Source organism: Streptomyces luteolus (genome assembly GCF_029968015.1).
Taxonomy (GTDB): domain Bacteria; phylum Actinomycetota; class Actinomycetes; order Streptomycetales; family Streptomycetaceae; genus Streptomyces; species Streptomyces luteolus.
This window is the reverse complement of record NZ_JASCIS010000009.1, coordinates 109,920-164,326: the sequence shown is the minus strand read 5'-3', so window position 1 is coordinate 164,326 and position 54,407 is coordinate 109,920. Positions and strand designations below refer to the sequence as shown.

Annotated in this window: 55 protein-coding genes and 2 pseudogenes (2 of these 57 cut by a window edge); 32 read left to right on the top strand and 25 right to left on the bottom strand. The window is 71.6% G+C overall.

Annotated elements, in window-relative coordinates:
• Positions 1-730, top strand: the 3' portion of a protein-coding gene (locus QIT00_RS11580; RefSeq protein ID WP_282535093.1) for an aldo/keto reductase. Its footprint begins 206 nt before the window's first position; 730 of the gene's 936 nt are visible here — the last part of the coding sequence; its start codon lies beyond the left edge, outside the window; it ends in the stop codon at positions 728-730.
• Between the two features lie 19 nt (positions 731-749).
• On the opposite strand, the gene QIT00_RS11575 is transcribed toward QIT00_RS11580, so the two are convergent.
• The gene (locus tag QIT00_RS11575) at positions 750-1,613 is read right to left on the bottom strand and encodes an SDR family oxidoreductase (RefSeq protein ID WP_282535092.1); all 864 of its coding nucleotides are present in this window, start codon (positions 1,611-1,613) and stop codon (positions 750-752) included.
• Positions 1,614-1,751: 138 nt separating this feature from the next.
• On the opposite strand from QIT00_RS11575, the gene QIT00_RS11570 reads away from it, so the two are divergent.
• Together QIT00_RS11570 and rpmF are read left to right on the top strand one after the other, a co-directional pair.
• Positions 1,752-2,105 (top strand): transposase, encoded by a 354-nt coding sequence (locus QIT00_RS11570; protein ID WP_282535091.1) that lies wholly within the window; start codon positions 1,752-1,754, stop codon positions 2,103-2,105.
• A gap of 182 nt (positions 2,106-2,287) precedes the next feature.
• On the top strand, positions 2,288-2,458 hold the full coding sequence (gene rpmF / locus QIT00_RS11565; RefSeq protein ID WP_282535090.1) for a 50S ribosomal protein L32: 171 nt from the start codon (positions 2,288-2,290) through the stop codon (positions 2,456-2,458).
• A 21-nt stretch (positions 2,459-2,479) separates the two neighbouring features.
• Here the strand turns inward: rpmF and QIT00_RS11560 are convergent, their stop codons facing one another.
• Together QIT00_RS11560 and QIT00_RS11555 are read right to left on the bottom strand one after the other, a co-directional pair.
• Positions 2,480-2,857, bottom strand: coding sequence for a hypothetical protein (locus QIT00_RS11560; RefSeq protein WP_282535089.1), 378 nt, complete (start codon positions 2,855-2,857; stop codon positions 2,480-2,482).
• An 88-nt stretch (positions 2,858-2,945) separates the two neighbouring features.
• Positions 2,946-4,028: an aminoglycoside phosphotransferase family protein gene (locus QIT00_RS11555; protein ID WP_282535088.1), complete on the bottom strand. Its 1,083-nt coding sequence runs from the start codon at positions 4,026-4,028 to the stop codon at positions 2,946-2,948.
• A 126-nt stretch (positions 4,029-4,154) separates the two neighbouring features.
• Here QIT00_RS11555 and QIT00_RS11550 point away from each other — a divergent pair, with 126 nt between their 5' ends.
• Together QIT00_RS11550 and QIT00_RS11540 are read left to right on the top strand one after the other, a co-directional pair.
• The gene (locus tag QIT00_RS11550; RefSeq protein ID WP_282535087.1) at positions 4,155-4,553 is read left to right on the top strand and encodes a DUF1801 domain-containing protein; all 399 of its coding nucleotides are present in this window, start codon (positions 4,155-4,157) and stop codon (positions 4,551-4,553) included.
• Between the two features lie 130 nt (positions 4,554-4,683).
• A complete protein-coding gene (locus QIT00_RS11540) occupies positions 4,684-5,262 on the top strand; it encodes an MFS transporter (protein ID WP_408909754.1) in 579 nt (192 codons plus the stop codon).
• A gap of 88 nt (positions 5,263-5,350) precedes the next feature.
• Here the strand turns inward: QIT00_RS11540 and QIT00_RS11535 are convergent, their stop codons facing one another.
• Positions 5,351-6,124, bottom strand: a complete 774-nt coding sequence (locus tag QIT00_RS11535; protein WP_282535159.1) for an IclR family transcriptional regulator — start codon at positions 6,122-6,124, stop codon at positions 5,351-5,353.
• Positions 6,125-6,181: 57 nt separating this feature from the next.
• Between QIT00_RS11535 and QIT00_RS11530 the strand changes: the two genes are divergently transcribed.
• Positions 6,182-7,096, top strand: coding sequence for a LysR family transcriptional regulator (locus QIT00_RS11530; protein ID WP_282535085.1), 915 nt, complete (start codon positions 6,182-6,184; stop codon positions 7,094-7,096).
• 46 nt (positions 7,097-7,142) lie between these two features.
• Here the strand turns inward: QIT00_RS11530 and QIT00_RS11525 are convergent, their stop codons facing one another.
• From QIT00_RS11525 to QIT00_RS11510, 4 genes are all read right to left on the bottom strand, one after another.
• Positions 7,143-7,814 carry a GntR family transcriptional regulator gene (locus QIT00_RS11525; protein ID WP_282535084.1) on the bottom strand — a complete coding sequence of 224 codons (672 nt, stop codon included), beginning with the start codon at positions 7,812-7,814 and terminating at the stop codon, positions 7,143-7,145.
• A gap of 204 nt (positions 7,815-8,018) precedes the next feature.
• Positions 8,019-8,639, bottom strand: a complete 621-nt coding sequence (locus QIT00_RS11520) for an MBL fold metallo-hydrolase (protein ID WP_282535083.1) — start codon at positions 8,637-8,639, stop codon at positions 8,019-8,021.
• Entirely contained in the window at positions 8,636-9,721 is a 1,086-nt protein-coding gene (locus tag QIT00_RS11515; protein ID WP_282535082.1) for an S-(hydroxymethyl)mycothiol dehydrogenase, read from the bottom strand. Before QIT00_RS11515 ends, QIT00_RS11520 begins: the two co-directional genes overlap by 4 nt.
• A 36-nt stretch (positions 9,722-9,757) precedes the next feature.
• The gene (locus tag QIT00_RS11510) at positions 9,758-11,206 is read right to left on the bottom strand and encodes an amino acid permease (protein ID WP_282535081.1); all 1,449 of its coding nucleotides are present in this window, start codon (positions 11,204-11,206) and stop codon (positions 9,758-9,760) included.
• A 366-nt stretch (positions 11,207-11,572) separates the two neighbouring features.
• Here QIT00_RS11510 and glyA point away from each other — a divergent pair, with 366 nt between their 5' ends.
• The 9 genes from glyA (at position 11,573) to QIT00_RS11465 (ending at position 22,375) form a co-directional block, all read left to right on the top strand.
• A complete protein-coding gene (gene glyA / locus QIT00_RS11505) occupies positions 11,573-12,889 on the top strand; it encodes a serine hydroxymethyltransferase (RefSeq protein WP_282535080.1) in 1,317 nt (438 codons plus the stop codon).
• Entirely contained in the window at positions 12,886-14,106 is a 1,221-nt protein-coding gene (locus tag QIT00_RS11500) for a sarcosine oxidase subunit beta family protein (RefSeq protein ID WP_282535079.1), read from the top strand. Before glyA ends, QIT00_RS11500 begins: the two co-directional genes overlap by 4 nt.
• A gap of 23 nt (positions 14,107-14,129) precedes the next feature.
• Entirely contained in the window at positions 14,130-14,438 is a 309-nt protein-coding gene (locus QIT00_RS11495; protein WP_282535078.1) for a sarcosine oxidase subunit delta, read from the top strand.
• A complete protein-coding gene (locus QIT00_RS11490) occupies positions 14,435-17,323 on the top strand; it encodes a sarcosine oxidase subunit alpha family protein (RefSeq protein ID WP_282535077.1) in 2,889 nt (962 codons plus the stop codon). The genes QIT00_RS11495 and QIT00_RS11490 overlap by 4 nt, the downstream gene beginning before the upstream one ends.
• Positions 17,316-17,936: a sarcosine oxidase subunit gamma gene (locus QIT00_RS11485; protein WP_282535076.1), complete on the top strand. Its 621-nt coding sequence runs from the start codon at positions 17,316-17,318 to the stop codon at positions 17,934-17,936. Before QIT00_RS11490 ends, QIT00_RS11485 begins: the two co-directional genes overlap by 8 nt.
• On the top strand, positions 17,936-19,309 hold the full coding sequence (locus QIT00_RS11480) for an L-serine ammonia-lyase (RefSeq protein ID WP_282535075.1): 1,374 nt from the start codon (positions 17,936-17,938) through the stop codon (positions 19,307-19,309). The genes QIT00_RS11485 and QIT00_RS11480 overlap by 1 nt, the downstream gene beginning before the upstream one ends.
• Before the next feature lie 31 nt (positions 19,310-19,340).
• Complete coding sequence (gene purU, locus QIT00_RS11475) at positions 19,341-20,192, top strand: formyltetrahydrofolate deformylase (RefSeq protein ID WP_282535074.1); 852 nt, start codon at positions 19,341-19,343, stop codon at positions 20,190-20,192.
• A gap of 126 nt (positions 20,193-20,318) precedes the next feature.
• Complete coding sequence (locus QIT00_RS11470; RefSeq protein ID WP_282535073.1) at positions 20,319-20,705, top strand: hypothetical protein; 387 nt, start codon at positions 20,319-20,321, stop codon at positions 20,703-20,705.
• Positions 20,706-20,920: 215 nt separating this feature from the next.
• Positions 20,921-22,375, top strand: coding sequence for an alanine/glycine:cation symporter family protein (locus tag QIT00_RS11465; RefSeq protein WP_282535072.1), 1,455 nt, complete (start codon positions 20,921-20,923; stop codon positions 22,373-22,375).
• A 96-nt stretch (positions 22,376-22,471) separates the two neighbouring features.
• Here the strand turns inward: QIT00_RS11465 and QIT00_RS11460 are convergent, their stop codons facing one another.
• Complete coding sequence (locus QIT00_RS11460) at positions 22,472-23,134, bottom strand: GntR family transcriptional regulator (RefSeq protein WP_282535158.1); 663 nt, start codon at positions 23,132-23,134, stop codon at positions 22,472-22,474.
• A 191-nt stretch (positions 23,135-23,325) separates the two neighbouring features.
• Here QIT00_RS11460 and QIT00_RS11455 point away from each other — a divergent pair, with 191 nt between their 5' ends.
• The 3 genes from QIT00_RS11455 to QIT00_RS11445 are packed head-to-tail and all read left to right on the top strand — an operon-like array spanning position 23,326 to position 27,233.
• Positions 23,326-24,714, top strand: coding sequence for a protoporphyrinogen/coproporphyrinogen oxidase (locus tag QIT00_RS11455; protein WP_282535071.1), 1,389 nt, complete (start codon positions 23,326-23,328; stop codon positions 24,712-24,714).
• Positions 24,715-24,761: 47 nt separating this feature from the next.
• Positions 24,762-25,688 carry a 4-hydroxy-tetrahydrodipicolinate synthase gene (gene dapA, locus QIT00_RS11450; RefSeq protein WP_282535070.1) on the top strand — a complete coding sequence of 309 codons (927 nt, stop codon included), beginning with the start codon at positions 24,762-24,764 and terminating at the stop codon, positions 25,686-25,688.
• Between the two features lie 54 nt (positions 25,689-25,742).
• A complete protein-coding gene (locus QIT00_RS11445) occupies positions 25,743-27,233 on the top strand; it encodes an aminobutyraldehyde dehydrogenase (RefSeq protein ID WP_282535069.1) in 1,491 nt (496 codons plus the stop codon).
• 37 nt (positions 27,234-27,270) lie between these two features.
• Here QIT00_RS11445 and QIT00_RS11440 read toward each other — a convergent pair whose 3' ends face one another.
• From QIT00_RS11440 to QIT00_RS11425, 4 genes are all read right to left on the bottom strand, one after another.
• Complete coding sequence (locus QIT00_RS11440; protein ID WP_282535068.1) at positions 27,271-27,477, bottom strand: DUF2180 family protein; 207 nt, start codon at positions 27,475-27,477, stop codon at positions 27,271-27,273.
• 119 nt (positions 27,478-27,596) lie between these two features.
• Positions 27,597-27,752: a DUF6131 family protein gene (locus QIT00_RS11435; RefSeq protein ID WP_282535067.1), complete on the bottom strand. Its 156-nt coding sequence runs from the start codon at positions 27,750-27,752 to the stop codon at positions 27,597-27,599.
• A 71-nt stretch (positions 27,753-27,823) separates the two neighbouring features.
• Entirely contained in the window at positions 27,824-28,930 is a 1,107-nt protein-coding gene (locus QIT00_RS11430) for a CapA family protein (protein WP_282535066.1), read from the bottom strand.
• Between the two features lie 70 nt (positions 28,931-29,000).
• The gene (locus tag QIT00_RS11425; protein WP_282535065.1) at positions 29,001-29,747 is read right to left on the bottom strand and encodes a PP2C family protein-serine/threonine phosphatase; all 747 of its coding nucleotides are present in this window, start codon (positions 29,745-29,747) and stop codon (positions 29,001-29,003) included.
• A gap of 406 nt (positions 29,748-30,153) precedes the next feature.
• Between QIT00_RS11425 and QIT00_RS11420 the strand changes: the two genes are divergently transcribed.
• From QIT00_RS11420 to QIT00_RS11395, 6 genes are all read left to right on the top strand, one after another.
• Positions 30,154-31,485 (top strand): phosphoribosyltransferase family protein, encoded by a 1,332-nt coding sequence (locus QIT00_RS11420; protein WP_282535157.1) that lies wholly within the window; start codon positions 30,154-30,156, stop codon positions 31,483-31,485.
• Between the two features lie 127 nt (positions 31,486-31,612).
• Entirely contained in the window at positions 31,613-32,356 is a 744-nt protein-coding gene (locus QIT00_RS11415) for a chitinase (protein WP_282535064.1), read from the top strand.
• A 114-nt stretch (positions 32,357-32,470) separates the two neighbouring features.
• Positions 32,471-33,061 carry a hypothetical protein gene (locus QIT00_RS11410; protein WP_282535063.1) on the top strand — a complete coding sequence of 197 codons (591 nt, stop codon included), beginning with the start codon at positions 32,471-32,473 and terminating at the stop codon, positions 33,059-33,061.
• A gap of 143 nt (positions 33,062-33,204) precedes the next feature.
• Complete coding sequence (locus QIT00_RS11405; RefSeq protein ID WP_282535062.1) at positions 33,205-33,681, top strand: DUF7144 family membrane protein; 477 nt, start codon at positions 33,205-33,207, stop codon at positions 33,679-33,681.
• A gap of 62 nt (positions 33,682-33,743) precedes the next feature.
• Positions 33,744-34,250: an FxLYD domain-containing protein gene (locus QIT00_RS11400; RefSeq protein WP_282535061.1), complete on the top strand. Its 507-nt coding sequence runs from the start codon at positions 33,744-33,746 to the stop codon at positions 34,248-34,250.
• Between the two features lie 77 nt (positions 34,251-34,327).
• Positions 34,328-34,972, top strand: a complete 645-nt coding sequence (locus tag QIT00_RS11395; RefSeq protein ID WP_282535060.1) for a carbonic anhydrase — start codon at positions 34,328-34,330, stop codon at positions 34,970-34,972.
• Between the two features lie 9 nt (positions 34,973-34,981).
• On the opposite strand, the gene ligD is transcribed toward QIT00_RS11395, so the two are convergent.
• Both ligD and QIT00_RS11385 read right to left on the bottom strand, forming a co-directional pair.
• On the bottom strand, positions 34,982-35,908 hold the full coding sequence (ligD, locus tag QIT00_RS11390) for a non-homologous end-joining DNA ligase (RefSeq protein WP_282535059.1): 927 nt from the start codon (positions 35,906-35,908) through the stop codon (positions 34,982-34,984).
• Positions 35,908-36,933, bottom strand: coding sequence for an SDR family oxidoreductase (locus QIT00_RS11385; protein ID WP_282535058.1), 1,026 nt, complete (start codon positions 36,931-36,933; stop codon positions 35,908-35,910). The genes ligD and QIT00_RS11385 overlap by 1 nt, the downstream gene beginning before the upstream one ends.
• Positions 36,934-37,301: 368 nt before the next feature.
• Here QIT00_RS11385 and QIT00_RS11380 point away from each other — a divergent pair, with 368 nt between their 5' ends.
• Positions 37,302-38,147 (top strand): SigB/SigF/SigG family RNA polymerase sigma factor, encoded by an 846-nt coding sequence (locus QIT00_RS11380; RefSeq protein ID WP_282535057.1) that lies wholly within the window; start codon positions 37,302-37,304, stop codon positions 38,145-38,147.
• Between the two features lie 245 nt (positions 38,148-38,392).
• On the opposite strand, the pseudogene QIT00_RS11375 reads toward QIT00_RS11380, so the two are convergent.
• Together QIT00_RS11375 and QIT00_RS38920 are read right to left on the bottom strand one after the other, a co-directional pair.
• A pseudogene (locus QIT00_RS11375) lies at positions 38,393-38,560 on the bottom strand (rhamnose ABC transporter substrate-binding protein); the annotation flags it as partial.
• A pseudogene (locus QIT00_RS38920) lies at positions 38,550-38,964 on the bottom strand (aminoglycoside phosphotransferase family protein); the annotation flags it as partial. The pseudogenes QIT00_RS38920 and QIT00_RS11375, both read right to left, overlap by 11 nt.
• 284 nt (positions 38,965-39,248) lie before the next feature.
• Between QIT00_RS38920 and QIT00_RS11365 the strand changes: the two are divergent.
• Positions 39,249-39,965, top strand: a complete 717-nt coding sequence (locus QIT00_RS11365; protein WP_282535056.1) for a 2-phosphosulfolactate phosphatase — start codon at positions 39,249-39,251, stop codon at positions 39,963-39,965.
• Positions 39,966-39,968: 3 nt separating this feature from the next.
• Here QIT00_RS11365 and QIT00_RS11360 read toward each other — a convergent pair whose 3' ends face one another.
• On the bottom strand, positions 39,969-41,093 hold the full coding sequence (locus tag QIT00_RS11360; RefSeq protein WP_282535055.1) for an aromatic ring-hydroxylating oxygenase subunit alpha: 1,125 nt from the start codon (positions 41,091-41,093) through the stop codon (positions 39,969-39,971).
• Positions 41,094-41,148: 55 nt separating this feature from the next.
• Positions 41,149-42,009 carry a bifunctional methylenetetrahydrofolate dehydrogenase/methenyltetrahydrofolate cyclohydrolase gene (locus tag QIT00_RS11355; protein ID WP_282535054.1) on the bottom strand — a complete coding sequence of 287 codons (861 nt, stop codon included), beginning with the start codon at positions 42,007-42,009 and terminating at the stop codon, positions 41,149-41,151.
• 306 nt (positions 42,010-42,315) lie between these two features.
• Between QIT00_RS11355 and purU (QIT00_RS11350) the strand changes: the two genes are divergently transcribed.
• A complete protein-coding gene (gene purU, locus QIT00_RS11350; protein ID WP_282535053.1) occupies positions 42,316-43,188 on the top strand; it encodes a formyltetrahydrofolate deformylase in 873 nt (290 codons plus the stop codon).
• Positions 43,189-43,266: 78 nt separating this feature from the next.
• Here the strand turns inward: purU (QIT00_RS11350) and QIT00_RS11345 are convergent, their stop codons facing one another.
• From QIT00_RS11345 to QIT00_RS11330, 4 genes are all read right to left on the bottom strand, one after another.
• The gene (locus QIT00_RS11345; protein ID WP_282535052.1) at positions 43,267-44,445 is read right to left on the bottom strand and encodes an NAD(P)/FAD-dependent oxidoreductase; all 1,179 of its coding nucleotides are present in this window, start codon (positions 44,443-44,445) and stop codon (positions 43,267-43,269) included.
• Positions 44,446-44,726: 281 nt separating this feature from the next.
• The gene (locus QIT00_RS11340; protein WP_282535051.1) at positions 44,727-46,400 is read right to left on the bottom strand and encodes a BCCT family transporter; all 1,674 of its coding nucleotides are present in this window, start codon (positions 46,398-46,400) and stop codon (positions 44,727-44,729) included.
• Between the two features lie 332 nt (positions 46,401-46,732).
• Positions 46,733-47,008 (bottom strand): hypothetical protein, encoded by a 276-nt coding sequence (locus QIT00_RS11335; RefSeq protein WP_282535050.1) that lies wholly within the window; start codon positions 47,006-47,008, stop codon positions 46,733-46,735.
• Between the two features lie 9 nt (positions 47,009-47,017).
• Positions 47,018-47,989, bottom strand: a complete 972-nt coding sequence (locus QIT00_RS11330; protein WP_282535049.1) for a TerC family protein — start codon at positions 47,987-47,989, stop codon at positions 47,018-47,020.
• Positions 47,990-48,200: 211 nt separating this feature from the next.
• Here QIT00_RS11330 and QIT00_RS11325 point away from each other — a divergent pair, with 211 nt between their 5' ends.
• Positions 48,201-49,091: a universal stress protein gene (locus tag QIT00_RS11325; protein ID WP_282535048.1), complete on the top strand. Its 891-nt coding sequence runs from the start codon at positions 48,201-48,203 to the stop codon at positions 49,089-49,091.
• Between the two features lie 187 nt (positions 49,092-49,278).
• Here QIT00_RS11325 and QIT00_RS11320 read toward each other — a convergent pair whose 3' ends face one another.
• Entirely contained in the window at positions 49,279-50,079 is an 801-nt protein-coding gene (locus QIT00_RS11320; RefSeq protein WP_282535047.1) for a VOC family protein, read from the bottom strand.
• Positions 50,080-50,293: 214 nt separating this feature from the next.
• Here QIT00_RS11320 and QIT00_RS11315 point away from each other — a divergent pair, with 214 nt between their 5' ends.
• The 3 genes from QIT00_RS11315 to QIT00_RS11305 all read left to right on the top strand — a co-directional run bounded on the left by QIT00_RS11315 (position 50,294) and on the right by QIT00_RS11305 (position 51,972).
• Positions 50,294-50,683, top strand: a complete 390-nt coding sequence (locus QIT00_RS11315; RefSeq protein ID WP_282535046.1) for a hypothetical protein — start codon at positions 50,294-50,296, stop codon at positions 50,681-50,683.
• 139 nt (positions 50,684-50,822) lie between these two features.
• Positions 50,823-51,023: a CsbD family protein gene (locus tag QIT00_RS11310; RefSeq protein WP_282535045.1), complete on the top strand. Its 201-nt coding sequence runs from the start codon at positions 50,823-50,825 to the stop codon at positions 51,021-51,023.
• A gap of 283 nt (positions 51,024-51,306) precedes the next feature.
• The gene (locus tag QIT00_RS11305; protein ID WP_282535044.1) at positions 51,307-51,972 is read left to right on the top strand and encodes a DUF1707 SHOCT-like domain-containing protein; all 666 of its coding nucleotides are present in this window, start codon (positions 51,307-51,309) and stop codon (positions 51,970-51,972) included.
• A gap of 285 nt (positions 51,973-52,257) precedes the next feature.
• On the opposite strand, the gene QIT00_RS11300 is transcribed toward QIT00_RS11305, so the two are convergent.
• On the bottom strand, positions 52,258-53,865 hold the full coding sequence (locus tag QIT00_RS11300; protein ID WP_408909757.1) for an FAD-binding oxidoreductase: 1,608 nt from the start codon (positions 53,863-53,865) through the stop codon (positions 52,258-52,260).
• A 249-nt stretch (positions 53,866-54,114) separates the two neighbouring features.
• On the opposite strand from QIT00_RS11300, the gene QIT00_RS11295 reads away from it, so the two are divergent.
• On the top strand, positions 54,115-54,407 hold the 5' end (the start) of the coding sequence (locus QIT00_RS11295; RefSeq protein ID WP_282535043.1) for a 3-oxoacyl-ACP synthase III family protein. The gene runs 736 nt beyond the window's last position; the window shows 293 of its 1,029 coding nt (coding positions 1-293); it begins with the start codon at positions 54,115-54,117; the stop codon falls past the right edge of the window.

Genomic DNA, 54,407 nt, shown 5'->3' with positions numbered 1-54,407 from the left:
GCTGCGGGACAGGATCACGCTGCAGACCAAGTGCGGCATCCGGCTCGCCGAGGGCGACCGGCCCGGCACGTACGACCTGCGGGGCGGCAGCATCGCGCGGTGCGTGGAGGAGAGCCTGACCCGGCTGCGCACGGACCGGCTGGACACGCTGCTGCTGCACCGCCCCGACCCGCTCGCCGACCCGGAGGACATCGCCGAGGTCCTGACGTCCCTTCACCGGCAGGGTCTGGTAGGGCAGTTCGGCGTGTCCAACATGGATGCGCAACAACTCGCCCGTCTTCAGGCCCCGTTGGATATCCCACTGGTCGCGAACCAGCTGGAGATGAGCCTGCACCGCAGGGACTGGCTGGAGTCCGAGGTCCTGGTCAACACTCCGGCGGCAGCCCAACTCGGCTTTCCCGAGGGCACGTTGGACTACTGCCGGTCGCACTCCGTACGGCTGCAGGCCTGGGGTGCCCTGGCGCAGGGCCGCTACACCGACCGCCCCGAGACGGCGGCCGACCGGGCGACGGCCCTTCTGGTCCGCGAGCTGGCGGAGCAGAAGGGCACCACACCGGAGACGATCGTGCTGTGGTGGCTCCGCCGCCACCCGGCCGGCATCGTCCCGGTCATCGGCACCGCCAACCCGGCCCGCATCCGCGCCTGCCGGGACGCCACCGACGAGCCCCGGCTCTCCCACGACGAGTGGTACGGGCTGTGGATCACGGCCCGAGGAACGCCGCTGCCCTGAGGAGGCCGGGCTTTCGGGCTCAGCCTGCCGCGCCGCCCGGCGACAGCTCGTCCGCGTGGTCGGCCGCCCACTGCGCCAGGGTGCGGCCCGGCCGGCCGAGGACCCGCTCCGTGTCCGGGTCGACCCGCGGCGGCTCCTCCGCGTACTCGGCCTGGTAGCCGAGGAGGTACTCGGCGATCTCCATCGGGATGCCTGACGTGATGTACGCGGCGCGGGCCTGGCCGTACGTCAGCGGCTCGAAACGCAGCTCGCGGCCGAGTCCCGCGCCGATGGCCGCCGCCTGCTCGCGGTGGGTGAGCGCCTCGGGCCCGCTGAGCGAGTAGGCGCGTCCGGCGTGACCGTCCTCCAGGAGCGCGGCGACGGCCACCTCGGCGATGTCGGCCTCGTGCACGGGTACGCCGATCGCGTCCGGGAAGGCGCTCCGTACCGTCGACTCGATGCGGATCGACTCGCCCCACGTGGACAGCTTGTTGGCGGCGAACTCCCCCGGCCGTACATGCGTCCACTCCAACTCCGAGGCCTCGACGGCCTGTTCGGCGTCGAGCAGCGTCTCGTAGCTGCCGGGCCGCCGTACCGCGACGGCGCTGCTGGTGAGCGTGACCATGCGCCGCGCACCGCCGCGGGCCGCCCGCTCCACGAAGGCGCGGGCCTGCTCGGCCGCCGCGGCGGGGTCGAGCGCGCCGGCCAGGAAGTACACGCCGTCCACGCCGTCGAGTGCGGCGCCGGGTTCGGTGAGGGTGCCCGCCACCACTTCGACGGCTTCGGGGAGCCGCGCGCCGGCCGGGTCGCGGGTGAGTGCCCGTACCTTGCGGCCCGCGCCGAGCAGCCGGTCGACCACGATGCGTCCGACCGTGCCCGTCGCTCCGGTGACCAGGATCGTCATGCCTCTGCCCCTTCGTTCTGGACGCCGAACTCCTCGGCGTGGCGCAGAGGTTAAGCAGCTCGCGGGGTTACGCGCACATCGGCTCATGTCTCGTTTGGCGGCCCGCGGGACACCGCTTCCGACCTTAGGATGCGGCCCATGGAGGCGCTCGCTGACCGGCTCGTACCGGACGAACTGTGGGCGGTGGCCGAGCCCCTCATGCCGGCGCCGCGCCCCCGCAGCCAGGGCGGCGGCAGGTCCGCAGCGGACCGCCGCCAGGTGCTCGTCGCGGTGGTGTACGTCCTGACGAGCGGCTGCGCCTGGCAGCTTCTCCCGCCCGCCTTCGGCGTCACCGTGCCCACGGCACACCGCTGGTTCAGCCGCTGGACCCGCGCGGGCCTCTGGCGGGAACTGCGCGCGGCGACGGCCGCCGACCCGGCGCTCGCGGCGTGGACGCGCGCGCTGCACGAGTGCGCGGAGCGGCGCGTGTACGCGCGGGGCATCGACGGCTGAGGTGCTGTCGGCGCGGGCGCGCGAAATTCACCAACTGAGACATGGCCGAGGCGTCCGGTTTCTTACGTCATGCGCGGGTCTGCGCACCCGCGCACGGGCCACCGCGAGACGTGATTGTTAACGACAGTCATTTTCATGTAGCTTCCGGTGTCAGCCCAGCGCCCACACCCCGAGGAGCCCTCATGGCCGTCCCCAAACGGAAGATGTCCCGCAGCAACACCCGGCACCGCCGCGCCCAGTGGAAGGCCACGACCGCGCACCTCGTCCCGGTCACGGTCGACGGCGTCACCCATCTCGTACCGCAGCGCCTCGTCAAGGCGTACGAGCGCGGGCTGGTCAAGCCCGAGGGCTGATCGGCCGAGCCGGGGCCCCGCTCACCGCCGCCGCATCGCCACCCGCCGCATCCGCCGGATCCGGCGCCGCAGGATCCGGATCGCGTCGGCCGCTCCGAGGGCGTGGTCGCGGCGGTCCGACTGCGGGGTGAGCGGCAGCAGGTAGCGGGTGCGGTCGCTCTCCAGGAGGCACAGGGGCGGCCCGCCCCCGCGCGCCACGGGCGCGAGCAGGATGCGGAAGGGGCGCGGCGGGTCGTCGGGGAGTTCGGCGTCGAGCACGGCGGTCTCCCGGCCGAGTTCACGGCGGTACGCGACGACCTTGCCGTCCACGAGGAGTTCGACCGCGCCGTGGACACCGGCGACCTGGACCGTCACGGAGTGGCCGTTCTGGTCGATGTGGAAGCGCTGAGCCGTGGCCATGGCGTGCCTCCCGCCGCTGGGGCTCGCTCGCACGAGGGGCTGTGCCTCCAGCGTAGGCGGGTGCCGGGCTGGTTGCGCCGTCCGAGCGTCAAGGGCGCCGCGAGGGGACCGGCCTCAGGTCGGGCCGGCGGGCGCGGATGCGGTGGCGCAGGTCCGTGCTGAGCCGGCCGAGTCTGCGTAGATCGGGCCGGTCGGCCGTCATCGCGGCGACCACGCCGAGCCGGTGCACGAGCCGTTCCCGCGCGGTGGCGGTGCCCCACTCCCAGTCCTCCTCGGCGATCCGCGCCAGGTGGTCGGCCGTACCGCGACGGGCCTTCTCGACCAGCGCGTCCCCGCGGAGCAGCCACCCCGCGCAGGCGTCGACGAGGCCGGCCTCCGGGGATCCCTCGCCCCCGTCGCCGAGCTCGGTGCCGCTCGCCGCGCGCCAGGCCGTGCGGTACGCGGACTCCGCCCGGTCGAGGAGCGGGGCGGGGGCCGAGGTGACGCACCAGCAGGTCGGGAAGCCGATGCGCAGGTACGCGAGTTCCATCAGGCCGCTGCCCAGCGAGGCCTGTTCGAAGTCGATGAACCGGACGCCGTCGGCGGTGTGCAGGTCGTTGCCGGGGCACGGGTCGCCGTGCAGCAGGGCGTGGCCAGGGGCCCGGTCGAGGCGGTCGAGCCGGTCGAGTCGGTCGAGGAGCGCTTCGAGCTCACCGCGGACTCCGTGCGGGGCGGGGACGTCGAGTGCGTCGGCGAGCCCGAGGAAGGCCGTGACGTCTCGCTCGCCCGGGCCCGACCACCGCGGCAGAGTTCCCGTGTCTTGCGGGCGGGCGGTGGCGTGCAGCCGGGCCAGGGCCGTCGCGTAGTCGACGGTCCAGTCGGCGGGGAGGCGGCGCCGGTGCCGCAGGTCCTCCAGGACCAGGACGCGCTCGTACGGGTCGGTGGCGCGCAGGGCGGGCGCCACGGGCGGGGCGGCGCGGGCGGCGAGCCGGAGCGCGGTCACCTCGCGCGTGTACCGTTCGTCCGCCTCCGGGGCGTCGACCAGCTGCTTCACGACCGCGGTGTCTCCGCCCGCCGTCGCCACCCGCCAGACGCGCGAGCGCGGGCTGCTGTCCAGGGGGTCGGCGTGCACGACGGGGGCGAGGCCGGCCCGTAGCCGGAATGCCTCGTTCAACGGGGGCGGCGGCGTCATGGACTCACGGTGGCCCACGGCTCGTGACGCACGGGCGGCGGTCAGTTGTCGCGACCCGTTGCCGCTGCCGGTTGCCGCTGCCGGTTGTCGCGGCGGTTGTCAGTGGCCCCGCCTAGAGTCGGGCGTATGACGAACGAAGTGCCCAAGGCATGGCAGTCCTGTCTCGAAGCGGCGAACGCGGAAGTGGCCGCGATCGCACGGCGGGCCCGCGAGGTGGTCCGGGAAGCGGTGCCGGACGCCGCCGAGGAGGTCGACGTACCGGCGCGGCTGCTCGCCTTCACCTTCGCTCCCGGCACGTACAAAGGCATCGCGGTGGGCCTCGTCCTGCACTCCAGACATGTGAATCTGCAGTTCGGCGAGGGAGTTGAGCTGGCGGCGCACGATCCTGACGGCCTGCTCACCGGCACAGGCAAGAAGGCCCGCCATGTGAAGCTCCACGCGCCTGAGGATCCGGAGGACCCACGCGTGGTGGAGCTGGTACGCGCCGCCGCGGCACGGCGACGCGCCCAATTGGCCGACGGGTAGGCAGGCGGGCAGGCGGGCAGTGCGGACATGGATCGGGTCGGGAGGGTGGCCGCAGGCCGGGAGCCTAGACCGGAAGCAGGTCGCGCGCGATGGTGTGCAGGGCGGGACGTGAGCGCAGGAAGTCCCCTGCGTGGGACAGGAATTCATCGACGTCATGGGTGAAGTGCCAGCCGTTCGGGCGCATACGGCATGGTCCCGCGCGGGCGGGCGCGGCGCCCGCAGTTTCCTCGGCCTCACGACAGGAGCTGGTACGGCCTCGCTGCTCCTCATCGAGCGGATCGGGCGGCGCAAGCTCATGATCCCGCAGCAGTGGGTGTGCGCGGCCGTCCTCGTCGTCATCGGTCTGTGGGCCTCGGAACCGCCCGCCGTCGTCCTGGCCTGCTTCCTGGTCTTCGCCTTCGCCAACGCCATGTGCACCGCGCTGACAGGCGTGTACCCCGGCGAGATCTTCCCCACCGAGATACGCGGCATCGGCACCGGCTTCGCCACCGCGTTCAGCCGCGTCGGGGCCGCCCTCGGCACGTTCCTGCTGCCCTGGTCGATGCAGCACCTCGGCGCGGGGCCGAGCATGCTCATCGCCGCGGGCGTGTGCGGCGTCGGCGCCCTGGTCTCCCAGGCCCTCGCCCCCGAGACGATGGGCCGCCCCCTGAGCGAGACCTCGGCCCCGCGCCGCTCCGCCCGCGAGGCGTGGCGGGCCGGGACGCACTGACACCGGTCAAGTCCCTGAGCCGCCCCGGCGAAGACCGAGGGGATAACGGGGATTGCGTGGATAACGGGGATTGCGTGGATAACGGGGATTACGGAGATTCCGGAGACTCCGAGGATTCCCAGCCCGGCCACATGAGCTGCTTCAGCTCCTCGGAGGCCTGCTGCATGTGCTGCAAGGTCGCGGGAATACGGTCCCGGCCGAAGCGGTAGCGCGGAGCGTCCACGGTGAGAATCGCGACCAGGGCACCGGCGGAATCCCGTACCGGCCGCGAGACTGAGAGGAGGCCCTCTTCCAGTTCGTTGTCGATCACCGAATAGCCCTGCTCCCTGACCTGCTGCAATTCCTTGAGCAGTACCTTCCGGTCGGTGATGGTGTCCGGAGTGAAGGCCTCCAGCTCGTCCGGAAGCCTTTCCTGGAGCCGCTTCACCGGCATATCGGCCAGGACGATCTTTCCGGTGGAACTCGCGTGCAAAGGCCAGTGCTGGCCGACCAGGGATTCCACCGAGACGCCTACGACCTGCGAGCCCGTGGCGGCGGCGATGAGTTCCAGCTCATGGCTGGGCGTGGGCACCGAGAGCGTCACCGTTTCCCCGAGGGCCCGGGCCAGTTCGTCCAGGGCCGGCTGAATGCGGCTCGCGAGACCGTCGTACGGATCCGCGGGCCGGGCGAGCCGGGCGAATTCCCAGCCGAGCGTGTATTTGGAATCGACGCGGTCGACGAAACCGGTCTGCTCGAAGCTGTTCAGGAGCCGGAATGCGGTGGGCCTCGCGAGCCCCACGGCGGCGGCGAGTTCGGTCACCGTCGCACCCGACTCGTGCCGGGCCAGTTCCCGCAGCAGCAGAACGCCCCTGATGACGTGCACGGAATCAAACACAAGGGGAATCAAACAATTCCGTGGCTGATCGCGCAAACTATTCGCATGATTGATCCCAGGATCCGGATCCTGCAGATGGTCGCCGAGCACGGCACCGTCACGGCCGCCGCGCAGGCCCTCAACTACACGCCGTCCGCCGTCTCGTACCAGCTGCGCCAGCTGGCCGCCGACCTCGGCACCGAACTCCTCGTCCACCAGGGCCGGGGCATCCGGCTCACCAACGCGGCGCGCATCCTGCTCCGGCACGCGGAGCAGCTGCAGGAGCAGTGGGAGCTGGCGCGCGCCGAGCTGGCCGCCGCCGCTTCCGAGCCCACCGGCCAGGTCACGCTCTGCGGCTTCTCCACCGCGGCGAGCACCCTGCTGCCGCCCGCCGCCGCGGCGCTGCGGGACGCACACCCGCATGTCACGGTGCGGATCGTGGAGGCCGAGCCGGACCGCTGCTTCGACCTGCTCCTGTCGCAGGAGGCGGACCTCGCGCTCCTCGTCGTCACCGCCGACTCGCCGCCCATGACGGACGGCCGCTTCGACCAACAGCCGCTGCTCGACGACCCGTTGGACCTCGTCGTACCGCAGGACCATCCCCTTACGCGCAAGCGCCGGGTCACGCTGGCCGACGCCGCGCGGGAGGAGTGGATCGTCGGCAACCCCGGCACCACCTACCACCAGCTGGTGCTCGCGGCCTGCATGGGCGCCGGGTTCACGCCGCAGATCGCGCACCACTCCGACGAGTGGGACACCGGCACGGCGCTCGTCGCGCACGGTTTCGGGGTGTTCCTGGTGCCGCGGCTCGCGCGGCTGCACGAGGACCGCCGGGTCACGCGCCTGCGCCTGCACGGCGAGCCCGCGCCGAGCCGCCGCATCATGGCGGTGACACGCCCGGGCGGCCGCAAGATCCCGACGCTGCTGCACGCCGTGGACACGATCACCCGAACGGCCGCCCAACTCCTGCCGCGCTCCTGAGAGTTGAGGACGGCGCGTCGTGGGCGGGCGGGGCCAGCAGCTCCGCTCAGATCGCCTCGCGGATCGCCCGCTCGAAGCCCTCCACGTGGCCCCGTGCGAGCCGCGCCGCCCGGTCCGGCTCGCCCGCGACGATCGCCTCGATCAGAGGGCTGTGCTCCTCAACGTGCCCCGACATGTCGTCCAGGCGGTCGACGAACAGGCACCAGATGCGGGTGGCGAGGTTGTCATGGCGTACGAGGGTGTCTTCGAGGTACGGGTTGTGCGTGGCCGCGTAGATGGCGCGGTGGACCTGGAGGTCGAGGCGCATCAGTTCGGCGGCGTCGCGCTCGGTCTCGGTCTCGGTCACCGACTTCAGCTCCGCGAGTAGCGTGGCGAGCGCCTCGCGGTCGGCGGCCGTGGCGCGGCGGGCGGCCTGGGCGGCGGCGAGGGGTTCCAGTTCCTGGCGGACCTCGGAGATGTGGGCCAGGTCGGTGATGTTGACGTCGGTGGCGAAGGTGCCGCGGCGCGGGTAGGTGGTGATCAGCCGCTCGTACTGGAGCCGCTTCAGCGCCTCGCGCACCGGGGTACGGCCGACGCCGAGGGACTGCATCAGCTGGTCCTCGTTGATCGGGTCGCCGGGGCGGATCTCGAGCATGACGAGGCGGTCGCGAATGGCGCGGTACGCCCGCTCGGCGAGCGACAGTTCATCGCCCCGAGGATCGGTCGCGACCTGCTGCATGAAGTCCCCTTGCCTACCGGAACGCGCACCCTGTGTGCTGCGCCGTGTGCTGGCCGAGTCTAGTGACTGGCCCGCACATCGGTTGACTCGGTCACTTTTATTGCCCGGTCTCGCACCCTCGTGCTCACCCAGACTCGCATCCCCGTGCCGGACCGCCGTGGGTGCAGTGCACGACGGTCCGGCTGTCCAAGGGTGCCCGGCGTCCTAGGTCGGGACGTTGTCCCTCTCCACCTCGATCGTGGTGTCCGGTCCGTGCCCGGTGTGCACCACGGTCTCGCCGGGGAGCCGGAGCAGCTTCTCCCGGATGGAGCGCACGATCACGTCGTAGTCGCTGAACGACCGGCCGGTGGCGCCGGGCCCGCCGTTGAAGAGGGTGTCGCCGGTGAACACGGCGCCGAGCTCCTCCGCGTAGAAGCACACCGCGCCGGGCGCGTGCCCGGGGGTGTGCAGGACGCGCAGCTCGACGCCCGCGACCTCCACGACGTCGCCGTCCCCGAGGTCGGCGTCCCACTTGCCGCCCGGGTGCGTGAGCTCCCAGACGGGCCGGTCGTCGGGATGGAGGAGTACGGGAGCCTGGGTACGGGCGGCCAGCTGCGGGGCCACGCGGACGTGGTCGTCGTGGGCGTGCGTGCACAGGATCGCCTTCACGCGGCGGCCCGCGACGACCTCCAGGATGCGGTCGACGTCGTGCGGCGCGTCGACGACCACGCACTCCTGGTCGTCGCCGATCACCCACACGTTGTTGTCGACCTGGTGGGTCTCGCCGTCGAGGGAGAACGTCCCGGAGGTGACGGTGTGCTCGACGCGTACGCGGTCGCGGCTCACAGGACCACCACCGAGCGCAGCACGTCGCCGTGGTGCATCCGCTCGAAGGCCGACTCGACGTCCCCGAGCGTGATCTCCTCGGTCACGAACGCGTCGAGGTCGAGCCTGCCCTGCCGGTACAGGTCGATCAGCATCGGGAAGTCCCGCGCGGGCAGGCAGTCGCCGTACCAGCTGGACTTGAGGGCGCCGCCGCGGCCGAACACGTCGATCAGCGGGATGTCGGGCAGCTTCATGTCCGGGGTGGGGACGCCGACGAGGACCAGGGTGCCCGCCAAGTCACGGGCGTAGAAGGCCTGTTGGTACGTCTCGGGCCTGCCGACCGCGTCGATCACCACGTCGGCGCCGAACCCGCCGGTCAGCTCGCGGATCGCCTCGACCGCGTCCCGTTCCTTGCTGTTGACGGTGTCGGTGGCGCCGAGGTTCTTCGCCCAGTCCAGCTTGCGCTCGTCGATGTCCACGGCGATGACGCGGGACGCGCCCGCGAGGCTCGACCCGACGACGGCCGCGCAGCCGACGCCGCCGCAGCCGATCACCGCGACGCTCTTGCCGCGTCCCACGGCGCCGGTGTTGATGGCCGCGCCGAGCCCGGCCATCACACCGCAGCCGAGGAGCCCTGCGGCGGCCGGCGAGGCGGACGGGTCGACCTTGGTGCACTGCCCGGCGTGGACGAGGGTCTTCTCGGCGAAGGCGCCGATGCCGAGGGCGGGCGTGAGCTCCGTTCCGTCGGTCAAAGTCATCTTCTGGGTCGCGTTGTGGGTGGCGAAGCAGTACCAGGGTTCGCCGCGCGAGCAGGCACGGCAGTCGCCGCACACCGCACGCCAGTTGAGGATGACGAAGTCACCGGGCTCCACCTGGGTGACGCCCTCCCCCACGGTCTCCACCAGGCCCGCCGCCTCGTGGCCGAGCAGGAACGGGAACTCGTCGTTGATGCCGCCCTGGCGGTAGTGCAGATCGGTGTGGCAGACCCCGCAGGCCTGCACCTTCACGACGACCTCGCCGGGACCGGGGTCGGGGATGCGGATCGTCTCGACGGTCACCGGCGCGTCTTTCGCGCGGGCCACGACGGCGCGGACTTCTTGCATGGCGTACTCCTTGGTCTCGGGGTGTACGGGGGTACTTCAGCGGCCCTGGGGCCGAAGATCCTTGTCGTTCCGGTTGCTGCCGCGCCGCTCCCGCAGCAGCGCCACGGCGACGACGAGTGCGGCCACGAGGCCGGAGAAGACCAGCTGCCGGCGTGCGGCGTGGTCGGTGAGCATATAGGCGAGGACGAACGTGATCATCGCGATCGTCGCCCAGGTCAGATACGGGAACAACCACATCCGGACGATCAGCTTCTCCGGGTTCTCGCGCAGGATGATGCGCCGCATCCGCAGTTGCGTGCAGCAGATGACCAGCCAGACGAAGAGGGCCACGGCACCGGAGGCGTTGAGCAGGAACGCGAAGACCGTGTCGGTCCACTTGTAGTTGAAGAACACGGCGAGGAAGCCGAAGGCGACGGAGGCGAGGATCGCCGCCCGCGGGACACCGCGCGCGGTCGTCCGGGCGAAGGACTGCGGGGCGTCGCCGCGCCGGCCGAGCGAGAACGCCATCCGGGAGGCGGTGTAGAGGCCGGAGTTGAGGCAGGACAGGACGGCGGTGAGCACGATGACGTTCATGATCTGCCCGGCGTGCGGGATGCCGATGGTGTTCAGGGCGGCGACGTACGAGCCGTCCTCCAGGATCGCCTTGTCGTCCCACGGGAGCAGGGTGACGACGACGAAGATCGAGCCGAGGTAGAAGACGGCGATGCGCCAGATCACGCTGTTGGTCGCCTTGGCGACGGCCCGCTGCGGCTGCGCGGACTCGCCCGCGGCGAGGGTGACGATCTCGCTGCCCATGAACGAGAAGACGACCAGGAGCACCCCCGTGAGGATCGCGCCGGGCCCGTTGGGCAGGAAGCCTCCGTGGGCCGTGAGGTGGGTGAGCCCGGTGGCCTCGTGGTCCGAGCCGGGCAGCACGCCGAGCACGGCGAGCCCGCCGATCACGATGAAGGCGGCGATCGCGACGACCTTGATCCCGGCGAACCAGAACTCGAACTCGCCGTACGAGCCGACCGAGGCCAGGTTGGTCGCCGTGAGCACCACCATCACGATCAGCGCCCAGGCCCACTGCGGCACGGCCGGCACCCAGCCCTCCAGGATCACGGCGCCGGCGGTGGCCTCGACGGCCATCACCACGACCCAGAAGAACCAGTACAGCCAGCCGATGGAGAACCCTGCCCAGCGGCCGAGCGCCCGGTCGGCGTAGGCGGAGAAGGAGCCGGAGCTGGGGTCGGCCGCGGCCATCTCGCCGAGCATCCGCATCACGAGGACGACCATGACGCCGACCAGGGCGTACGAGATGAGGATGCCGGGTCCGGCCGCCGCGATGCCGGAGCCGGAGCCGATGAAGAGACCGGCGCCGATGACGCCGCCGATGGCGATCATGGAGAGGTGGCGGTTCTTGAGGCCCGCCTTGAGGCCGTCCCCCGCCGGGAGGTCGGAGGTGGAGGGCTGCTCCTTCTCCGTGATGGTGGGTTGCACGCTCATGTGTCCTCAACTTCGAGCAGTTCGCAGCACTTCGCTGCAGTTCGCTGCAGTTCGCAGCAGGTCGAGCAGCAGGTCGAGCAGCAGTTACGAGCGGGGTGAGCTTCAGATCCAGCGCCTCGCAAGCCTGGAAGGCAATTGATATATCAATGCGGTCGCAAGGTATGCCGGGCGACCCGGCCGGTCAAGGGCCGCGATCCGAGAGGGCGCTCATCGAGTCCTGCTCCGCCGCGCACGACCCGCAGCACGACCCGCACGACCCCTTGACCCGCCGCCTCGGCACGCTCTACCTTCCTGGAAGAGCTGATATATCAGTCACATATTAATGCTTCCCAAGCTTCCCCAGTGGATTCGAAGGTGGTGTTCGGCATGGCAGCGAATCCGTCGGTGACCGATGACGGAGCTCTTCTCTCCCTCCCTCTGAACGGCCTGGACCCGGAGGTCGCCGCGGCGCTCTCCGAGGAACTGCACCGCCAGCAGTCCACGCTGGAGATGATCGCCTCGGAGAACTTCGCCCCGGCCGCCGTGATGGAGGCCCAGGGCTCGGTCCTCACCAACAAGTACGCCGAGGGCTACCCCGGCCGCCGCTACTACGGCGGCTGCGAACACGTCGACGTCGTTGAGCAGTTGGCGATCGACCGCGTGAAGGAGCTGTTCGGTGCCGAGGCCGCCAACGTCCAGCCGCACTCCGGCGCCCAGGCCAACGCTGCCGCGATGTTCGCCCTCCTGAACCCGGGCGACACGATCCTCGGGCTCGACCTCGCGCACGGCGGCCACCTCACCCACGGCATGCGCATCAACTACTCCGGCAAGCTCTACAACGTGGTGCCGTACCACGTGAGCGAGTCCGACCTGCGGATCGACATGGACGAGGTCGCCGAGCTCGCCCGCACCCACCGGCCGAAGCTGATCGTCGCCGGCTGGTCCGCCTACCCGCGCCGCCTGGACTTCGCCGCGTTCCGGCGGATCGCCGACGAGGTCGGCGCGTATCTGATGGTCGACATGGCGCACTTCGCCGGGCTCGTCGCCGCCGGTCTGCACCCGAGTCCCGTACCGTACGCGGACGTTGTCACCACCACGACGCACAAGACGCTCGGCGGTCCGCGCGGCGGGGTGATCCTCAGCAGGGCCGCGCTCGCCAAGAAGATCAACTCGGCGGTCTTCCCCGGCCAGCAGGGCGGCCCCCTTGAGCATGTGATCGCGGCGAAGGCGGTGGCGTTCAAGGTCGCCGCGTCCGAGGCGTTCCGCGAGCGGCAGCAGCGCACCCTCGACGGGGCCCGCATCCTGGCCGGGCGGCTGCTCGCCGACGACGTGGCCGAGGCGGGCATCACCGTCCTCACCGGCGGCACCGAGGTCCACCTGGTCCTGGTCGACCTGCGCAACTCCGCGCTCGACGGGCAGCAGGCCGAGGACCGCCTGCACCGCATCGGCATCACCGTCAACCGCAACGCGGTGCCCTTCGACCCGCGCCCGCCGATGGTCTCCTCCGGCCTGCGCATCGGCACCCCGGCGCTCGCGACGCGCGGCTTCGGCGAGGACGCGTTCCGCGAGGTCGCCGACATCATCGCCCAGGCCCTCAAGGACGAGCGGTTCACCGACGAGCGCGCTGCCCTGCTGCGCGACCGCGTCGAGAAGCTCGCCTACGCGTTCCCCCTCTACGCCCACCTGAACGGAGAAGCGGCATGACCACCGAGTCGCTGCCGGAGCACCCCGACTGGCTCTGGCGCAACCCCGAGCCGCGCTCCTCGTACGACGTGATCATCGTCGGCGCGGGCGGCCACGGCCTGGCCACCGCCTACTACCTCGCCAAGAACCACGGCATCACCAACGTCGCCGTCCTGGAGAAGGGCTGGCTGGCCGGCGGCAACATGGCGCGGAACACCACGATCATCCGGTCCAACTACCTGTGGGACGAGAGCGCCGCGATCTACGAGCACGCGCTGAAGCTGTGGGAGCGGCTGCCCGAGGAGCTGGACTACGACTTCCTGTTCAGCCAGCGCGGTGTGCTCAACCTCGCGCACACGCTGCAGGACGTCCGCGAGAGCGTGCGCCGCGTGGGTGCCAACAAGCTGAACGGCGTGGACGCCGAGTGGCTGGAGCCGGACGAGGTCGCCAAGGTCTGCCCGATCCTCAACGTGTCCTCGGACACCCGCTACCCGGTGCTCGGCGCCACCTACCAGCCGCGTGCCGGTATCGCCAAGCACGACCACGTGGCCTGGGCGCTCGCCCGGCGCGCGGACGAGATGGGCGTGGACCTGATCCAGGGCTGCGAGGTCACCGGCTTCGTCAAGGACGGCGACCGGGTCGTCGGCGTGGAGACCAGCCTCGGCCGCATCAACGCGGGCCGGGTCGCGCTCGCCGCCGCCGGGCACAGCAGCGTCCTCGCCGAGCGGGCGGGCGTACGGCTTCCGATCCAGTCGCACCCGCTGCAGGCACTGGTCTCGGAGCTGCACGAGCCGGTGCACCCGACTGTCGTGATGTCCAACCACGTGCATGTGTACGTGTCGCAGGCGCACAAGGGCGAGCTGGTGATGGGCGCGGGCGTGGACTCGTACAACGGCTACGGGCAGCGCGGTTCGTTCCATGTGATCGAGCATCAGATGGCCGCCGCCGTCGAGCTGTTCCCCATCTTCGCGCGGGCGCACGTGCTCCGGACGTGGGGCGGCATCGTGGACACCACCCCGGACGCCTCGCCGATCATCTCCACCACCGAGGTGGAGAACCTGTACGTCAACTGCGGTTGGGGCACGGGCGGTTTCAAGGGCACCCCGGCCGCCGGCTGGACCTTCGCCCACACCATCGCGACCGGCGAGCCGCATCCCCTGAACGCCCCCTTCGCCCTGGACCGCTTCACGTCGGGCGCCCTGATCGACGAGCACGGCGCCGCCGCCGTGGCCCACTGAAAGCCTGTGGAGAGGAGCAGACCGTGCTGCTGATCAACTGCCCCTGGTGCGGGCCGCGTGACGAGACCGAGTACCACTACGGGGGCCAGGCCCATGTGCCCTACCCCGGCAACCCCGCCGACCTCGACGACCGGCAGTGGGCCGAGTACGTCTTCTACCGCGACAACACCAAGGGCCCGTACGCGGAGCGCTGGATGCACAGCACCGGCTGCCGCCGCTGGTTCAACGTCCTGCGCGACACCGTCACCAACGAGATGCTCGCCGCCTACCGCCTCGATGACCCCCGCCCCGAACCGCACAACGTCGCAACCCCCGCCGGAGGCCCCCGATGACCGAGCAGGCACACCGGCTGCCCGGGGGCGGCCGTATCGACCGCGCCTCCGTGCTCCGATTCACCGTGGACGGGCGGGAGTTGACCGGTCTGGCCGGTGACACCGTCGCCTCGGCGATGCTGGCGGGCGGCGTCGTGAACGTCGCCCCCTCCCTGTACCGGGGCCGTCCGCGCGGCATCGTCTCCGCCGGTGTCGAGGAGTCCAACGCGCTGATCCAGGTGGAGAGCCACTGCTCCGAGGGCATGCTGCCCGCGACGACGGTGGAGCTGTACGAGGGCCTCACGGCCACCACGCTCTCCGGTATGGGCCGGCTCGACCCGACGCCGGACACCTCGGTGTACGACAAGAAGTACGTGCACACCGACGTCCTGGTGGTCGGCGCGGGCCCGGCCGGTCTCGCGGCCGCCGCCGCTGCCGCCGAGTCCGGGGCCCGTGTGATCCTCGTCGACGACCAGGCCGAGCCGGGCGGTTCGCTGCTCTCCGGGCGCGGCGACACGGTCGCGTCGCAGCCCGCGCTCGACTGGGTCGCCGATGTCCGCGCGGCCCTGGACGCGGCGCCCGAGGTCACCGTCCTCCCCCGCACCACGGCCTTCGGCGCTTACGACGACAACTACGTCCTGGCGTTGCAGAAGCGCACCGACCACCTGGGTCCCGAGGCGCCGCGGGGCGTGTCCCGGCAGCGGCTCTGGCACATCCGGGCCCGGCAGGTGGTCCTCGCGACCGGCGCCCACGAGCGTCCCCTCGTCTTCGCGGGGAACGACCGGCCCGGCGTGATGCTCGCCGGTGCCGTGCGCACGTACCTCAACCGCTATGCGGTGGCGGCGGGTTCGCGTGCCGTGGTCGCCACCACCAACGACAGCGCGTACGACACGGTCGCCGATCTGCACGCCGCCGGGGTCGACGTCGCCGCCGTCGTGGACGCCCGGCCCGAACTGTCCGCGCGGGCCGCCGAGTCGGCGTCGGCGACCGGGGTGCGGGTCCTCACCGGCACCACCGTGGTCGACACCGCGGGAACGGACCGGCTCACCGGCGTCACCGTCCAGGGGGTCGACGCCGAGGGTCAACTCACCGGTTCCGCAGAGGAGTTGGACTGCGATCTGCTCGCGGTCTCGGGCGGCTGGAGCCCCGTCGTCCACCTGCACTCGCAGCGGCAGGGCAAGCTCCGCTGGGACGACGAGCTCGCCGCGTTCGTGCCCGACACCGTCGTACGGGACCAGCGGGTCGTCGGCGCGGCGCGCGGCACGTACGGGCTCGACGGCTGCCTCGTCGAGGGCGCCCGCGCGGGTGCGCTCGCAGCCACGGACGCCGGGTTCCCGGTGCCGGTGCCGCCGGCCGACGCGGTGCGGCCCGCCGTGGCTCCGACGCGGGCCGTGTGGCTGGTGCCCGCGCCGGGCGGCGGCGATCCCGGTACGTGGGACACGCACTTCGTCGACCACCAGCGGGACGTGACGGTCGCGGACGTGTGGCGCTCCACCGGCGCCGGTATGCGCAGCGTCGAGCACGTCAAGCGCTACACCTCGCTCGGTACGGCGGGCGACCAGGGCAAGACCTCCGGCGTCAACGCGATCGGCGTGATCGCCGAGGCGCTCGGCGCGGGTGCCTCGCCCGGCGAGATCGGCACGACCGCCTACCGCGGCCCGTACACGCCCGTCGCCTTCGCCGCCCTCGCGGGCCGGGAGCGCGGCGAGCTGTTCGACCCTGAGCGCAGCACGTCCATCCACTCCTGGCACGTGGCGAACGGCGCGGAGTTCGAGGACGTCGGCCAGTGGAAGCGGCCCTGGTACTACCCGAGGCCCGGTGAGGACATGGACCGCGCCGTGGCGCGCGAGTGCCGCGCGGCCCGCGAGGGTGTGGCGTTCATGGACGCCTCCACGCTCGGCAAGATCGAGATCTGGGGCGCGGACGCGGGCGAGTTCCTCAACCGCGTCTACACCAACGCCTTCAAGAAGCTGAAGCCCGGCATGGCCCGCTACGGCGTGATGTGCAAGCCGGACGGCATGATCTTCGACGACGGTGTGACCCTGCGCCTGGACGAGAACCGCTACTTCATGACGACCACGACCGGCGGCGCCGCGAACGTCCTTGACTGGCTGGAGGAGTGGCTGCAGACCGAGTGGCCCGAGCTCGACGTGCACTGCACCTCGGTGACCGAGCAGTGGTCCACGATCGCCGTGGTCGGCCCGAAGTCCCGCGAGGTGATCGCCCAACTCGCCCCGGACATCGACGTGTCCAACGAGGCCTTCCCGTTCATGGCCTTCCGCGAGACGACGCTCGCCTCGGGCATCCCGGCGCGGATCTGCCGCATCTCGTTCTCCGGTGAGCTGGCCTTCGAGATCAACGTCTCCGCCTGGTACGGGCTCACGGTGTGGGAGGAGGTCGACGCGGTCGGCCGACCGTACGACATCACTCCGTACGGCACCGAGACGATGCACGTGCTGCGGGCCGAGAAGGGCTTCATCATCGTCGGCCAGGACACCGACGGCACGGTCACCCCGCAGGACGCGGGCATGGACTGGGTGGTGTCGAAGCGCAAGGACTTCGTCGGCAACCGCTCCTTCGTCCGCCCCGACACGGCACGCACGGACCGCAAGCACCTGGTCGGCCTGCTGCCGTCGGACGGTACGACGCGACTGCCCGAAGGGGCCCAACTCATCGCACAGGGCGTGCCGTTGACGCCCGAGGCAGGTCCGGTGCCGATGCTCGGCCATGTCACGTCCAGCTACCACAGCGAGGCACTCGGCAGGCCCTTCGCGCTCGCGCTCGTGGCCGACGGGCGCCACCGCGTCGGCGAGACCGTCCTCGCCCCGGTCGGCGACACGCTCGTGCCCTGCCTCGTCTCCGACTCCGTCCTCTACGACCCCGAAGGGACCAAGCGCGATGGCTGAGCCGACCACCGCAGGACCGGCGGCCCTGCGCCGCAGCCCCCTTGCGCACCTGGAGGAGCGCCTCCGCGCGGCGACCGTCACGGGCCCCCGTGGCGTCTCGCTCGCCGAGTGGCCGTTCCTCACGATGGTGAGCCTGCGCGTCGACCCCTCGTCCGACGCGGCCGCCCGGATCGAGAAGACCCTTTCGGCGGCGCTCCCCCGCCACTGCGGAGAGACGGCGGCCGCCGGTCCGCACACCGTGCTCTGGCTCGGGCCCGACGAGTGGCTGGTCGTCTCCCAGGCCGAAAGCCCTTCCCTGACAGCGGAGTTGACCGAGGCGCTCGGCGGTGACCCGGGCTCGGTCGTGGACGTCTCGGCCAACCGGACCATCCTCGAACTCTCCGGCCCGGTGGCCCGCGAGGTCCTGGAGAAGGGCTGCGCGCTCGATCTGCACCCGCGCGCCTTCGGCCCCGGCCGGGCCGTCTCCACGCAGGTCGGGCCGGTGCCGGTGATCCTCTGGCAGACCGACGAGGCGCCCTCGTACCGGCTGTTCCCGCGTTCCTCGTTCGCCGACTACCTCGCGCGCTGGCTGCTCGACGCCATCGACGAGTACGCGCGGCCCGAGGTGACCTGATGGCGCTCAGCGCGTTCGACCTGTACTCGGTCGGCATCGGCCCCTCCTCCTCGCACACGGTGGGGCCGATGCGGGCGGCCCGGCGCTTCGTCGGGCTGCTCGATGACGACGGGCGACTGGCCCAAGTGGCGCGTGTCCAGGCCGAGTTGTACGGATCGCTCGGCGCCACCGGGCACGGGCACGGCTCCGACAAGGCGGTCGTGCTCGGCCTGGAGGGCGAGGACCCGGCCACCGTGGACACCGAGCGGTCCGACGACCGGGTGGCCGAAGTGCGGTCCGACGGGCACCTGTTGCTCGGCGGCAAGCACCGGGTCCGGTTCGACAGCGACGCGGACCTGGTCCTGCACCGGCGCAAGTCGCTGCCCGCGCACCCCAACGGCATGACGTTCCGGGCGCTGGCGGCGGACGGCCGGGAGCTGGCCGCCAGGACGTACTACTCGGTGGGTGGCGGCTTCGTCGTCGACGAGGCCGCCACCGGCGCCGACCGCGTCGTGGAGGACACCACCCGGGTGCGGTTCCCCTTCGGCACAGCGGGCGAGCTGCTCGAACTCTGCGCCCGCGAGGGACTGTCGATCAGCGACGTGATGCTCGCCAACGAGGGAGCGTGGCGGAGCGAGGACGAGACACGGGCCGGGCTCCTGCACCTCTGGTCGGTCATGCGGGACTGTGTGGACCGCGGCTGCCGGCGTGCTGGCGTCCTGCCGGGCGGCCTGCGCGTGCCACGGCGGGCGCCCGCCCTCTTCCAGGAGTTGAGCGCGGACTCCGGGGAGCGGGACCCGCTGCACGTCGTGGACTGGGTGAACCTGTTCGCCCTGGCCGTCAACGAGGAGAACGCCTCAGGCGGCCGTATCGTCACCGCCCCGACCAACGGCGCGGCCGGGATCATCCCGGCCGTCCTCCACTACTACGTACGGTTCGTGCCCGGCGCGGACGACGAGGGCGTGGTCCGCTTCCTGCTCACGGCGGCCGCCGTCGGCATCCTCTTCAAGCAGAACGCTTCCATCTCCGGCGCGGAGGTCGGCTGCCAGGGCGAGGTCGGCTCGGCCTGCGCCATGGCGGCCGGGGCGCTCTGCGAAGTGCTCGGCGGGACACCCGCGCAGGTCGAGAACGCCGCCGAGGTCGGCATCGAGCACAACCTCGGCCTGACCTGCGACCCGGTCGGCGGGCTCGTCCAGATCCCGTGCATCGAGCGCAACGCCGTCGCCTCAGTGAAGGCGATCAACGCCGCCCGGCTCGCGCTCGCCGGGGACGGCACCCACAAGGTCACCCTCGACAAGGCCATCAAGACCATGCGTGACACCGGCCGCGACATGAAGGACAAGTACAAGGAGACCGCCCGCGGCGGCCTCGCCGTCAACGTCATCGAATGCTGAGAATCCCGAGAATCCCGAGATTGCTGAGGCCATGACCGAACACGTCCTCACCCTCGACTGCCCCGAGTCGCCCGGCATCGTCCACGCCGTCTCGCGGTTCCTCGTCGAGCACGACAGCGACATCATCGACAACCAGCAGTTCGGCGACCGCCGCGACGGCCACTTCTACATGCGGGTGCGGTTCTCCACGCCCGGCGGTGGCGCCACGGCAGAGCAACTGCGCCGGGACTTCGAGGCCGTGGCCGCTCCGCTCGCCATGCGCTGGAACCTGGAGCCGGTCAGTACCCGGCGCCGTGTCCTGATCATGGTGTCCAGGTACGACCACTGCCTCAACGACCTGCTGTTCCGCACCCGCAGCGGGGATCTGCCCATCGACGTGGTCGCGGTCGTCTCCAACCACCGCGACCACGAGGGGCTCGTCGACTGGCACGGTATCCCGTTCTTCCACGTGCCGGTCAGCAAGGCGGACAAACCCCGGGCTGAGGCCCAACTCCTGTCCCTGGTCGAGGAGTTCGACGTCGACCTGCTCGTCCTGGCCCGCTATATGCAGGTGCTCTCCGACGACCTGTGCGGGCGCCTGGCCGGACGGGTGATCAACATCCACCACTCGTTCCTGCCGAGCTTCAAGGGCGCCAAGCCGTACCACCAGGCGCACGACCGCGGCGTCAAACTCGTCGGCGCCACCGCGCACTACGTGACCGCCGACCTCGACGAGGGCCCGATCATCGCCCAGGAGGTCAACCCGGTGGACCACAGCCACACCCCGGAGGACCTCGCGGCGATCGGCCGCGACGCCGAGTCGGCGGCCCTTGCCCGCGCGGTCCGCTGGCACTGCGAGGGCCGGGTGTTCGTGCAGGGAAGGCGGACCGTGGTCCTTCGCTAGGGCCCCGCCCGCGAGTGCCGGCCCGCTACGGCGCGCCGGCACTCAGCCATGCCCTCCCGGCCCCGAACTCCTCACGCGGTCGGCCGAGTTCGAGCAACTCCGCCGCAGCGCCACGCCGCCGCCGCGGTGCCCGCCGAACGTGAGCAGGGCGCGGCCGCAGGCGCGGCCGAGGCGCCGGTGGTCGGCTCACCGTCCGGCCCCACCGCCCAGCCCTCGGGGATCGGCCCGGTTGCCCGCGCGTTCCCCGTCGACGACGGCGTGGGCGAGGGTTTGGGCGGCTCCCGGCTCCTCCCTGCCGTCTTCAGAGCGCGTACGCCGAGTGCGGCGAGTTCTTCGGGGGCGACGGAGGCCGTGGGCGGCATGGGTGTGCTCTGGTGGAGTCGCACCTCGGGGGCCCAAGTACCCGTACGGGTAAGGGAATTGGCGACGGATCGGGGTGCGCTCGTGCCGCTGTGTCAGGGCGCGTCCAGCACGGGCTGTGACCGGTCCGTCGCCGCCGCGACCCTTGTGTGATCACAGATCACACCCTAGGGTTCCGCAGAAGTCGAGCGGCAGCAACCGGCTGCCCCAGGCATGTGAATCCCCTCCCTGCCTGTCTTCTCGCGCCCCACGCGCACCGCCGCGGGCGCACGTTCCCCGGCCCCGCTCTCCCCCGGCCGGTGGGGTGCGCCCGACGTCCCGAGGCCGACCCCGGCCTCCCGGACGTCCAGAACGCTGGAGTCTTCGACATGGAAACGCTGTCCACCATCAGCGGGTGGATCTGGGACCCGATGGCCTACTTCGCCTTGGGAATCGGTGTCTTCTTCACCCTTCTCACCAAGGGCGTGCAGTTCCGCCGCCTGCCGGACATGATCAAGCAGCTCAAGGCAGGCAAGTCCGGAGACGGCGGGCTGTCCTCGCTCCAGACGCTCGCGCTGACCCTCGCCAGCCGCGTCGGCGTCGGCAGCATCGCGGGCGTAGCCACGGCCGTGGCCGCCGGCGGACCCGGCGCGATCCTGTGGATGGCGATCACCGCCCTCGTCGGCTCCACCTGCGCCTACGCCGAGGCCGTCCTGGCCCAGGTGTACAAGCGGCGGATCCAGGGCGAGGACCGCGGCGGCATGCCGTACTACATCAAGTACGGCCTGAAGGCGCCGACGCTCGCCGCGGTCGTGGCCGTGGTGACGCTGATCGGCTATGGCTTCGTCTTCCCCGGCATCCAGGCCAACAACATCGGCTCCAGCGCGCAGTTGGCCTTCGGCCTGGAGCCGTGGATGACCGGCCTCGCCATCACGGCCGTCCTTGCCGTCGTCATCCTCGGCGGCACCCGGCGCATCGTGAACGTGGCGCAGGCCGTCGTGCCGTTCATGTCGCTCGGCTACGTCCTGACGGCGGTGGTCGTGATCTCGCTGAACCTGGAGCAGGTGCCCGAGGCCGCCCGGCTCATCGTCTCCAGCGCCATGGGCACCGACCCGCTCTTCGGCGGCCTGGTCGGCTACGCCGTGGCGTGGGGGGTGCGCCGCGCGGTGTTCGCCTCGGCGCTCGGCCTCGGCGAGGGGACCTTCGCCTCGGCCGCCGCCCGCGCGTCGCACCCGGGCAAGCAGGGCATCATCCAGGCCTTCAGCATCTACATCGACATCCTGCTGATCTGCATGGCGAGCGGCCTGATGATCGTCATCACCGGCGCGTACCACGTGAAGGATCCGGCCGGCGGCTTCCTCGTCAACAACGTCCCGGGCACCGTCGCGGGGCCGAACTTCATGCAGGAGGCCATCGACACCGGTCTGCCGGGCTGGGGTTCGGTGTTCGTCGCGGTGGCGGTGCTGCTCTTCGCCTTCACGTCCCAGGTGTTCTTCTTCTACGTCGCCTCGACCAACCTGGTGTTCCTGCTCGGTGAGCGCCGCAGCCGCTTCCTGGAGGGCGTCCTGAAGGCCGGCGCCCTGGGTATCTCGTTCGTCGGCACGGTGATCAGCGCCGACACGATGTGGGCGGCCGGCGACATCGGCTACGGCCTCATCGGCTGGCTGAACATGGGCTGCGTACTGCTCCTCACCCCGGTCGTACGCAAGGTCATCCGGGACTACGACCGGCAGCGCCGGGAGGGCCTCGACCCCGCCTTCGACCCGGAGCAACTCGGTATCAGCGGCGCGGAGTTCTGGGCCCGGAGCCCGGAGAAGACCCGTGAGGCCGAGCCGACGGCCTGACAGGGAACGGGGGCGGGACCGGCGGTGGACCCCCCGCCCGTCCCGCCCCGCACCAGGGGGTGCCCGGTGGAGGTCGGGCACCCCCTCCGCCTGCGACTAGAGAGCCCGCAACTGCTCCCGGATCCGGTCGGTGGCCTTGACGAGGGACTCCTCCGTCAGCGCGGCGGCCGCCTGCGCGTCCCGCGCCTCGACGGCCCCGACCAGGCGCTCCTGGTAGTACCAGAGCGCGTCGCCCGCCTGGTCGATGGAGGCGCGGGCGCCGACCGTCTTGTAGGCGCGGCAGTGCTGCCACATCGTGCTGATGGTGCTGAGCAGCACCGGGTTGCCGGAGGCCTCGTACAGGACCGAGAGCAGCGCCTCGTCACGGTCCAGGTAGCCGCTGACGTCCCTCTCGTCGACGGCCCGGCGCAGCTCCCGCAGCTCTTCGCGCATGCGCCCGAGCTGCTCGGCGCCCATGCGTCGCGCGCCCGTACGGGCCGCCTCGACCTCCAGGAGCCGTCGTACGTCGTAGACATGGGCGAGCTCGGTGAGCTGGAGGCCCTTCACCACGGCGCCCTTGTGCGGGACGCGCTCGGCGAAGCCGGCCTCCTCCAGGCGCCGGATGGCCTCGCGCACCGGCATCTCACTGGTGCCCACCTCGGCCGCGAGGTCGCGGATGCGCAGCCGGTGGCCGGCGGGGAACTGCCCGCTGGTGATGGCCTCGTGGAGCACCGCGTACACCCGGTCGGCCATGGACGGGGCGGGTTCCACGCGCTTCATGTTCACGGCTGAATCATAGGAGGCGCGGCCTCGGGGGTGACCGGGTGGTCGCCTCCGGAAATCTTGTCCATGAATTCCTCCGAACCATTGTGTGATCTGTGATCACATCTTACCGTGAGGGTGGTCGCAGCTGCGGCCGAGCGTGGAGGCCCAGGGCATCGCGGCCCGGGCGTCGAGAAAGAGGAACACCCATGAAGGACGTGGTCATCGTCGGCGGTGGCATCGCCGGCCTCTCCGCCGCGTGGCGCCTGCGCCACTGGGACACCCTGCTCCTGGAGTCCGAGAGCCGGGTCGGCGGCCGCATCCGCTCCGAACGGCGCGGCCGGTACTTCCTCAACTGGGGCGGGCACGTCTACGCGGGCGGCAGCTCCGCGACCGGCTGGCTCCTGAACAACACCGGCGTCGAGGCGATCGACGTGCCGGGTTCCCTGTCCGGTCTCTCGATGAACGGCAAGACGATCATCAAGGGCCGGGTGGAGACGTACCCGTTCCGCATCCCGATGCCGCTTCAGGCCCGCCTCGGCATGGTGAAGACCGGCGCCAAGGTCGCGCTGCAGGTGGCGCGGTACGCCCGGATCGTCGGGCAGCGCCCCGGCGAGAGCGCCGCCACCCGCCAGCAGCGCGTCTACGACTTCCTCAATGACCGCTCCTTCAAGGACTTCATCGGCGACGTCCCGGCCGACACCCAGGCCCTGTTCGAGCCGACCGTCACCCGGTCCGCGGCCGACATCGACCAGCTCTCCGCCGGAGCGGGCGTCGGCTACTTCAGCCTGGTCTGGGGCATCGGCGGCGGCCTCACACAGTCCATCGTCGGCGGCCCGGCCACGCTGACCGAGTCCATCGCCGCCTCGCTCGGCGAGAACGTACGGCTCGACGCGCATGTCGACGAGATCGTGCACAAGAACGGCCCCCGAGGATCGGTGGTCGTCCGCTACCGCGAGGACGGCGTCGAGCAGGAGGTGGAAGCCCGGACGGTCGTCCTGGCCACCCCCGCGACGGTCGCGCACCGCGTCGCCGTCGACCTGGACCCGGACGTCCGCGAGGCCCTGGCGAAGGTGGTCTACGGGCCGTACGTCAGCGCCGCGTTCCTCTCCGACGAGACGGGGCGGCAGCAGTGGGACGACGCGTACGCCATCGCCACCCCGAAGCGCTCCTTCAACGTGGCGCTCAACATGTCCAACATCGTCCGCGGGCACGAACGCGAACGGCAGCCCGGCAGCAGCCTGATGACCTTCTCCCCCGGCTCCCTCGCCCGTGACCTGCTCGACCACGACGACGACACGATCCGGCGCATCTACCTCGACGACCTCGACCAGGTCCTTCCCGGCTTCGCCGAGAACGTCGTCGAGGCCGAGGTGCAGCGCTTCCCGACCGGTGCCCCGTACTGCTTCCCCGGCCGCGCCAGGCTGCAGCCCGCGCTCACCCGCCGCGGCGGCCGGGTGTTCCTGGCCGGTGACTACCTCGGCACGCTCTACACCGAGACGGCCGTCTCCTCCGGCCTGAGCGCCGCGCACGAGGTCCGCAGCGTCCTCGCCACCGACCGGCAGACCGCCCGCCGCGCCCTCGCCGACATGCACTGACTGCCCATCAGTTCCCTTACGTATCAGAGAGTTTGACTATGACTTCCATGACATCCAGGACTTCCTGGACTTCCAGGACCGATCAGCTCACCGGAATCCTCACCGCACTCGCCACGCCCTACGCCACCGACGGCTCCATCGACACGCGGCTGCTGCGCCGGCTCGTGGACCGGAGCGTGGACGGCGGTGTCGACGGCGTCGTCGCCTGCGGCTCCACCGGCGAGTTCGCGGCCATGACCGGGGACGAGCGGCGCCTGCTCGTCGAGACCGTCGTCGAGCAGGCCGCGGGCCGCGTCCCCGTCATCGCGCAGACCGGCGCCGTGGGCACCCGCGAGGCCGTCGCCCTCTCGCAGCACGCCGAGGCCGCCGGGGCCGACGTCCTGATGGTCGTCACCCCGTACTACGAGCCGCTGACCATGGACGAGACGCTGCACTACCTGGGCACCGTCGCCGACTCCGTGCAGGTCCCGGTCATGCTCTACAACCTGCCGGGCGCCACCGGCGTGAACCTCGATCCGGACACGGTCGGCGCGCTCGCCCGCAAGCACCAGAACATCAAGTACATCAAGGACACCACCGGCGACATGTCCCAGGCCGGGAAGCTGATCCACCACCACGGCGACGTGGTCTCGACGTTCATCGGCTGGGACGCCCTGCTGCTCGCCGCCGTCGCCGAGGGCGCGGCCGGCGTGATGGCCGGTACGGCGAACGTGATGCCCGCCCAACTGGTCGCCGTCCACCGGTCGTTGGTCGCCGGGGACCTCGCCGGGGCGCGCGAGCGGTGGGACCGGATCTACCCCCTCATGGACACCCTGATGTCCGCCCCGTTCATCCCCGCCGTCAAGGCCGCCCTGGAGGAGCTGGGGCTTCCCGTCGGCGGCCCGCGCGAGCCGATGCTGCCGGTGGACACGGAGACGCGTACGCGGATCGCGGCCGCCCTGAAGGCCCTGCCCGAGCTGACGCACGCTCAGTGACCGCCGGGACCGGTCACCGCCCCGACCGGCCCACGACGTAAGGAAGTCACCCTCATGACCGCACCCGTCCGCCGCGCCGCCGCCCCGGCCCCGCTCCTCCACGAGGGCGATCTGCCGCCGGCCCGCCACTACATCGACGGCGCCTTCCTGGACGCGCAGCACGAGCAGTTCACCGATGTCGTCGACCCGTGCACGGAGGAGGTCATCGCCCGGATCCCGGAGGGCGGTGCCGCCGATGTCGACCGGGCCGTGCGGGCCGCGCTCGCCGCGCAGGAGCGGTGGGCCCGCCTGGTGCCCGCCGACCGATCGGCGCTCCTTCACCGGATCGCCGGCCGGCTCGCCGACCACGCCGACGTCGTCGTACGCCTGGAGATGGCCAACACGGGCAAACCCCTGGCCGTGGCCCGCGACGACGTCGACGGCACGATCGACACGTTCCGCTTCATGGCGGGCGCCCTGCGCGCGACCACGTCCATGGCCGCAGGGGAGTACGCCACCGACCATCTATCGGTCATCCTGCGTGAGCCGCTCGGGGTCGTCGGGGTCGTCACGCCGTGGAACTACCCGCTGATGATGGCCGCCTGGAAGCTCGCGCCCGCGCTCGCGGCGGGCAACAGCGTGGTCATCAAGCCGTCCGAGCAGACGCCGCTGACGACGTTGAAGTTCGCGGAGCTGGTCGGCGACCTGCTGCCCGCGGGCGTCGTGAACGTCGTGACGGGGCTCGGCCCGACGGTCGGGCACCGGCTCGCCGAGCACCCGGACATCGCGATGGTCGCCCTGACGGGCTCGGTCGGCAGCGGCCGCGCGGTGGCCCGTACGGCGGCGGACACGCTGAAGCGGGTGCACCTGGAGCTGGGCGGCAAAGCACCGGTCGTGGTCTTCGAGGACGCCGACCTGAAGGCCGCCGCCTCGGCCCTGCGCACCGCCGGTTACTGGAACTCCGGGCAGGAGTGCGGCGCCGGTTGCCGGGTGCTCGTGCACGCTTCGGTCGCGGACCGGTTCGTGGAGCATCTCGTACGCGAGGTCGGCGAGATCGTCGTCGGCGACCCGCGCGCGGGCGAGGACGTGGAGATGGGCTCGCTGGTCTCCAAGGCGCACTACGACCGGGTGCTCGCGCATCTGGACAAGGCCGTCGCGGGCGGTGCCCGCGCGGTGGTCGGCGGCGGGGCGCTCGACGGGCCCGGCTGGTTCGTCGCCCCGACCGTGCTCACGGACGTGTCCGAGGGCGCGGAGATCGCCCGCGAGGAGGTCTTCGGCCCGGTCGTCACGGTGGAGACCTTCACCGACGAGGACGAGGCGGTGCGCCGCGCCAACGACGTGCCGTTCGGCCTCGCCGCGTCGGTGTGGACGGAGAGCGGGCGCCGCGGCCACAGCGTCGCGGCCCGCCTGGACTTCGGCACGGTCTGGGTCAACGCGCACCTCACCCTGGCCAACGAGGTCCCGTGGGGCGGCTTCAAGGGCTCTGGCTACGGCCGCGACCTGTCGCTGTACGCGCTGGACGACTACGCGCGCACGAAGCACGTGATGCACCATCACGGCCGCTGAGCGCCGGAGGGGCTGGCGGCTCAGCCCCTCCGCGGTGTCAGCGTGATTCCTCCGCCGCGCTGCACACCACGCAGGTCAACTGCCGGGCCGGGCGGTCGTGGACGACCTTTCCGGGGTTGGCCGACTCGCGGATCTGGACCGGCTCCGTGCGGACGTGCGCCGTGCAGACGGCGGCGCCGCACAGTCGGCACACGGCGACCGCGTCCGAGGTGAGGCCCTGGTTGACGCATTCGTAGCAGTTCATGCCCACAGCGCTCCTCCTAGCCGAGTAGCCGAGTACGTCCCTACGGGACAGATCTCTCGGGCCGTCCTGACATGTCCGGCCCGAGAGATCCGTACTCAATTCAGCAGAGCCTTGCCTGCTTACCAGTAGTGCGGCCGTCCGCCGACCGCGTGTCCGAATGCTCCGAGGAGCCAGAGAACCGCCCCGATGGCGACCAGAACCACACCGATCGTCGTGAGCAGAGAAATGCCGGCGATCAGGCCGATGGCCAGCAGAATCAATCCGAGAATGATCATTTCCGCCTCCACACCTCGGAGTCACTTCCAGTATGCGCCAACGCGGGCGGGCCGCACCGGCGTCCGTCCCGTCAGTCCTCGGACCGCGGCACCAGCATGAGGCCGCGCGGGTCGGACGTGACGCACGGCCGGAAGCCCTCGGAGATCCGGTCGAGGAGCGAGCCGAGCCACCGGTGGTCCTGAGCCGAGGCGCGGCTCAGGCTCATCCGGCGGGCTTGGAGCGGGACGATGCGCAGGTGGATCAGCCGGCCGGTGTCCGGGTCGAGCGAGACGAGGTGGAGGAGCCGCAGGTCGTCGCGGTAGCGCTCGTACCCGGTGATGCCTTCGTAGTCGTTGATCAGGTCGCCGCAGCCGTACAGGACGAGTCGCCCGGCGTACACCTCCGGCGGGCGGACGTGGTGCGACGAGTGGCCGTGGACGAGGTCCGCGCCGGCGTCGATCAGGGCGTGCGCGAAGGCGACCTGGCCCCGGGTCACGTCGTAACCCCAGTTGGAGCCCCAGTGGACCGAGACCACGGCGAGGTCCCCGGGCCGTTTCGACTTCCTTACGCGGCTGACGACTTGGGCCCTGACGGCGGCGGAGGTACCGGCGACGAAGCTCACCCCGCTGCGGCCCTCGCCCGCCGCCCAGTCGTTCGGGACGCCGCTGGAGGGCATGCCGACGGCGAAGACCAGGAGCCGGTGGCTCGGGGCGAGCGGGACGGACGCGGGCCGCTCGGCCGCGGTGGCGTCGCGGCCCGCGCCCGCAGTGCGCAGTCCCGCGTCGGCGAGCGAGTCGAGGGTGTCGGCGAGGCCGACGCGGCCGAAGTCGAGGACGTGGTTGTTGGCCAGGACGCAGACGTCGGGCCGGGCGGCCGTCAGGCAGGGCAGGTTGGCGGGGTGCATGCGGTAGTGGATGGCCTTGTCGGGGGCGAAGCTGCCGGTGCTCGTGACGCTGGTCTCCAGGTTGACCAGGCGGGCGTCGGGCGCGGCGGCGTCCAGGATCTCCAGGGCGTCGCCCCACGGCCAGGTGAAGTCGACCGGGCGCGGCACGGGACCGGTGGCGGCCTCGGCGAGGCTGACGTAGTCGCGGGCGTCGCGCACGTAGCCCTCGCGCAGTTCGGGGTCGCCGGGGTGCGGCAGGATCTGGTCCACGCCGCGGCCCAGCATGACGTCGCCGCAGACGAACAGCGTGATCATTGCGGGCCCTCCGTCGGTCGGCCGCGCCCCTGCCAGTCGGTCGCCGCGCCCCTGCCACCGGGACCGGCGGTCAGTCCACGACGCTGATCAACGCCAGCGTGATGTTGTCCGGGCCGCCCGCGTCGATGGCCGACTTCCAGAGCGCGAAGGCCGCCCGTCCGCCGTCGCTGCTGCGCAGCACGGCGTCCAGGCGGTCCTCCTGCACGGGGTCGGTGAGGCCGTCGGTGCAGACCAGGTAGCGCTCGCCGGTGCTCAGCGGCCGGGTGCTGACATGCGGGCTGATCGCAGTGAAGCTCGGGGCGCCGCCGAGCGCCTGGGTGAGGACCGAGGTGGTGCGCCGGCCCGGTTGCAGCGGCGGGTTGTCGTCGACGGTGAGCCGGTGCAGCATCTCGTGCCTGCTGGTCACGTCGAGCACTCTGCTGTCGCCCACGTTGAACACGAGCAGGTCCCGTTCGAGCACGACGACGCCCGCGACCGTCGTCCCCATGGCCGTCAGATGCGGGTCTCCGTCGGCGGCCGCGTACACGGAGCGGTTGCAGACGTTCAGGGCGTCCTTCACGGCCTGTTCGCTGTCCAGGGTGGTTCCGAGCGAGGCCAGGTGCCGGACCACGAGACTGCTCGCGACCTCCCCGGCGGGCTGGCCTCCGATGCCGTCGGCGACCGCGACGACCAGCGGCGTGCCGAGCGGGAACCCCAGCGTCTGCGGGTTCTCCGTCACGGTGGCGCACAGCGTCCACGGCCCGACGGCCAGACTGTCCTCGTTGTGCTCGCGCATGAGCCCCGGGTGGCTCAGGGCGGTGACCGTCACATACGGCATCTTCCTCCCGCCTCTCCGCACCGGCGGGCGCGTTCCGCGGTCTCGACTCCTATTGTCGCCCCGCGCGGGCTTGGGGGCTCAGCGGGGGCTTGTGCGGGTGGTCGTGGGGCACCCCCTGGGGGCTCCGCCCCCGGGCCCCGGCTCCTCATACGCCGGAGGGGCTTCCCCTGCCGTCGTTCGGCTTTCGCGCCGTCGTGGCTGGTCGCGCAGTTCCCCGCGCCCCTATCGGGCGCCCTCGTCACGGCCTGCTCGCTCGATACGACCGACGGCAGTCACCCCCGTACGAACGCGCAGCGGGTCGGTGCCGGTTTGCCGTTCACCGTGAAGGGAGTCAGGCAGGGGGTACGGGTAGAGCGAGGGCGGGTGCGTGTGCCCGTCGGGATCCGCTGAGATGGGGCGAGCGGCCATGCTGTTCCAGGACCGTGAGGATGCGGGGCTGCGCCTCGCCGAGGCAGTGCGCCACCTGAAGGGCGAGCGACCCGTCGTGCTCGGTCTGCCGCGGGGCGGACTGCCGGTGGCGTTTGAAGTGGCCCGGGCTCTCGATGCCCCGCTCGACGTGATCGTCGTACGCAAACTCGGCGTCCCCCGCCAGCCGGAGCTGGGCTTCGGCGCGATCGGCGAGGGCGGCGTGCGGGTGCTGAGCGAGGACATCGTGCGGCACGCCGGGGTCGACGCGGACCAGATGGCGGCGGTCGAGCAGCGCGAGGCGCAGGAGCTGCGGCGGCGGGCCGAGCGGTACCGCGAGGGCCGCGACCGGGTGCGGGTCGAGGGGCGTACGGCCGTCGTCGTGGACGACGGGATCGCGACCGGCGCGACGGCCGCGGCGGCCTGCCGGGTCGCACGGGCGCAGGGCGCGGCCCGTGTGGTCCTCGCCGTGCCCACGGCGCCCGCGGACACGGCGGAGCGGATGCGTGCGGTGGCCGACGAGGTGGTGTGCCTGTCCGCGCCGCACCTGTTCGGGTCCGTGGGCGAGTGGTACCGGGACTTCTCGCAGACCTCCGACGAGGAGGTGATCGCCCTGCTGTCCCGCGCCGCGGCGGCCCACCCGCACGTGACCGGGGTGGGCGTCGAGGTCGCGGAGGAGCTGGAGGTCGAGGTGGACGCCGGTGCGGTCCGGCTCGCCGGGGACCTCGCGCTGCCTGAGGGCGCCGAGGCCGTGGTGATGTTCGCGCACGGCTCGGGCAGCAGCCGGCACAGCCCGCGCAACCGCTGGGTGGCGACGGCGCTGCGCGAGGCCGGTCTCGGCACGCTCCTCTTCGATCTCCTCACCCCGGACGAGGAGGGCGACCGCCGCAATGTCTTCGACATCGACACCCTGGCGGACCGGCTGCTCGGCGCGACGCGCTGGCTGCGCGAGCGCGAGTCCCTGCCCATCGGCTACTTCGGTGCCAGCACGGGTGCCGCCGCCGCGCTGCGGGCGGCCGCGGGCGACGCGGCGGTCGGCGCCGTGGTGTCGCGCGGCGGCCGGCCCGACCTCGCCGCTCCCCGGCTCGGCGACGTGGAGGCGCCGACCCTGCTGATCGTCGGCGGCGACGACTCGCTGGTCATCGACCTCAACCGGGCCGCCCAGGCCGAACTCCACTGCGAGAACCGGCTGGAGATCGTCCCGAGGGCCACCCATCTCTTCGAGGAGCCCGGAGCCCTCGACCAGGTCGCGGACCTCGCGCGGGACTGGTTCATCCGGCACCTGACGTCGGCGGGCGACCGTCCGGGGCCGGTCCACATCGTGACGCCGTAGCGATCGCCCAGGCGTCAATCTCCTTGTGTACGAGGGAAGTTGCCCTCGCACGTCCTGTTGACATGGTACAGACCAATGCGGTTGAGTGCGGCCACCCCCACAAGCCCCCACCGCAAGGGAGTCACCGATGTCGAGGACTCGCATCGTGGCCGCGCTGGCTTCGCTCATAGCCACCTGCGCACTCTTCATTGTCATGCCCATGACCTCACAGGCCGCCCAGGTCAAGCCCGACAAGGACCGGGGCAAGGCAGCCGAATTCATCGTCAGCAAGGCACAGTTCGAGCAGATCTACCCGAACCGCAACGCCTTCTACACGTACGAGGGCCTCACCGCCGCGCTCGACGCGTACCCGGCGTTCGCCAACACCGGCAGCGACACGGTCAAGAAGCAGGAGGCCGCCGCGTTCCTCGCCAACGTCGGACACGAGACCGGCGGCCTGGTGCACGTGGTCGAGCAGAACGAGGACAACTACCCCCACTACTGCGACGCGAACCAGCCCTACGGCTGCCCCGCGGGCCAGGCCGCGTACTACGGCCGGGGGCCGATCCAGCTGAGCTGGAACTTCAACTACAAGGCCGCCGGTGACGCCCTCGGCATCGACCTGCTCAACGACCCGTGGAAGGTGGAGAAGGACTCGGCCGTCGCCTGGAAGACCGGCCTCTGGTACTGGAACACCCAGTCCGGCCCCGGCACGATGACCCCGCACGACGCGATGGTCAACGGAGCGGGCTTCGGCGAGACCATCCGCGCCATCAACGGCAGCCTGGAGTGCGACGGCGGCAACCCCGGCCAGGTGCAGAGCAGGGTCGACAACTACAAGCGCATCACCGGCATCCTCGGCACGACGCCGGGCGACAACCTGACCTGCTGACGTACAGCCACTGCTCCATAACTACATGACTCCCTGGCTACATGACTCCATAACTCCCCCTGAAAACAGGGAAGTTGATAGGCTCCCGGCGCCGAAACCGGGGGTGGGACGCACATGACCGCGGAAGAGCAGCCGCCCGACGGCGGACAGATCGGCGGACAGATCGGCGGACAGACCGGCGGACAGACCGGCGGGCAGGTCGGCGGGCGGATGCGCCACCTCGCCCAGGAGGTCGAGAAGATCGCGGCCGAGGCCCGGATCGGGGCACGCCGGGCACAGCGGCGCAGCAAGCTGTGGAACGCCACGTACATCTGTCTCGGTTTTCCGGCCGCCGTGCTCGCCGGGATCTCCGGCGCCGCAGGGCTCGCCTCGGCCGGAGCGCGGGTGCCCGCGGCGATCCTGGCGCTGCTCTCGGCGGGCTTCTCCGCCGGGTCCACGTTCCTGCGCGCCGACGCGCGGCAGATGGCCAACCTCCGTCGCCGCTACGCGTGGCAGCGCCTGGAGACCCGCGCCCGCCTCGTCCTCGCGCACGAGGCGTACGAAGGAGTCGAGCCACTGCACACCGCCCTTGTCGAGTTGCTGGAGCTGCGTGCCGCGATTCCCTCCAGCGCCCTCGTCCTGGTCGAGTCGGTCCCGCCCCAGCCCCAGGCCCCGGTCGGCCCGGCGACACCTCCTGCGCTACCGGGCCCGCCGGGCGAACCGTGAGACACGGGGTCGGGGCCCTTGGGCCCGGCAGGGCCACCGCCGCCTCTGCGGAGCCCCCGCCTCCCCCGACCGCGGTTGCGAGGTGCCGGTGGAGCGTCGAGTGTTGATCTGCCGGTACGACCCGGGGGAGGCAGGAGGAAGACATGTCCGAAAGCACGCCTCACCCGCACCCGTCCCATCCGCACGCCCATACGGAACACCCGCACGGCGAGCACCCGCACCAGGAGAGCAACGCGCTCGCCTCGGGCGGTGTCATGTTCGCCGGTGTCCTGCTGATGCTGGAGGGGATGTTCTCCGCCATCGCCGGAATCTCGGCCATCGCCAAGGACGACGTGTACACCCGGCTCGGCGACTACGTCTTCGAGCTCAACCTGACCAGTTGGGGCTGGATCCACCTGGTCGTCGGTGTGATCGCCTTCATCACGGGCGCCGGAGTGCTGAAGGGCGCCGCCTGGGCCCGCACCCTCGGCGTGACCATCGCGGCGCTGGTCGTACTGCTGCAGTTCCTGTGGCTGCCGTACCAGCCGATCTGGTCCCTGGTGACCATCGCGCTCGCGGTCTTCGTCATCTGGGCGCTGTGCACCGACACGGGCCGTGAGCCCGCCCCGCACGTGGACTGACCCCGCCCCGCACGTGGACTGACGTGGACCGGAGACCAAGGAGACCCGGAGGAGCAGACGGCATGGCTCGTCATCGCCTCAGGCACGCCGTCGCGGCCGTCCTCACGGCACTCGTCGCGGCCGGTGCCGTCGGCTGTACGGACGACGGGTCCGGCCCTTCCGACGCGGCGAGCAAGGCCGCGTCCGCCGCGGAGTCCGCGGCCGGCCGGGTCACGGACGCCGCGTCCCGGGCCGCCGACGCGCTGGCCTCGGCGAGCGCGGCGGCCGACCGGAAGATGAAGGAGATCAAGGGCGGCGTCGACGCGAAGGACGAGGTGGAACTCGGCGCCGCCGACACCGACGGCCAGGGCAGGAGCACCGTGGACGTCACGGCGGAGAACACCGCGGACTCCGCGAAGTCCTTCGCCGTGAAGGTCGACTTCAAGGACAAGGACGGCAAGCTCGTCGACACGGTCGTCGTGACCGTCAAGGACGTGGCCGCGGGCGCCGAGGGCAAGGGCACGGCCCGCAGCACGCACAAGCTCTCCGGCGAGGTGCGGACCGAGGTCGGCCAGGCCCTGCGCTACTGACCGCCGGACACCCGCACGGACCAGTCCCGGGCACACCTCCCTGACCTGCCGCCGAAGGCGGATCGTAGGCTGCACCCATGACTGACGCGCTTGCACCGACGACTCCCGACGCCGCCTTCGAGATGCTGATGGCGGGCAACCAGCGGTTCCTGACGGGGACGCCCTCGCACCCCAACCAGGACGCCGCACGCCGCACCGAGACCGCGCCGGGGCAGAGCCCGTTCGCGGTGATGTTCGGGTGCTCCGACTCCCGCCTCGCCGCGGAGATCATCTTCGACCGGGGCATCGGCGACCTGTTCGTCGTCCGCACCGCCGGCCAGGTCCTGGGCAACGAGGTCCTGGGCAGCATCGAGTACGGGGTGAGCGTGCTCGGCACCCCGCTGGTCGTGGTCCTCGGACATGACTCCTGCGGTGCCGTCGCCGCCGCCCGTGCCGCGGTGGAGGACGGCGCGGCGGCGGAGGGCTTCGTCCGGGACGTCGTCGAGCGCGTGACGCCGAGCGTGCTGTCCGCGCGGGCGGCCGGGCGTACGAGCGAGAGCGAGATCCTGCACGAGCACATCCGGGGCACGGTGGACCTGCTCCTTGAGCGTTCGCACCTCCTCGCGGAGCGGGTCGAGGCGGGTCAGGTGGCCGTGGTCGGCCTCGCGTACCAACTCTCGGACGGCACCGCGCAGTTGATCGCCTCCCGCGGCCTGAGCGAGTCGGTCACGAAGGTGGCCTGAGCGAGTCGGTCACGAAGGTGGCCTGAGCGCGCGCAGACGCCGGCCCGCCTCCGTCAGGCCGTGGCGGTGGCGGGCGAGCCCCTCCCAGGGGTCGGTGTCGAGGCGGTCGCCGAGGTCGGTGACCGTCCAGCTGCGGGCCGTGAGACCCGGCGTGTCCAGCTCGTCCCAGGTCAGCGGTACGGCGACGGGGGCGCCGGGTTTCGCGCGTACCGCGTACGGCGCCACCGCGGTCTGGGCGTAGCCGTTGCGGCCGACGTCGAGGTAGAGGCGGCCCTCGCGGGCGTCCTTGTAGAACTCCGTCGTCAGCTCGTCCGGATGGCGCGCGGCCAGCGCGTCCGCCACGTCGCGGGCGAACGTCAGCACGGCGTCGACGTCCGCGCGCCGGTTCAGCGGCACGACGACGTGCAGGCCTCGGGAACCCGTCGTCATGAGGCCCGCGTGCAGGCCCAGTTCGTCGAGGAGTGCGCGCAGGTGGTGGGCGGCGCGGCGGACGGGCGCGAAGTCGTGGGCGGGCGGGTCCAGGTCGAAGACCAGACGGTCGGGGCTGCGGGGCTTGTCGGCCCGGCTGAGCCAGCGGTGCGGGGTGACGCACGCCTGCCCGGCGAGGTACGTGAGGGTCGCGGTGTCGTCGCAGAGGACATGCGTGACCTCGCCGCCCCCCTTGGGCACGGTCGCGCGGTGGATCCAGTCGGGGAAGTAGGCGGAGACCTCCTTCTGGAAGAAGCGGTCTGCCTCGATCCCGTCGGGCATCCGTTCCAGCATCAGCGGCCTGCCCCGCAGTTCCGGCAGCATCCGCGGCGCCACGCGGCGGTAGTGCCCGACCAGGTCGGCCTTGGTGATCCCGTCCTGCGGGAAGAGCTCCTTCCCGGCCCGCTTGACCTCGATCTCGCGGCGGCCGACCCGCAGGCGCCGGGTGCTCCTGGTGTCCCCGGCCATCAGCCGACCTTGCTGCCGGCCAGCGGCGAGGTCGGTCCGCCCGCGCCGTGGCGCAGTCCGTGCAGCAGCTCTTCGACCGTCTCGATCGCGGTATGCCGGGGTCGCCAGCCGAGCCGGTCGCGGGCCCGTCCGCAGTCCATCAGCGGCAGCCGCAGCACCGCGTCGAACAACTGCGGAGACGCCGGTACGAGATGCAGGCCCCAGGCCGCCGCGAGGGTGGAGCGCGCGGCCTGGGACGGCATCCGGACGAGACGGGCGTCGAACAGCTCGGCCAGGGTCTCCGCGTCGAGCGGCGGCTGCGCGGCGATGTTGAACGCGCCGCGCGCATCGGAGTGCAGGGCGAGCCGGTAGGCCTCGGCGGCGTCGTCCGTGTGCAGGGCCTGCACCCGTAGGCCGGGGATGTCCGGAAGCAGCGGCAGTCGTTCGGGGCGGGCCAGCGGGCCGGGGACGAAGCGGCCGGCGAACAGCCTGCGCTGCTGGCTCGCCGACTGCTCCTTGAAGAGGAACGCGGGCCGCATCCGCACGATCCGGGTCTCCGGGCGCTGCTGCTCCACCGCGTCAAGGACCCGTTCCAGATACGCCTTCTCACGGCAGTACGCGGCCTCCGGCCAGCCGTGCGTCGGCCAGGACTCGTCCACGGCGTGGTCCTTGGGTCCGGGTGAGTACGCGGCGACCGACGAGGCGTGCACCAGCGTCGGCACGCCCGCGGCCAGCACGGACCGGAAGAGGTGCAGGCTGCCGAGGACGTTGGTCCGCCAGGTCAGCGCGGGGTTGCGCGTGGGCTGGAAGCGCCAGGCGAGGTGGACGACCGCGTCCACGCCGTGCAGATGGTCGCCGAGTGCGTCCTCCGCGGCGAGGTCGACGGCCGCCCACTCTGTCTTCGGCGGCGACCAGTCCGGGACACGGCGTGCCATGCCGAGGACCGAGCCGACCCGGGGGTCTTCGGCGAGGGCCCCGACCAGGCTCGTCCCGACGTTGCCGGTGGCGCCCGTGACGGCGATCCGCAGGGCGCTTGCTGTGTTCATCGTCCCGTCCTCCCGTACTCCCGTTCCGTGGCCGGTGCACCCGCCGGGTTCCCGAACGAGCGCAGCGAACACGCGTGGGCCCGGTACGGGAGGCGTCCGTGAACATGCGTGTGCCGGTACGGGAGCCGTCCGCGAACACGCGTGGGCCGGTACGGGAGCCGTCCGCGAACACGCGTGGGCCGGTACGGGAGGCGTCTGGGAGCGCACGACTCGCGGTGCGGCGCGCGCGGAGGACAATGGCTAGGAGAGACGACCTGTGCTTCGGACGAGAGCGCGATCGGGAACGGCCGGCCGCCCCGGAGTCTCAGCCAAGTCCCCCGCGCCGTTCCTCGCGCTCCTCCGGCCGCAGCGTTGAGGAGCGGATTCTCATGCTCACCGACCGATCTGCCCAGGCAGGACGGCCTGGCACCCGGCGCACCCGCCGGCGCCGGCGGGTGCACGACGATGCCCCGGACACCTGCCAGGCCTTCACCCGCCTCCACGGCCTCGCCCCGGGGCCGGAGCAGGACGCGCTCTGCGAGGAGCTGTTCGAGGCCTGGCTCCCGATGGCCCACCGCATCGCCGGCCGCTACCACGGCAAGGGCGAGGCGCTCGAGGACCTCCAGCAGATCGCCGCTCTCGGCCTGCTCAAGGCCGTCAAGGGCTACGATCCGCGCCGCGGCCCCTTCGAGCCGTACGCCGTGCCCACGATCAGCGGCGAGATCCGCCGCCACTTCCGCGACCACACCTGGGACGTGCACGTGCCCCGCCGTATCCAGGATCTGCGCAACACGGTGCGCGTCGCGTACCGCGAACTGTCCCAGCGGCCCGGCAGCCCCGAGCCGACCATCCAGCAGCTGGCCCGGCACACCGGCCTCTCCGAGCAGGACGTCCAGGAGGGCCAGCAGGCCCTGAGCAGCTACAGCGCGCTCTCCCTCGACGCGGAACCCGAGCGTGAGGACGGCGTCTCCCTGGCCGACACCCTGGGCACACCCGACCCCTCGTACGACCTCGTGGTGGACCGGCTCGCGGCCGGGTCCAGCATCCGGCACCTCCCGCTCAGGGAGCGGACCATCCTCTATCTGCGGTTCTTCGAGGGCCAGACGCAGAGCCGCATCGCCGAGGAGATCGGCGTCTCCCAGATGCAGGTGTGCCGGATCCTCGCGCAGACCTGCTCCCGCGTACGGGAGGAGGTCGCGGGCGACGGGGACGAGCACCGTTGCGGCACCGATTGAGCGCGTTGCTCCCCTCCGCGACGACAGCACGACCCCCTGCTGATGGCCGTCTTCCACCACATCCTCACCATCGAGGTCCCCCTCCCCCGCCGACACGCTGCGCTTCGCGCAGCTGTGGAGGCTCGACCCGGAGCGCCGAACGCAGCCCGGCCTGAGCGACCTGCTGCGCCACACGTCCGCCCGCACCGACGGCTTCGGGCCGGTCGGTCGAGGTGGAAGGCCTCGCCCGGCGTCGAAGGGGGTGCTCAGAAGTCGTAGTCGTCGACGTTGTCCGCGTCGAACACCGTCGGCTTTCCGAGGTTGACCACACCGTCCTCGCCGATGGTGAACTCGCCCATGTCACCGGCCCGGTAGGTCTCCCCCGGCCTGCCGGAGATCTGCCCCGACTCCAGGGCCACGGCGGTGCGGTTCGCCGTGCAGGAGTTGCTCGGCGCCGCCCCGCTCGACGACGACGTCCGTCCGGTCTCGCAGGGTTTCGGCGAGCAGCTCCCGGTCCGTGTCGCCGAGTGCGGGAGTCCGGTCGCGGTCCGCCAGGAGGCGCCGGGCCGGCTCGACGCGTTCCGTGAAGTGCGGTGCGCGGACGTCGAGTCGGCGCATTCCCGCGTGCAGCCGGGTGAGCGCGTCGGCGTACGCGGCCGGTGTGATCTCGGGGCGCGGCACGGGTTCGTATTAGGTCCACAGGGTGGGGCAGGGCAGCAGTCGCAGGGTGAGCTTGTTCGAGTCGTGCAGTACGGTCGCGTCGTCGGCCTTCAGACCGAGTGACGCGGCGACCGCGGGTGGCCGCCGCCACCGCACGGGAGACGTCCGAGGCCCGCATCGTCGCCCGGCCCCTCCCCTCCCCCTCAGCCGTTCTCCTCCAGGAGCACGCGTCACGTTCAGCCGAGTCGAGGATGACCTCGCTGACGCGTTGCCCGGAACGTACCCACCTGTCGAGCCGTTGTGCCACGCGCCTGTCGGCGCCGAGTGTCCGGGCTGCGGTCAGCGAGACCCTGACCGGGAGGAGCTGATGCCGCACCTCAGGCTCGCCTTGTCCCTCATGTGTTGATGTGGGGCCCGCCACTGTGCGGGCGGTCGGGCTCCGGCATGCGCGATCATGACCCGATGGACGCCCGCTTCCTTGCCATCGACGAGTTGACCGCACCCCCGTCCATCGCGGTCGTGGTCGACGTCATGCGTGCCTGCACGGTGGCCGCCTGGGCCTTCGCGCAGGGGGCGGAGAAGATCGTGCTCGCCGCGTCCCTCGACGAGGCCCTGGCGCTCAAGGCCCGGCACCCGGACTGGGTGGCGCTCAAGGACGGTCCGGCCGCGCCGGGGTTCGACGCCGTCAACTCGCCGGGCCTGCTGCGCTCGACCGACCTCGGCGGACGGACTGTGGTGCAGAAGACGACGGCGGGGACGGTCGGCGCTCTCGCGGTCAAGGAGGCGTCGCTTGTGCTGTGCGCCGGCTTCGTGGTGGCGGAGGCGACGGCCCGGATCCTGCGCGCCCGGGGCTGCGACGAGGTCACGTTCGTGGTCACCGGTGAGGGCGGGCGGGCCGACGAGGACCTGGCGTGCGCGCGGTACATTGCCGGGCGGGCCGACGAGACGGTGACGGACGCGGCTCCGTTCCTCCGCCGCGCCGCCACGTCCCGCACCGCCACGGAGTTGACGGAGGGGGTACGGCAAGGGGCCCACCCCGACGATGTCGCGCTCTGCCTCGAACTCGACCGGTTCCCCTTCGCCCTGGTGGCGGCCCAGGAGGACTCGCTGATGGTCCTCCGGGCCGCGGACTCCGCCTCCGTACACCCGGTACACCCGGTACACCCGGTACACCCGTAGCCGCTACTGTCCGGCGACGCGTTCCTGGACCCACTCGTGGAACTCGCCGATGTGGTGCTCACTGGGCACCAGGACGCCGCCCTTGGCGTACATACGGGAGCTCATCGCAGGCTGGCAGCGTTCGCAGGCGTCAAAGTCCTGGCGGTTGACGCGGTCGAACAGCTCCACGGAACGGCTGACGTCCTTGCCGCTCTCCAGGACGTGCGGCAGGTAGAGCCAGTCGCACTCCACGACGGTCCGGTCCGCGGCCACGGGGTACATCCGGTGGAAGATCACGTGGTCGGGCACCAGGTTGATGAACACCTGCGGCCGCACGGTGATCGCGTAGTACCGCCGGTCCTGGTCATCGGAGACCCCGGGGATGCGGTCCAGGCCCTCGGAGCCGTCGACGGTGAAGCCCTTGACGTCGTCGCCGAACTCCGCGCCGTGTCCCACGAAGTACTGCGCGGCGAAGCCGTCGGCGAACTCCGGCAGCACCTCGGTGAGTTCGGGGTGGATCGTCGCGCAGTGGTAGCACTCCATGAAGTTCTCGATGATCAGCTTCCAGTTCGCCTTGACGTCGTAGACGATCCGCTCGCCGACCTCCAGGTTCTCGATGTCGTACCCGCCGATGGACTCGGCGTCCCCCAGGCGCGCCACCACGTCCTGGATCACCGACGCCTCGAACGACGGCGGGTCCTCGGCCAGGCACACCCACACATAGCCGAGCCACTCCCGCACCGACACCTTCGCCAGGCCGTAGTCGGTGCGGCCCACGTCCGGCATCCTCGTCAGGTTCGGCGCCGCGACGAGCTTGCCCTCGAAGTCGTACGTCCAGGCGTGGTACGGGCACTGGAACGAGCGCCGCACCTCACCCGACTCCTCGGTGCACAGCTTCGCGCCCCGGTGCCGGCACACGTTGAAGAAGGCGCGTACGGAGTTGTCCCGGGACCGGGTCAGCAGCACGCTCTCGCGTCCGACGTCCACGGTCTTGTACGCGCCGGGCCTGCCCAGGTCCGAGGAGCGGGCGGCGCAGAACCACATCGTCTCGAAGATGCGCTCCTGCTCGAGCCGGAAGATCTCCGGGTCCGTGTAGTGCTCGCCGGGGAGAGTCGGGATCAGGCTCTCCGGAAGTCCGGCACTGGTCATCGTTCACCTCAAAGGCGCAGCTTGGACGGGCGGTTGAGAAGTTCTCTGCGAGGACTCAGGCAGCGAGTCCGGCGGCGTGTTCGGCCGCCTCCACGACGTTGGCGAGCAGCATCGCGCGGGTCATGGGGCCGACGCCGCCGGGCATCGGCGCGACCCAGTCGGCCACCGTGGCGACGTCCGGGTGCACGTCGCCGAGCAGCCCTTCGTCGGTGCGGGTGATGCCGACGTCCAGGACCGCGGCGCCGGGCCTGACCATCTCGGGGGTGATCAGACCGGGAGAACCGGCCGCCGCGACGACGACGTCTGCCTCGCGCACGTGCTGGGCGAGGGCCTTGGTCCCCGTGTGGCACAGCGTCACCGTCGCGTTCTCCGACCTGCGGGTCAGCAGCAGTCCGATGGGCCGTCCCACGGTGACGCCACGGCCGATCACGCAGACGCGCGCGCCGGCGAGGGCGACGTCGTGGCGCCGGAGCAGTTCGACGATGCCCCTCGGCGTGCAGGGCAGCGGACCGTCGACGCCCAGGACGAGCCGGCCCAGGTTCACCGGGTGGAGGCCGTCCGCGTCCTTCGCCGGGTCCATCCGCTCCAGGACGGCATTGGCGTCGAGCCCGCGCGGCAGGGGCAGTTGGACGATGTAGCCGGTGCACGACGGGTCGGCGTTGAGCTCGTCGACGACCTGCTCCACCTGCGCCTGGGTGGCGTCGGCGGGGAGCTCCCGGCGGATCGAGGCGATGCCGACCTGTGCGCAGTCGCGGTGCTTGCCGCCCACGTACGCGCGACTGCCGGGGTCGTCGCCGACCAGCACCGTGCCGAGTCCGGGTACGACGCCGCGCTCGGCCAAGGCGGCGACGCGCCCGGCGAGTTCGGCGCGGATGGCGGCCGCGGTGGCACGGCCGTCCAGGATGTTCGCGCTCATGTGGGGTCACCTTTCCTGTCACCAAGGAGGGTGTTGCAGAAACTGGTGCTGCTTGTTGCTTAATACGCACTACACATCGAGTTACGCAACAAACAGTGCAGCGACCCCATGGCTGTGTCAAGGGCGTGGACTCGATGACCAGGGACGCGTTCCGCAGAGCCAATGCCGGTGGAGGAAAGGGTAGCTCGGCACGTGAGCTCCTTGCGGGCCAAGGTTGGCGAAGGCTCTTGACCGCGACACCGCAGGGCCGTGAGCATGTTGCGTATGAAACACGGCGTTGCGCATTACGCATCTTAGGAGGCCCCTGTGTCCCTGCGCCCGAACCCCGGCGGCGAGTACGTCCTGACCCTCTCGTGCCCCGATCGGGCCGGACTCGTCCACGCTGTCACCGGCTTCCTCGTCCAGCACTCGGGGAACATCCAGGAGAGCCAGCAGTTCGACGACCGGCAACAGGACCGCTTCTTCATGCGCGTCCACTTCGACGTCTCGGATCCGCGCACGTCACTGGAGCGGCTGCGCTCCGGCTTCGGCCCGGTGGCCGAGGCGTACGGGATCTCCTGGCAGTTGCACTCCACTGCGACGCCGACGCGCACACTGATCATGGTGTCGAAGTTCGGCCACTGCCTGAACGACCTGCTCTTCCGGCAGAGCACCGGCGCGCTCAACATCGAGGTGCCGGCGATCGTCTCCAACCACCGGGACTTCGAACCCCTCGCGCAGAGCTACGGGATCCCGTTCCACCACATCCCGGTGACGCGCGAGACCAAGGCGGACGCCGAGGCACAACTCCTCGCACTTGTCGGCGAGTTGGAGATCGACCTGGTGGTCCTGGCCCGCTACATGCAGATCCTGTCGAACGACCTCTGCAAGCAGTTGGAGGGGCGGGCGATCAACATCCACCACTCGTTCCTGCCGAGCTTCAAGGGCGCACGGCCGTACGTCCAGGCCCACGACCGCGGCGTCAAGCTCATCGGGGCCACCGCGCACTACGTCACGCCCGACCTCGACGAGGGCCCCATCATCGAGCAGGACGTGACCCGCGTGAACCACGCGCAGAACTCCGCGGCCCTGGTCGCGCTCGGCAGGGACGTCGAAGCCCAGGTCCTCGCCCGCGCCGTGAAGTGGCACAGCCAGAGCCGCGTCATGATCAACGACAACCGCACCGTGGTCTTCCGCTGACCGCGCCCCGTCACACGTCGATACCCCCGCGCGTCGGCAGCGGGGGTATCGACGTGCGACGGGGCGCCGCCGCCGTGCTCACACCAGCCCGGCTCCCGCGACCGCGGTGGCGAGCTGTCGCCGCCAACGGGTGAACTGCTTGGCCCGGTTCACCCCGAGGACCGCGACGGGTGCGCCCGCCCGCCGGTAGACCGCGAGGAAGCTGCGGTCGTCGGGGCTGCCGTCCTCGATCGCCACGCTGTCGGCGTGCGCGCCGTGCCCGGCGAACTGGATCCGCACGCCGTACTGGTCGGACCAGAAGTAGGGCGGGCGCGGCGGGGCGATGGACGCCGTGCCTCCGGAGAGCAGCGCGGCCACGGCGGCGGCCGGTCGCTCGTTGGCGCCGGTCCAGTGCTCGATCCGGCGGTGCGCGCCGAGGGCCGGCTCGTACCAGGCCGCGCAGTCCCCGACCGCGACGACCTCCGGGACGTTGGTCGTGCCGTCGGCGCCGCAGAGCACGCCGTTCCAGAGTTCCACGCCCGAGCCGACGAGCCAGTCGGTGCCGGGAGTCGCCCCGATACCGGCGACGACGATGTCGGCCGGGATACTGCGGCCGTCCTCCAGGAGGACCGCGTCCACCCGCTCGCCACCGGTCACGCCGCGCACCCCGGTGCCGCACAGCACGCGCACCCCGTGGTCGCCGTGCACACCGACGAGGGCTTCCGCCATGGCCGGTCCGAGCGGGCCTGCCAGGGGCGCGGGACCGGACACGACGTACGTGACGTCGAGCCCCAACTGCCGTGCGGTGGAGGCCACTTCGGCCCCGACAAAGCCACCGCCGACGACCACGAGCCGACCACCCCGCGCCAGGTCGTCGCGCAGCGCCCGGGCGTCTTCGAGGGTGCGCAGGACGTGCACGCCCGCGAGGCCCTCGCCGCCGGGAAGCCTGCGTGCGGACGAGCCGGTGGCCAGGACCACGCCGTCGGCCCGCACGCCGCGCCCGTCGGCGAGCCGGACCGTACGCCCGCCGAGGTCGAGGCCGTCCGCACGGGTGCCGAGGATCCACTCGATGCCGAGGTCCTCGTCGTCCGACTCCAGGGAGAGGTCGGCCTCGTCCATCGAGCCCTTGAGGAACTCCTTCGACAGCGGCGGGCGGTCGTAGGGGCGGTGGGTCTCGTCCCCGATGAGGACGAGGCGCCTGTCGTAGCCCTGGGCGCGCAGGGCGCGGGCGGCGGAGAGTCCGGCGAGCGAGGCGCCGACGACGGCCACGGTGTTCATGCGGAACCTCCGGCAGGTGTGCGCGGGTGGCGGGTTCAACCATGCAGGTTGTTGCACTGGTTGTGGCACTGGTTGTTGCACATTGAGAAACGCTGTGCACTTTACGCAACAAGTCTGGAGGCGGCTCCACCCCGTGTCAAGGCAGATCGGGGCACCCGGAGCGACCCCGTGCGGGCGTACGCGGAAGTCCCTGGTGAGCGGAGGGGCGGAACGACGGTCGAGCCCGAACTCCCCGCTGGTGGCGGGGTGTTCGGGCTCGACCGTCCGTTGCGGCCGGGCGCTCAGTCGTCCGTGCGGGAGCCCGCCAGGACCCCGGTCGCGACAGGGGCGGGCTGCTCGCCGGGCTTGTCGTCGGCCTTGTCGTCGGGCTTGTCGTCGGCCTTGTCGTCGGGCTGCTCGTCGCCCTCCTCCACTCCCGCCGGTTCCGGGGACCGCTCGCGGCGCGGCTCGGCACGCAGGGCCTTCACCAGCGAGACGCACATGCCGATCATCACGAACAGGAACGGGAAGGCCGCGATGACAGCCACCTGTTTGACCGCCTCAAGGCCGCCCGCGAGCAGCAGGACCGCGGCGACCAGGCCGGTCAGCGCGCCCCAGAGGATCACGACGACCCGGCTGGGGTTCGCGCTGCCCCGGCAGGAGAGCGTCGCGAGCACCAGGGACGCGGCGTCCGCCCCGCTGACGAAGAACAGGCCGACCAGGATGATCACGGCCACGGAAGTGACCGGGAACCAGGGCAGGTTGGCGAGCGTGGCGAACAGGCCCGCCTCCTCCCCCGTGGCGACGGCCTCGGACAGTCGGGCGCCGTGCAACTCCTGGTTCATCGCCGTACCGCCGAGGACCGCGAACCACACGACGCTCACCAGGCTCGGCGCGAGGATCACTCCGAAGATGAACTGCCGGATCGTGCGGCCGCGCGAGATGCGGGCGATGAACATGCCCACGAACGGCGTCCACGAGATCCACCACGCCCAGTAGAAGACGGTCCAGCCCGAGAGCCATTCGCCGCCGCCGAAGGCTCCCGTCCTGAAGCTCATCTCCGGGAGCGAGGCCAGATAGCCACCGAGCGCCTCGGTCTGGCTGTTGAGGATGAACACCGTGGGACCCGCGACGAAGACGAACGCGAGGAGGACACCGGCGAGCACCATGTTGCCGTTGCTGAGCCACTGGATGCCGCGGTGCACGCCGGACAGCGCGGAGAGCACGAACAGCACGGTCAGCACGGCGATGATCGAGACGGCGAGGGCGGTGGAACTCCGGATGCCCCAGACCGCGTCGAGCCCGCTGTTGATCTGCATCGCCCCCAGGCCGAGGGACACGGCGGAGCCGAAGAGCGTGGCGAAGATCGCGAGGATGTCGATCGACTTGCCCACGGGCCCGTCCACCCGGTCACCGATCAGCGGCCGGAAGGCGCAGCTGATCAGGTTGCTGCCGCCCTTGCGGAATCCGAAGTACGCGAGCACGAGCCCCGCGACCCCGTACAGCGCCCACGGGTGGATCGCCCAGTGGAAGTACGAGTACTCCAGGGCCACTCGGGCCGCCTGCCGCGTGCCCGCCTCGGCGGTGCCGGGCGGCGGGCTGGAGACGTGCATGACCGGTTCGCTCGCCCCGTAGAACATCAGGCCGATGCCCATGCCGGCGCTGAACATCATCGCGACCCAGGAGGCGGTACGGAACTCCGGTCGTTCGTGGTCCTTTCCGAGCCGGATGTCGCCGAACCGGCTCAGGGCCAGAGAGACGGCGAGGAGGACGAATCCGGCGATGGCCAGGACGAAGAGCCAGCCGAAGTTCTCGATGATCCGGCCCAGGGTCGCGTCCGCGACGCGGGCGAGGTTGTCGGTGAAGAAGACCCCCCAGGCCACGAACAGGGCCGCCAGCGTCACGGACAGATAGAGGACCGCGGGGTCCGACCGCGCCCCGACCGCACTCTTCTTCTCCGTCGTCGCGTTGCTCATCCGAAGCCTTCCGGGAGGGGTGCCGGGGTCTCTCGAAGCGCATCTCAAATTGCGTTACACGCAACAGTGCGCTTAATGCGCAACACAGTCGCGTCCGGCTTCCAGCGCGTCAACCCCTCGCGCACGCCTCGTTCGCATCGGACGGCAAGCACCGCCGCCAGAGCCCGAGTCAGTCGGAACAGCAGGCGCGGGCCGCCTCGCAGCCCCCCGCCTCGGCCGCGTGGGCATGCCCGGGACGAGCCCCGGCTCCGGCGGACGGCGCGCAGCAGCCCTGCGTCGCCGCGTCGGGGCAGGTCCTGTCGTGCTCGACGGCGACGACCGCCTGGCGCGGGTCAGCCGTTCTTCTGCGGCTCACCCCGTTCCCCGCGCGCCGCCTGCTCCGCGCGCATCGCCTGCTGCGCCTGCTGCGCCTGCTGCGTGAGTTCCGCGTGCTCGTGCGGCTCCAAGTACTCGGGGCAGTCGGGGTTGTGGCAGGGACCCGCCGCCCAGACGGGTACGTAGGCGCCGAGAGTCTTGTGGCGCCTCTTGACGATCAAGTCCACGTGCTGCTTGCAGACCGGGCACAGCAGTTCGCCCTGCGGACCCGTCTCATGCTGTTCTTTACCCATTTTTTAATGTTAGTCCGAATCGCCGGAATCTGGGGCCCGTGCGGGCGGTCGGCGGATGCTGAGGACGATGGACACGGCCAGGACGACGACGATGACCGCGAGGCTCACCGGGGACGGAATCTCCGGGATGGCCGGGCTGATCAGCTTGTGCGAGGCCTGAAGGATCAGTTTGACGCCGATGAAGGACAGGATGATCGCGAGCCCGGTGTTGAGGTAGTGGAAGCGGTCGAGCAGGCCCGAGAGCAGGAAGTACAGCGCGCGCAGGCCGAGGATCGCGAAGGCGTTGCTGGTGTAGACGATGAACGCGTCGTCGCTGACGGCGAGAACCGCCGGGACGCTGTCGACGGCGAAGATCAGGTCGGCCGCCTCGATGGCCGCGATCACCGCGAGCAGCGGTGTGGCCACACGTTTACCGGCCTCTTTCACGAAGAACTTCGCACCGGCGTACTCGTCGCTTACGGGGACGATCTTCCGCAGGGCGCGGACCGCGAAGCTGCGGCCGGGATCGAACTCCTCTTCCTCCCTGAGCAGCTTGTACGTGCTGTAGAAGAGGACGGCGGCGAACGCGTAGAGCACGGCGGTGAACCTGCTGACCACGGCCACGCCGAGGGAGAGGAACACGGCGCGGAACACGAGCGCGCCCATGACGCCGAAGAACAGGACGCGGTGCTGGTAGGCGCGGGGCACCTTGAAGTAGGCGAAGATCACGGCGAAGACGAACAGGTTGTCCACCGACAGGCTCTTCTCGAGCAGCCAGGCGGTCGTGTACTCGGTCCCCGCCGTCGTACCGAGTACGAGGAAGACGATGCCGCCGAAGATCAGCGCGAGGCCGACCCAGAGTCCGCTCCAGGCGGCGGCTTCCTTGAATCCGATGACATGTGCGCTGCGGTGGGCCAGCAGATCGACCGCCAACGACACCACCACGGTCGCGGCGAACGCACCCCATAGCCAGAGCGGGACTTCGAGCACACCGGCCACCATCCCCGGAGCCGACGGCGCGCCGGCCCTTTACAACAGTCTGCGGCACACCGCCCCTTCCGGCGCGGCCGGACGCCATGGAGGGAGCGGCGGGCGTGCTCGCGTGCGGGGCCGGGCGCGATCGGGTGCGGGGGCCGGGCGCGCTCGGGTGCGCGGGCCCACCGCTCGTACGAAGCTGGGAAGAGGGCACGTACGGCGGTGAAGGAGAGGCGTGGTGAGCTCCGCTCCGGTGGTGGTCGGGGTCGACGGCTCCGCGTCGGCGTGGGCCGCGGTGGAAGCGGCGGCCCGGGAGGCGCTCCTGCGGGACACGGAGCTGCGGGTCGTGCACGCCTTCCTGTGGCCCGCGATGCACGTACCGCCCGGCCCGTCGGTCCTCGGCCCGCCCAGCGGCGGCGTCCAGGAATCGGTCGAGGCGCTCCTGGCCGAGGCCACAGTCCGGGCCCGGCGCGCGGCTCCCGGGGTGGTGACGCGGCACGCGGTGATCGCCGGTGCGGCGGTGGGCACCCTGGAGGCGGAGTCGCGCACGGCCCAGCTGGTGGTGCTTGGCCACCGGGGCACGGGCGGCTTCGCCCAACTGCTGCTCGGGTCGACGGCCGTCCAGCTGGCCGCGCACGCCCACTGCCCGGTCCTTGTCGTACGCGGCACGGAGGTGCGGGACGGTCCGGTGCTCGTGGCCGTGGACGGTTCGCCGCAGGGGCGCGGGGCGCTGTCCTTCGCGTTCGCCGAGGCCTCGCTGCGGGGCGCCGGGCTTGAGGCGCTGCACGCGTGGACCACCTGGAGCGACCACGGTGAGATGGTGCCGGGCAGCCCGGTGGACGTGCTCGAAGTGCTCGGTGACATCGACGAGTTGCGGGCGACGGAGGAACGGCTGCTCGCCGAGGCGCTCGCCGGGCTCCGCGGGCACTACCCGGACGTGGCCGTGCGCCCGAGCCTGGTCCGGGGCCGTACGCGACCCGTGCTGATCGAGGCGAGCGGCCGGGCCCAGCTGGTCGTGGTCGGCGCTCGCGGACACGGCGGGTTCACCGGACTGCTGCTCGGCTCGGTCAGCCAGGCACTCCTCCACCACGCGCACTGCCCGGTGGCCGTCGTGCGCTCGGGTTTGTGACTACCTCAACTGCCTTACGGCGCGGGGCCGTTCCGTGGTCGGTGGCATCGCGGCGCAGGGAGTGGCGAAGTTCTTCCAGGGCATTCGAGAAGCGGCTCGGCGTAGGCGTCGCACCCGGCCCATGCCCCGGAGCGACCTCGTGCCCGGCTCCCAACTCCCTTGCTGGTAAGCGCTGTCGGGAGGGGCCTCAGTCGGCGTCCGTCGCCTGGTCCAGGGTGAACAGGGCGCCGTCGGGGTCCCGCACGGTCACCTGCCGGGTGGGGCCGTCGACCCAGTCCGCGTCGGGGAGCGTGCTGCCGCCGTGCTCCAGGGCGCGGGACACCGCCTCGTCCAGGTCCTCGACCCTGAAGTGGACCAGCCAGCGGGGCCGGAGCTGCGGTTTCGGCGCCGCCTGTTCCACGGGGCCGCTGTTCATGCGGGCGACCGGGCGCCCCTGCCGCCGGAGCACCACCTGGTCCTCCTCGTACGAGGTGGCGCAGCTGCTGTCGCCGTCGCCCTCGCCCCAGCCGAGGACCTCTCCGTAGAAGATCGCCGAGTCGAAGGCGTTGCGGGCGTGGAGTTCGATCCAGGCGGGCGAGCGCTCCGCGCCGATGGTCCACTCGGACAGGACGTCCCCGTCCCAGATGCCGAAGACGGCGCCCTCCCGGTCGGTCACCAGGGCCGCCCGCCCGCCGGCGGGGTAGGTGACCGGCCCCACGCCGACCGTGCCTCCGCGCTCGCGCACCCGCGCGACCGCGGCGTCGGCCTCGTCGACGGCGAAGTACGGCGTCCACACCACCGGTACGGCGAACTCCCCGGCCACCGCGCCGATCCCGGCCACCGGAACGCCTTCGTCCTCCGCCAGCGAGAAGGCCCGGCCGAACATGCCCCCTTGCCGGAACGTCCAGCCGAGCACCGCACCGTAGAAGCGCTCCGCGGCCTCGCGGTCACGTGCCACGAGGCTCAACCAGCACGGGGCGCCGATCACATCCGCTGCCACCAGAACCACGGAATCCTCCGTTCCACCGCGACAGAGGGCGGGAGAGAGCAGGGAAGAGGGAAGGTGAAGAGAGGGAAGAGAAGAAAAGAGAGAAGAAAGGAGAAGAGGTAGGAAACGGAACTAATCCAGCGTATGGGAAGTATCCGCTCGGAACGACCCGAGTGTCACGGCGCGGAATATCCTGGTCATGCGGGCGGAACGCCGAGCGGAGGGTGTGACGGCCATGGCGCGGTTGGTGGTCCGGAAGGGCGAGCTGATCGTCCGGCTGTCCTGGTGGGAGAAGCTCGCGGCGCGCCGCGGCGACGTCCACGTACCGCTCGGGGCGGTCGAGCAGGTTACGGCGGACCCTTCCTGGTGGCGGGTGCTGCGCGGCACGCAGGGCCGGGGGACGTGGATCCCCGACGCGCTCTGCATCGGCGTACGGGACGTGTCCGGCACCAAGGACTTCGTCGCGCTCCGCCCCCGGTCGGGGCCGGTGATCTGTGTCGACCTGCACGCGGCGGCCGCCCCGTTCGCCCGGGTCGCCGTGACCGATCCGGTCCCGGACGCGACGGCGGCCACCGTTCGGACCGCCGCCGCCCGCTTCCTGCGGGGCTCGCAGGGCGGTCACTGAGCGAGCCCGCGCCCCGCGCGCCGAACCGCCCACCACGGACAGTGACTTCCTGAAGTGTGCGATCGGCCGACCCGTCCTACGTTGGATCCGCAAGCTTCCGACGAACATCCCGGACTCTGTTTCCGGACGAGGAGGAACCATGGCCGACAAGGGCGGCATGGACAAGGCAAAGGGCAAGGCCAAGGAAGTAGCCGGCAAGGTCACCGGCGACCGCAAGCAGGAATTCGAGGGCAAGGCCGATCAGGCCCGCGGCGAGGCGAAGAAGGTCCGCGGAAAGGCCGAGGAGCGTGCCCGCAAGGCGCGCGGCTCCATGCCGGAGGGTCCGAAGGACCCGATGTGACCTGAGGTCCCGGAGGGTCCGAAGGACCCGATGTGACCTGAGGTCCGGTAGCCCGCAGAGCCCGGCGCACCACAGCCCGCAGACACCGTCGCGGGTTGGGCGCGCCGGGCTCTCGGCGCTCCGGGCGTCTCCGGCTCCGCGGACGACCGCGGCCAACGCCTCGTACGGGCAGGGGACTTGAACCGTTTCCCGGCACCGGGGAGGGACTTCTATCGCGATATAGCGTTAGCCTGATGGGTGCGCCACGCCGCGCGGAGACGTTCGAAGGGACCTGGAAGGAAGCATGTCGGGAGAGATCTCACCCACGGGGAAGCAGCCCGCTCCCGGCTCGTCGCCCGCGCTGCGAGCCTCGCACGCGGACCGGGACCGGGTGGTGGACGTCCTGCGGATCGCGGCGGGGGACGGCCTGCTGAGCGCGGACGAGTTGGACGAGCGCCTGGAAGTCGCCCTGTCGGCGCGGACCCTGGGCGAACTGGCCGTACTCACCGCAGACTTGCCCGCGGTGAGCGGTGCCGCCGCGGCGGTCGCGGAACCCAAGGACGTCGTCCGGATCGAGCAGGTCTTCAGCGGCGCCGTGGAGCGTACGGGGCGCTGGGTGCTGCCGCGGCGGCTTGAGCTGGCGGTGACCTGGTGCGACGTGACGCTGGACTTCACCGAGGCGGTGATCACCCAGGACACGGTGCGGATCGACGTGGCCATGGCGGGCAAGAGCCTGACGCTGATCACCGGGCCGGGCATCGAGGTCGACGTGGACGGCCTGACCCTGGTGCACTGCAAGCTCCGACGCCGCCGCATGCGCAAGCCCCCGGGCACGCCGACCAGGCTCCGCGTGGAGCTGGTCGGCCAGAAGGCCCACGGCAATGTGGTGGTGCGGCCCCCGCGCCGGACGTTCGGGCAGTGGCTGCTGCGCAGGCCTGCGGCGTTCCCTTCCGGGTCCGGGGGCGAGTGACGGGCGGCGGCAGGCCACGACGGCCTGCCGCGACGTCAGGCCGCCACGAGGGAGACCTCCGCTGCGCGGACGCTGAGCCGGTGCCGGGGGGCGGCCCACCGCGCGGCGATGGCCTCGACTCCCCGACCGGTGTCACGGACATCCCGCAGGACACCGGTCACCCCACCCCGAAGGCCGGGGCCGCACCCGAGCACTGGCCGCTGCGCGCCGACGTCACCGGCTTCAACGGCCGTCTTCACCGGCATCAAAGCCACGGAAGTCGTCCGGCTCAGACTCCGCGCGGAGTCACACGATCACCCCGGGGTTGAGGATGCCGGCCGGGTCGAGCGCGGACTTCGCCGCGCGCAGTGCCTGGTGGAACGGCTCGGGGCGCTGCTCGTCGTACCAGGGGCGGTGATCGCGGCCGACGGCGTGGTGGTGGGTGATCGTGCCGCCGCTCGCGCTGATCGCGGCGGAGACGGCGGCCTTGATCTCGTCCCATTGGGCCACCGTGCTGCCCCAGCGTCCGGCCGCGAAGATGCCGTAGTACGGCGCCGGGCCGTCCGCGTAGACGTGGGTGAACCGGCAGGTCACGAGGCCCTGCCCGGCGCAGACCTCGGCGATCGCCCGCTGCGCGGCGGCGGTGACCTCGGCGTGGAAGGCGGGAAAGGCGTCCCAGGTGCAGGCGGTCTCGAAGGTCTCCACGATCAGCGAGCGGCGGGCGAGGGCGTCGCGCTGGTAGGGCATCCGCAGGAAGGCCGAGCGCCAGGCCTGCGCCGCGTCCCCGGCTCGTTCCTCCGGTGTGCCCTTCGAGCGGTCCCGGCGGGCGAGCACGGTGCCGCGGTGGTCGCGGACCAGTTCGAGGGCGCGGTCGAGCCAGGCGTCGACCGGATGGTCGGCGGACTCGAAGCCGATCAGGAGCAGGCCGCCCGAGGTGGTCGTGGCGGCGTTCATGAGGGCTTCGGCGGGGTCGAGGAGCCGGCAGTTGGAGGGGTGGAGGCCGGCCTGGGCGATCGCCCGGGTGGCGGCGACCGCGTCGTCGTACGTGTCGAAGCCGACGGTGCCGGTCTGCTGCCAGACCGGCCGGTCCTGGAGCCGCATCCAGGCCTCGGTGATCACGCCGAGCGAGCCCTCGGAGCCGAGGAACATCCGGTCCGCGGAGGGGCCCGCTCCGGAACCGGGCAGGCGCCGGGACTCGCCGACCCCGGCCGGTGAGACGACGCGGAGGGACTCGGTGAGGTCGTCGATGTGGGTGGCGAGGGTGGCGAAGTGGCCGCCCGCGCGGGTGGCGAGCCAGCCGCCGAGCGTGGAGAACTCGAAGGACTGCGGGAAGTGCCGCAGCGTCAGCCCGTGCGGCCGCAGTCGCGCTTCGAGCGCCGGGCCGTAGACCCCGGCCTGGATCCGTGCCGCGCGGCTCACCGGGTCGACGTCGATGACCTGGTCGAGCCGCTCCAGGTCGAGGGTGACGGCGGGTGTGTCGAAGCGCGGTTCGACCCCGCCGACGACCGAACTTCCGCCGCCGTACGGGACGACCGGGGTCCCGGTCGCCGTGCACCAGTCGAGGACGTCGACCACGTCCTGCTCGGTGCGCGGCCGGAGCACGAGGTCGGGAACGTGGGCGATGTCCCCGTGCAGGTTCCGCACGACGTCCCGGAACGCCTTGCCGCGCGCGTGGCCGAGCCGGTCGACCGGGTCGGCGGAGCAGAGGTCCGCGAGCGCGGGCGGCGGCGTGACCCGGGGCTTCGGGACGCCGAGCGTGAGCGGGTCCGGCGGCGGGTGGTCGGTCAGGTCGTGACCGGGCAGCAGCGCCGCGACCCGGCCGACCAGGGCGGCCGTCTCCTCGGGGCCGAGCTGGGCGGCATCGGTGCCCCAGCCCCACCAGGACCGTGCGGGCATCGTGGGCATCGCGGGCATCGCGGGCATCAGGGCGTCCTCCCGTCCGCGGCGGCCGAGCGCTCCCGCACCGTGCGCGTAAGTCCCGTACAGCTCGACGCAGTTGACATCACTGCCCTTCCTGTCCACCGGCAACTTACCGACCGGTCAACCGAAGTCAAGGGAGGTCAAGGGAAGTCGAGCGATGCCCGCGCTTCGGGCCACCTACCCAGGGCGGATTGAGTACGCGTGCTCAGGCGGGACGCCCGAGGGCCCTCTTAGCGTCCCTCCATGCATATAGACCACGTTGCCCGCGCCCCGGAGGTCCGCGTCGGCATCACCGCGGTGGCCTCCTGTCTGCCTCGGGCCGAGGTGAGCTCGTACGACCTCCAGGAGCGGGTCACCGCGGCCGCCGGGCTCCGGCTGCCGGACCGGACGTTCGAGCGGGCGACCGGCATCGTCTCCCGCCGTGCGGCGGCGGACGGCGAGTACGCCTCGACGCTCGCGGTACGCGCCGGACGTACGGCCCTTGGCCGGGCCGGGCTCGACCCGTACGACATCGACCTGTTGGTGTTCGGCTCCGC

Excerpts from the sequence above, each read along its gene's own strand:
- QIT00_RS11525 (WP_282535084.1), bottom strand. The coding sequence starts at position 7,814 with ATGCAGCAGGTCGCGACCGATCCTCGGGGCGATGAACTGTCGCTCGCC.
- QIT00_RS11380 (WP_282535057.1), top strand. The coding sequence starts at position 37,302 with ATGCTCACCGACCGATCTGCCCAGGCAGGACGGCCTGGCACCCGGCGC.
- QIT00_RS11425 (WP_282535065.1), bottom strand. The coding sequence starts at position 29,747 with ATGCCGTATGTGACGGTCACCGCCCTGAGCCACCCGGGGCTCATGCGC.
- QIT00_RS11575 (WP_282535092.1), bottom strand. The coding sequence starts at position 1,613 with ATGACGATCCTGGTCACCGGAGCGACGGGCACGGTCGGACGCATCGTG.
- QIT00_RS11395 (WP_282535060.1), top strand. The coding sequence starts at position 34,328 with ATGACTGACGCGCTTGCACCGACGACTCCCGACGCCGCCTTCGAGATG.
- QIT00_RS11405 (WP_282535062.1), top strand. The coding sequence starts at position 33,205 with ATGTCCGAAAGCACGCCTCACCCGCACCCGTCCCATCCGCACGCCCAT.
- QIT00_RS11465 (WP_282535072.1), top strand. The coding sequence starts at position 20,921 with ATGGAAACGCTGTCCACCATCAGCGGGTGGATCTGGGACCCGATGGCC.
- QIT00_RS11480 (WP_282535075.1), top strand. The coding sequence starts at position 17,936 with ATGGCGCTCAGCGCGTTCGACCTGTACTCGGTCGGCATCGGCCCCTCC.
- QIT00_RS11550 (WP_282535087.1), top strand. The coding sequence starts at position 4,155 with ATGACGAACGAAGTGCCCAAGGCATGGCAGTCCTGTCTCGAAGCGGCG.
- QIT00_RS11460 (WP_282535158.1), bottom strand. The coding sequence starts at position 23,134 with ATGAAGCGCGTGGAACCCGCCCCGTCCATGGCCGACCGGGTGTACGCG.
- QIT00_RS11340 (WP_282535051.1), bottom strand. The coding sequence starts at position 46,400 with ATGAGCAACGCGACGACGGAGAAGAAGAGTGCGGTCGGGGCGCGGTCG.
- QIT00_RS11400 (WP_282535061.1), top strand. The coding sequence starts at position 33,744 with ATGGCTCGTCATCGCCTCAGGCACGCCGTCGCGGCCGTCCTCACGGCA.
- QIT00_RS11570 (WP_282535091.1), top strand. The coding sequence starts at position 1,752 with ATGGAGGCGCTCGCTGACCGGCTCGTACCGGACGAACTGTGGGCGGTG.
- QIT00_RS11305 (WP_282535044.1), top strand. The coding sequence starts at position 51,307 with ATGTCGGGAGAGATCTCACCCACGGGGAAGCAGCCCGCTCCCGGCTCG.
- QIT00_RS11315 (WP_282535046.1), top strand. The coding sequence starts at position 50,294 with ATGGCGCGGTTGGTGGTCCGGAAGGGCGAGCTGATCGTCCGGCTGTCC.
- ligD (WP_282535059.1), bottom strand. The coding sequence starts at position 35,908 with ATGGCCGGGGACACCAGGAGCACCCGGCGCCTGCGGGTCGGCCGCCGC.
- purU (WP_282535074.1), top strand. The coding sequence starts at position 19,341 with ATGACCGAACACGTCCTCACCCTCGACTGCCCCGAGTCGCCCGGCATC.
- glyA (WP_282535080.1), top strand. The coding sequence starts at position 11,573 with ATGGCAGCGAATCCGTCGGTGACCGATGACGGAGCTCTTCTCTCCCTC.
- QIT00_RS11445 (WP_282535069.1), top strand. The coding sequence starts at position 25,743 with ATGACCGCACCCGTCCGCCGCGCCGCCGCCCCGGCCCCGCTCCTCCAC.
- QIT00_RS11500 (WP_282535079.1), top strand. The coding sequence starts at position 12,886 with ATGACCACCGAGTCGCTGCCGGAGCACCCCGACTGGCTCTGGCGCAAC.
- QIT00_RS11420 (WP_282535157.1), top strand. The coding sequence starts at position 30,154 with ATGCTGTTCCAGGACCGTGAGGATGCGGGGCTGCGCCTCGCCGAGGCA.
- QIT00_RS11430 (WP_282535066.1), bottom strand. The coding sequence starts at position 28,930 with ATGATCACGCTGTTCGTCTGCGGCGACGTCATGCTGGGCCGCGGCGTG.
- QIT00_RS11410 (WP_282535063.1), top strand. The coding sequence starts at position 32,471 with ATGACCGCGGAAGAGCAGCCGCCCGACGGCGGACAGATCGGCGGACAG.
- dapA (WP_282535070.1), top strand. The coding sequence starts at position 24,762 with ATGACATCCAGGACTTCCTGGACTTCCAGGACCGATCAGCTCACCGGA.
- QIT00_RS11355 (WP_282535054.1), bottom strand. The coding sequence starts at position 42,009 with ATGAGCGCGAACATCCTGGACGGCCGTGCCACCGCGGCCGCCATCCGC.
- rpmF (WP_282535090.1), top strand. The coding sequence starts at position 2,288 with ATGGCCGTCCCCAAACGGAAGATGTCCCGCAGCAACACCCGGCACCGC.
- QIT00_RS11345 (WP_282535052.1), bottom strand. The coding sequence starts at position 44,445 with ATGAACACCGTGGCCGTCGTCGGCGCCTCGCTCGCCGGACTCTCCGCC.
- QIT00_RS11555 (WP_282535088.1), bottom strand. The coding sequence starts at position 4,028 with ATGACGCCGCCGCCCCCGTTGAACGAGGCATTCCGGCTACGGGCCGGC.
- QIT00_RS11310 (WP_282535045.1), top strand. The coding sequence starts at position 50,823 with ATGGCCGACAAGGGCGGCATGGACAAGGCAAAGGGCAAGGCCAAGGAA.
- QIT00_RS11435 (WP_282535067.1), bottom strand. The coding sequence starts at position 27,752 with ATGATCATTCTCGGATTGATTCTGCTGGCCATCGGCCTGATCGCCGGC.
- QIT00_RS11335 (WP_282535050.1), bottom strand. The coding sequence starts at position 47,008 with ATGGGTAAAGAACAGCATGAGACGGGTCCGCAGGGCGAACTGCTGTGC.
- QIT00_RS11485 (WP_282535076.1), top strand. The coding sequence starts at position 17,316 with ATGGCTGAGCCGACCACCGCAGGACCGGCGGCCCTGCGCCGCAGCCCC.
- QIT00_RS11330 (WP_282535049.1), bottom strand. The coding sequence starts at position 47,989 with ATGGTGGCCGGTGTGCTCGAAGTCCCGCTCTGGCTATGGGGTGCGTTC.
- QIT00_RS11385 (WP_282535058.1), bottom strand. The coding sequence starts at position 36,933 with ATGAACACAGCAAGCGCCCTGCGGATCGCCGTCACGGGCGCCACCGGC.
- QIT00_RS11490 (WP_282535077.1), top strand. The coding sequence starts at position 14,435 with ATGACCGAGCAGGCACACCGGCTGCCCGGGGGCGGCCGTATCGACCGC.
- QIT00_RS11530 (WP_282535085.1), top strand. The coding sequence starts at position 6,182 with ATGATTGATCCCAGGATCCGGATCCTGCAGATGGTCGCCGAGCACGGC.
- QIT00_RS11560 (WP_282535089.1), bottom strand. The coding sequence starts at position 2,857 with ATGGCCACGGCTCAGCGCTTCCACATCGACCAGAACGGCCACTCCGTG.
- QIT00_RS11510 (WP_282535081.1), bottom strand. The coding sequence starts at position 11,206 with ATGAGCGTGCAACCCACCATCACGGAGAAGGAGCAGCCCTCCACCTCC.
- QIT00_RS11300 (WP_408909757.1), bottom strand. The coding sequence starts at position 53,865 with ATGCCCGCGATGCCCACGATGCCCGCACGGTCCTGGTGGGGCTGGGGC.
- QIT00_RS11515 (WP_282535082.1), bottom strand. The coding sequence starts at position 9,721 with ATGCAAGAAGTCCGCGCCGTCGTGGCCCGCGCGAAAGACGCGCCGGTG.
- QIT00_RS11365 (WP_282535056.1), top strand. The coding sequence starts at position 39,249 with ATGGACGCCCGCTTCCTTGCCATCGACGAGTTGACCGCACCCCCGTCC.
- QIT00_RS11360 (WP_282535055.1), bottom strand. The coding sequence starts at position 41,093 with ATGACCAGTGCCGGACTTCCGGAGAGCCTGATCCCGACTCTCCCCGGC.
- QIT00_RS11455 (WP_282535071.1), top strand. The coding sequence starts at position 23,326 with ATGAAGGACGTGGTCATCGTCGGCGGTGGCATCGCCGGCCTCTCCGCC.
- QIT00_RS11415 (WP_282535064.1), top strand. The coding sequence starts at position 31,613 with ATGTCGAGGACTCGCATCGTGGCCGCGCTGGCTTCGCTCATAGCCACC.
- QIT00_RS11440 (WP_282535068.1), bottom strand. The coding sequence starts at position 27,477 with ATGAACTGCTACGAATGCGTCAACCAGGGCCTCACCTCGGACGCGGTC.